This is a genomic window from Campylobacter sp. CFSAN093229, from assembly GCF_011068225.1.
Taxonomy (GTDB): domain Bacteria; phylum Campylobacterota; class Campylobacteria; order Campylobacterales; family Campylobacteraceae; genus Campylobacter_D; species Campylobacter_D jejuni.
Genome location: NZ_JAAMXB010000005.1, coordinates 230687 through 288357 on the forward strand (window position 1 = coordinate 230687; position 57671 = coordinate 288357).

The 57671-nt window shown below is 30.6% G+C and carries 60 protein-coding genes (2 of these 60 running past the window's edge); 40 read left to right on the top strand and 20 right to left on the bottom strand.

Annotation, left to right across the window (positions count from 1 at the left end; translation table 11 throughout):
• The 6 genes in view from FBE93_RS03195 to FBE93_RS03220 are tightly spaced (at most 1 nt apart) and all read left to right on the top strand, a layout consistent with a single transcriptional unit that may run on beyond the window.
• Positions 1-621: the final stretch of a DEAD/DEAH box helicase gene (locus FBE93_RS03195; protein WP_002932752.1), read on the top strand. Its footprint begins 2316 nt before the window's first position; the window shows 621 of its 2937 coding nt (coding positions 2317-2937); the start codon falls outside the window, past its left edge; it ends in the stop codon at positions 619-621.
• A 1-nt stretch (position 622) separates the two neighbouring features.
• On the top strand, positions 623-1384 hold the full coding sequence (locus FBE93_RS03200; protein WP_002856328.1) for an ATP-binding protein: 762 nt from the start codon (positions 623-625) through the stop codon (positions 1382-1384).
• Positions 1381-2067 (top strand): 3-methyladenine DNA glycosylase, encoded by a 687-nt coding sequence (locus tag FBE93_RS03205; RefSeq protein WP_002932755.1) that lies wholly within the window; start codon positions 1381-1383, stop codon positions 2065-2067. The genes FBE93_RS03200 and FBE93_RS03205 overlap by 4 nt, the downstream gene beginning before the upstream one ends.
• Positions 2064-2876, top strand: a complete 813-nt coding sequence (gene thiD / locus FBE93_RS03210) for a bifunctional hydroxymethylpyrimidine kinase/phosphomethylpyrimidine kinase (protein ID WP_002869047.1) — start codon at positions 2064-2066, stop codon at positions 2874-2876. Before FBE93_RS03205 ends, thiD begins: the two co-directional genes overlap by 4 nt.
• A complete protein-coding gene (thiE, locus tag FBE93_RS03215; protein ID WP_002932757.1) occupies positions 2866-3498 on the top strand; it encodes a thiamine phosphate synthase in 633 nt (210 codons plus the stop codon). Before thiD ends, thiE begins: the two co-directional genes overlap by 11 nt.
• On the top strand, positions 3476-4105 hold the full coding sequence (locus FBE93_RS03220) for a uroporphyrinogen-III synthase (protein ID WP_165434171.1): 630 nt from the start codon (positions 3476-3478) through the stop codon (positions 4103-4105). The genes thiE and FBE93_RS03220 overlap by 23 nt, the downstream gene beginning before the upstream one ends.
• On the opposite strand, the gene FBE93_RS03225 is transcribed toward FBE93_RS03220, so the two are convergent.
• From FBE93_RS03225 to fliW, 5 genes are read right to left on the bottom strand one after another with little or no spacing between them, the layout of a single operon-like run.
• Positions 4102-4554 carry a hypothetical protein gene (locus FBE93_RS03225; RefSeq protein WP_165434172.1) on the bottom strand — a complete coding sequence of 151 codons (453 nt, stop codon included), beginning with the start codon at positions 4552-4554 and terminating at the stop codon, positions 4102-4104. The genes FBE93_RS03220 and FBE93_RS03225 overlap by 4 nt on opposite strands.
• Positions 4551-5213, bottom strand: coding sequence for a hypothetical protein (locus FBE93_RS03230; protein ID WP_002866103.1), 663 nt, complete (start codon positions 5211-5213; stop codon positions 4551-4553). Before FBE93_RS03230 ends, FBE93_RS03225 begins: the two co-directional genes overlap by 4 nt.
• The gene (locus FBE93_RS03235; RefSeq protein WP_002932767.1) at positions 5210-5512 is read right to left on the bottom strand and encodes a transformation system protein; all 303 of its coding nucleotides are present in this window, start codon (positions 5510-5512) and stop codon (positions 5210-5212) included. Before FBE93_RS03235 ends, FBE93_RS03230 begins: the two co-directional genes overlap by 4 nt.
• On the bottom strand, positions 5509-6240 hold the full coding sequence (locus tag FBE93_RS03240; RefSeq protein WP_002932769.1) for a pyrroline-5-carboxylate reductase: 732 nt from the start codon (positions 6238-6240) through the stop codon (positions 5509-5511). Before FBE93_RS03240 ends, FBE93_RS03235 begins: the two co-directional genes overlap by 4 nt.
• The gene (gene fliW / locus FBE93_RS03245; RefSeq protein WP_002852982.1) at positions 6240-6629 is read right to left on the bottom strand and encodes a flagellar assembly protein FliW; all 390 of its coding nucleotides are present in this window, start codon (positions 6627-6629) and stop codon (positions 6240-6242) included. The genes FBE93_RS03240 and fliW overlap by 1 nt, the downstream gene beginning before the upstream one ends.
• 160 nt (positions 6630-6789) lie before the next feature.
• On the opposite strand from fliW, the gene FBE93_RS03250 reads away from it, so the two are divergent.
• Positions 6790-7437, top strand: coding sequence for an outer membrane protein assembly factor BamD (locus FBE93_RS03250; RefSeq protein WP_002877748.1), 648 nt, complete (start codon positions 6790-6792; stop codon positions 7435-7437).
• 16 nt (positions 7438-7453) lie between these two features.
• Complete coding sequence (gene lon / locus FBE93_RS03255) at positions 7454-9829, top strand: endopeptidase La (RefSeq protein ID WP_002866098.1); 2376 nt, start codon at positions 7454-7456, stop codon at positions 9827-9829.
• Between the two features lie 60 nt (positions 9830-9889).
• Here the strand turns inward: lon and rpsR are convergent, their stop codons facing one another.
• The 10 genes from rpsR to FBE93_RS03305 form a co-directional block, all read right to left on the bottom strand.
• Complete coding sequence (gene rpsR, locus FBE93_RS03260; RefSeq protein WP_002853032.1) at positions 9890-10150, bottom strand: 30S ribosomal protein S18; 261 nt, start codon at positions 10148-10150, stop codon at positions 9890-9892.
• A 10-nt stretch (positions 10151-10160) separates the two neighbouring features.
• Positions 10161-10712: a single-stranded DNA-binding protein gene (locus FBE93_RS03265; protein ID WP_002932771.1), complete on the bottom strand. Its 552-nt coding sequence runs from the start codon at positions 10710-10712 to the stop codon at positions 10161-10163.
• Between the two features lie 8 nt (positions 10713-10720).
• The gene (rpsF, locus tag FBE93_RS03270; RefSeq protein WP_002812868.1) at positions 10721-11098 is read right to left on the bottom strand and encodes a 30S ribosomal protein S6; all 378 of its coding nucleotides are present in this window, start codon (positions 11096-11098) and stop codon (positions 10721-10723) included.
• 86 nt (positions 11099-11184) lie between these two features.
• Positions 11185-12051, bottom strand: a complete 867-nt coding sequence (locus FBE93_RS03275) for a VirK family antimicrobial peptide resistance protein (RefSeq protein WP_002932773.1) — start codon at positions 12049-12051, stop codon at positions 11185-11187.
• Positions 12044-13150: an RIP metalloprotease RseP gene (rseP, locus tag FBE93_RS03280; protein ID WP_002932775.1), complete on the bottom strand. Its 1107-nt coding sequence runs from the start codon at positions 13148-13150 to the stop codon at positions 12044-12046. The genes FBE93_RS03275 and rseP overlap by 8 nt, the downstream gene beginning before the upstream one ends.
• Entirely contained in the window at positions 13147-13683 is a 537-nt protein-coding gene (pgsA, locus tag FBE93_RS03285) for a CDP-diacylglycerol--glycerol-3-phosphate 3-phosphatidyltransferase (protein WP_002870552.1), read from the bottom strand. Before pgsA ends, rseP begins: the two co-directional genes overlap by 4 nt.
• A gap of 124 nt (positions 13684-13807) precedes the next feature.
• A complete protein-coding gene (locus FBE93_RS03290; protein WP_002871788.1) occupies positions 13808-14413 on the bottom strand; it encodes an NAD(P)H-dependent oxidoreductase in 606 nt (201 codons plus the stop codon).
• Positions 14413-15033, bottom strand: a complete 621-nt coding sequence (locus FBE93_RS03295) for an NAD(P)H-dependent oxidoreductase (RefSeq protein ID WP_002869051.1) — start codon at positions 15031-15033, stop codon at positions 14413-14415. Before FBE93_RS03295 ends, FBE93_RS03290 begins: the two co-directional genes overlap by 1 nt.
• A gap of 64 nt (positions 15034-15097) precedes the next feature.
• Complete coding sequence (locus tag FBE93_RS03300; RefSeq protein WP_002921415.1) at positions 15098-15523, bottom strand: GNAT family N-acetyltransferase; 426 nt, start codon at positions 15521-15523, stop codon at positions 15098-15100.
• A gap of 11 nt (positions 15524-15534) precedes the next feature.
• Positions 15535-16623 (bottom strand): CinA family protein, encoded by a 1089-nt coding sequence (locus FBE93_RS03305; protein WP_002932783.1) that lies wholly within the window; start codon positions 16621-16623, stop codon positions 15535-15537.
• A gap of 98 nt (positions 16624-16721) precedes the next feature.
• Here FBE93_RS03305 and ileS point away from each other — a divergent pair, with 98 nt between their 5' ends.
• From ileS to FBE93_RS03410, 21 genes are all read left to right on the top strand, one after another.
• Positions 16722-19469: an isoleucine--tRNA ligase gene (ileS, locus tag FBE93_RS03310; protein ID WP_002932784.1), complete on the top strand. Its 2748-nt coding sequence runs from the start codon at positions 16722-16724 to the stop codon at positions 19467-19469.
• Positions 19469-19579 (top strand): hypothetical protein, encoded by a 111-nt coding sequence (locus FBE93_RS03315; protein ID WP_002880777.1) that lies wholly within the window; start codon positions 19469-19471, stop codon positions 19577-19579. Before ileS ends, FBE93_RS03315 begins: the two co-directional genes overlap by 1 nt.
• Positions 19576-20937, top strand: a complete 1362-nt coding sequence (gene gatA, locus FBE93_RS03320; RefSeq protein WP_002932787.1) for an Asp-tRNA(Asn)/Glu-tRNA(Gln) amidotransferase subunit GatA — start codon at positions 19576-19578, stop codon at positions 20935-20937. The genes FBE93_RS03315 and gatA overlap by 4 nt, the downstream gene beginning before the upstream one ends.
• 9 nt (positions 20938-20946) lie before the next feature.
• Complete coding sequence (gene guaB, locus FBE93_RS03325) at positions 20947-22404, top strand: IMP dehydrogenase (protein ID WP_002861785.1); 1458 nt, start codon at positions 20947-20949, stop codon at positions 22402-22404.
• Positions 22401-22574 carry an exodeoxyribonuclease VII small subunit gene (gene xseB, locus FBE93_RS03330; protein ID WP_002853034.1) on the top strand — a complete coding sequence of 58 codons (174 nt, stop codon included), beginning with the start codon at positions 22401-22403 and terminating at the stop codon, positions 22572-22574. Before guaB ends, xseB begins: the two co-directional genes overlap by 4 nt.
• Positions 22567-23349 carry a carbon-nitrogen hydrolase family protein gene (locus FBE93_RS03335; protein ID WP_002932793.1) on the top strand — a complete coding sequence of 261 codons (783 nt, stop codon included), beginning with the start codon at positions 22567-22569 and terminating at the stop codon, positions 23347-23349. Before xseB ends, FBE93_RS03335 begins: the two co-directional genes overlap by 8 nt.
• Before the next feature lie 120 nt (positions 23350-23469).
• Positions 23470-24768: a UDP-N-acetylmuramate--L-alanine ligase gene (gene murC, locus FBE93_RS03340; protein ID WP_079756555.1), complete on the top strand. Its 1299-nt coding sequence runs from the start codon at positions 23470-23472 to the stop codon at positions 24766-24768.
• Positions 24761-25111: a membrane protein gene (locus FBE93_RS03345; protein ID WP_002869116.1), complete on the top strand. Its 351-nt coding sequence runs from the start codon at positions 24761-24763 to the stop codon at positions 25109-25111. The genes murC and FBE93_RS03345 overlap by 8 nt, the downstream gene beginning before the upstream one ends.
• Positions 25101-27311 carry an endonuclease MutS2 gene (locus tag FBE93_RS03350; protein ID WP_165434173.1) on the top strand — a complete coding sequence of 737 codons (2211 nt, stop codon included), beginning with the start codon at positions 25101-25103 and terminating at the stop codon, positions 27309-27311. The genes FBE93_RS03345 and FBE93_RS03350 overlap by 11 nt, the downstream gene beginning before the upstream one ends.
• Positions 27308-28009, top strand: a complete 702-nt coding sequence (locus FBE93_RS03355) for an NAD-dependent deacetylase (protein WP_165434174.1) — start codon at positions 27308-27310, stop codon at positions 28007-28009. Before FBE93_RS03350 ends, FBE93_RS03355 begins: the two co-directional genes overlap by 4 nt.
• A complete protein-coding gene (locus FBE93_RS03360) occupies positions 28002-28601 on the top strand; it encodes a LysE family translocator (RefSeq protein WP_002932799.1) in 600 nt (199 codons plus the stop codon). Before FBE93_RS03355 ends, FBE93_RS03360 begins: the two co-directional genes overlap by 8 nt.
• Before the next feature lie 3 nt (positions 28602-28604).
• A complete protein-coding gene (gene dapE, locus FBE93_RS03365; protein WP_002932802.1) occupies positions 28605-29705 on the top strand; it encodes a succinyl-diaminopimelate desuccinylase in 1101 nt (366 codons plus the stop codon).
• A gap of 8 nt (positions 29706-29713) precedes the next feature.
• The gene (locus FBE93_RS03370) at positions 29714-32824 is read left to right on the top strand and encodes a type ISP restriction/modification enzyme (protein ID WP_165434175.1); all 3111 of its coding nucleotides are present in this window, start codon (positions 29714-29716) and stop codon (positions 32822-32824) included.
• Complete coding sequence (gene thiS / locus FBE93_RS03375; RefSeq protein ID WP_002932807.1) at positions 32814-33005, top strand: sulfur carrier protein ThiS; 192 nt, start codon at positions 32814-32816, stop codon at positions 33003-33005. The genes FBE93_RS03370 and thiS overlap by 11 nt, the downstream gene beginning before the upstream one ends.
• Positions 33002-33805 (top strand): thiamine biosynthesis protein ThiF, encoded by an 804-nt coding sequence (gene thiF, locus FBE93_RS03380; protein WP_072225871.1) that lies wholly within the window; start codon positions 33002-33004, stop codon positions 33803-33805. The genes thiS and thiF overlap by 4 nt, the downstream gene beginning before the upstream one ends.
• Positions 33806-33807: 2 nt before the next feature.
• On the top strand, positions 33808-34584 hold the full coding sequence (locus FBE93_RS03385; protein ID WP_002932816.1) for a thiazole synthase: 777 nt from the start codon (positions 33808-33810) through the stop codon (positions 34582-34584).
• Positions 34585-34586: 2 nt separating this feature from the next.
• Positions 34587-35732, top strand: coding sequence for a 2-iminoacetate synthase ThiH (thiH, locus tag FBE93_RS03390; protein ID WP_002852974.1), 1146 nt, complete (start codon positions 34587-34589; stop codon positions 35730-35732).
• Positions 35722-36327: a thiamine phosphate synthase gene (locus FBE93_RS03395; RefSeq protein ID WP_002852949.1), complete on the top strand. Its 606-nt coding sequence runs from the start codon at positions 35722-35724 to the stop codon at positions 36325-36327. Before thiH ends, FBE93_RS03395 begins: the two co-directional genes overlap by 11 nt.
• The gene (locus FBE93_RS03400) at positions 36324-37214 is read left to right on the top strand and encodes an AraC family transcriptional regulator (RefSeq protein WP_002852985.1); all 891 of its coding nucleotides are present in this window, start codon (positions 36324-36326) and stop codon (positions 37212-37214) included. The genes FBE93_RS03395 and FBE93_RS03400 overlap by 4 nt, the downstream gene beginning before the upstream one ends.
• Before the next feature lie 63 nt (positions 37215-37277).
• Entirely contained in the window at positions 37278-38129 is an 852-nt protein-coding gene (locus FBE93_RS03405) for an ATP-binding protein (protein WP_002852987.1), read from the top strand.
• 7 nt (positions 38130-38136) lie between these two features.
• Positions 38137-39300 (top strand): CynX/NimT family MFS transporter, encoded by a 1164-nt coding sequence (locus tag FBE93_RS03410; protein WP_020247016.1) that lies wholly within the window; start codon positions 38137-38139, stop codon positions 39298-39300.
• Here FBE93_RS03410 and murG read toward each other — a convergent pair.
• Entirely contained in the window at positions 39271-40299 is a 1029-nt protein-coding gene (gene murG / locus FBE93_RS03415) for an undecaprenyldiphospho-muramoylpentapeptide beta-N-acetylglucosaminyltransferase (RefSeq protein ID WP_165434176.1), read from the bottom strand. The genes FBE93_RS03410 and murG overlap by 30 nt on opposite strands.
• Positions 40296-41459: a putative lipid II flippase FtsW gene (gene ftsW / locus FBE93_RS03420; protein WP_002853553.1), complete on the bottom strand. Its 1164-nt coding sequence runs from the start codon at positions 41457-41459 to the stop codon at positions 40296-40298. The genes murG and ftsW overlap by 4 nt, the downstream gene beginning before the upstream one ends.
• A 139-nt stretch (positions 41460-41598) precedes the next feature.
• Here ftsW and FBE93_RS03425 point away from each other — a divergent pair, with 139 nt between their 5' ends.
• The 4 genes from FBE93_RS03425 to FBE93_RS03440 are packed head-to-tail and all read left to right on the top strand — an operon-like array spanning position 41599 to position 44825.
• A complete protein-coding gene (locus tag FBE93_RS03425; RefSeq protein WP_165434177.1) occupies positions 41599-43044 on the top strand; it encodes an acetyl-CoA carboxylase subunit A in 1446 nt (481 codons plus the stop codon).
• A gap of 3 nt (positions 43045-43047) precedes the next feature.
• Positions 43048-43299: a hypothetical protein gene (locus tag FBE93_RS03430; RefSeq protein WP_002853000.1), complete on the top strand. Its 252-nt coding sequence runs from the start codon at positions 43048-43050 to the stop codon at positions 43297-43299.
• Positions 43299-44018, top strand: coding sequence for an arginyltransferase (locus FBE93_RS03435; RefSeq protein ID WP_002853863.1), 720 nt, complete (start codon positions 43299-43301; stop codon positions 44016-44018). The genes FBE93_RS03430 and FBE93_RS03435 overlap by 1 nt, the downstream gene beginning before the upstream one ends.
• On the top strand, positions 44019-44825 hold the full coding sequence (locus FBE93_RS03440) for an adenylosuccinate lyase (RefSeq protein WP_165434178.1): 807 nt from the start codon (positions 44019-44021) through the stop codon (positions 44823-44825).
• 23 nt (positions 44826-44848) lie between these two features.
• Here the strand turns inward: FBE93_RS03440 and cmeF are convergent, their stop codons facing one another.
• Genes cmeF through cmeD form a run of 3 tightly spaced genes read right to left on the bottom strand, consistent with a single transcriptional unit; the run spans position 44849 to position 49880 of the window.
• The gene (gene cmeF, locus FBE93_RS03445) at positions 44849-47866 is read right to left on the bottom strand and encodes a multidrug efflux RND transporter permease subunit CmeF (RefSeq protein WP_165434179.1); all 3018 of its coding nucleotides are present in this window, start codon (positions 47864-47866) and stop codon (positions 44849-44851) included.
• Between the two features lie 2 nt (positions 47867-47868).
• Positions 47869-48609, bottom strand: a complete 741-nt coding sequence (cmeE, locus tag FBE93_RS03450) for a multidrug efflux RND transporter periplasmic adaptor subunit CmeE (RefSeq protein ID WP_002861762.1) — start codon at positions 48607-48609, stop codon at positions 47869-47871.
• Entirely contained in the window at positions 48606-49880 is a 1275-nt protein-coding gene (cmeD, locus tag FBE93_RS03455; RefSeq protein ID WP_002932832.1) for a multidrug efflux RND transporter outer membrane subunit CmeD, read from the bottom strand. Before cmeD ends, cmeE begins: the two co-directional genes overlap by 4 nt.
• A gap of 126 nt (positions 49881-50006) precedes the next feature.
• On the opposite strand from cmeD, the gene lepA reads away from it, so the two are divergent.
• From lepA to flgR, 7 genes are all read left to right on the top strand, one after another.
• Positions 50007-51803 carry a translation elongation factor 4 gene (gene lepA, locus FBE93_RS03460; protein ID WP_002932848.1) on the top strand — a complete coding sequence of 599 codons (1797 nt, stop codon included), beginning with the start codon at positions 50007-50009 and terminating at the stop codon, positions 51801-51803.
• A 76-nt stretch (positions 51804-51879) separates the two neighbouring features.
• Complete coding sequence (gene mapA, locus FBE93_RS03465) at positions 51880-52524, top strand: outer membrane lipoprotein MapA (protein WP_048818623.1); 645 nt, start codon at positions 51880-51882, stop codon at positions 52522-52524.
• Entirely contained in the window at positions 52521-53096 is a 576-nt protein-coding gene (locus tag FBE93_RS03470; RefSeq protein ID WP_002870583.1) for a ComF family protein, read from the top strand. The genes mapA and FBE93_RS03470 overlap by 4 nt, the downstream gene beginning before the upstream one ends.
• A 40-nt stretch (positions 53097-53136) precedes the next feature.
• Positions 53137-55728: a DNA topoisomerase (ATP-hydrolyzing) subunit A gene (gene gyrA, locus FBE93_RS03475; RefSeq protein WP_165434180.1), complete on the top strand. Its 2592-nt coding sequence runs from the start codon at positions 53137-53139 to the stop codon at positions 55726-55728.
• 63 nt (positions 55729-55791) lie between these two features.
• Positions 55792-56307 (top strand): flagellar assembly lipoprotein FlgP, encoded by a 516-nt coding sequence (gene flgP, locus FBE93_RS03480; protein ID WP_002852972.1) that lies wholly within the window; start codon positions 55792-55794, stop codon positions 56305-56307.
• Positions 56283-56732 carry a flagellar assembly protein FlgQ gene (gene flgQ, locus FBE93_RS03485; protein WP_002867163.1) on the top strand — a complete coding sequence of 150 codons (450 nt, stop codon included), beginning with the start codon at positions 56283-56285 and terminating at the stop codon, positions 56730-56732. The genes flgP and flgQ overlap by 25 nt, the downstream gene beginning before the upstream one ends.
• A gap of 56 nt (positions 56733-56788) precedes the next feature.
• Positions 56789-57671, top strand: the 5' portion of a protein-coding gene (gene flgR / locus FBE93_RS03490; protein WP_002932854.1) for a fla regulon two-component system response regulator. 419 nt of this gene lie beyond the right edge of the window; the window shows 883 of its 1302 coding nt (coding positions 1-883); the start codon lies at positions 56789-56791; the stop codon falls past the right edge of the window.

Here is a 57671-nt window from a genome sequence, read left to right on the forward strand (position 1 = left end):
AAGCAAGGTTATTGTTATTTTTTAATCGAAGATAAAAATGCTATCACAAAAGATGCTTTAAAGCGTCTAGTTTCTTTAGAAAGCAATTCTTTTTTAGGCGCAGGTTCTGTTTTGGCTTATCATGATCTTGAAATTCGTGGCGGTGGAAATTTATTAGGCGTAGATCAAAGTGGACATATCGAGCAAATTGGATATAGTTTATATCTTAAAATGTTAGAAGATGAACTTAATGCTTTAAGTAAAAATGAAGTGGATCAAAAAGAAAATAAACTTGATTTAAAACTCAATGTTAATGCCTTTTTAAATAGTGAGCTTATCAGCGAAGATCGCTTAAGATTAGAACTTTATAGAAGACTTAGCAAGTGTGAGCAGGTTCATGAGGTTTATGAGATCGAAGGTGAAATTGAAGATCGCTTTGGAAAACTTGATGTTTATACTAAGCAATTTTTATCTTTGATTATCATTAAAATTTTAGCTTTAAATAAATTTAAAAGTATTAGCAATTATGAGCAAAATATTCAATTTACTGCTTTAAATGATGAAAAAGAACTCATCAAGGCAAAAAGCAAAGACGATGATGATATTTTAGAGGCAATTTTGACGCATTTAAGAAAGGCTTAAAATGGATTGGAATAAAACTTATGCAGCAATTTATAGAGCAAGAAAAGACTATTTAAAGCCTATTTTTGAAATCGATCCTATCACTTTAAAAGATTTAGTAGGTATGGAAAGTCAAAAAAAAGCACTTTATGAAAATACTTTAAATTTCATTCAAGATAAGGGAGCAAATCACGCACTTTTATGGGGATCTAAGGGCACTGGAAAATCAAGTTTAATTAAAGCTATATTTAACGAATTTAAAGATCAGGGCTTAAGACTTGTCGAATTAAATAAAGAAGATTTATTTGCCTTAGTAGATATCATCGATGAAATCAGATTAGAAAATTTTAAATTTATACTTTTTTGTGATGATTTTTCTTTTGAGAAAGGAGATGATAGTTATAAATTTTTAAAACCTTTACTTGAGGGAAGTATAGAAAAAGCCCCAAATAATGTAATTATTTATGCGAGTTCAAATCGTAGGCATTTATTAAGTGAAAGTATTGCTGATAATCTTGATACGCAAATTGCACATACAGAACTTCATTTAAGCGATGCTGCCGAAGAAAGATTAAGCTTGAGTGATAGATTTGGTTTGTGGTTAAGTTTTTATCAGGGAAATTTAGAAGAGTATTTAAAGATGATAGATTTTTATTTTAAAGATTATTCTTGTGATAAAGAGCTTTTACACGCTAAAGCTAAAGAATTCGCTACTCTAAGAGCAAGTAGAAGTGGTCGTACTGCAAAGCAATTTTATTTGGCTTTTAAGGAGAATTTTAAATGACTGGAGCACGAATTTTTACCAAGCTTTTAAATTTGGATTTAAATTATCATGATTTTGATTGGCTTGAAAATCAAGGATTGAGTGAATTTGAGCTTTTAATTTCTGTGATTTTAACTCAAAATACAAATTGGAAAAATGTCTTAAAAGCTTTAGAAAATTTAAAAAAAGAAAATATTGTAAGCTTAGAACAAATCAATACTTTATCCAATTTAGAACTTGCAACTTTAATCAAGCCTAGCGGATTTTATAATACTAAAGCCAAGCGTTTAAAAGGCTTAGTAGAAAGTATCATAAACACTTATGAAAATTTAGAAAATTTTAAAACAAATGTAAGCAGAGAATGGCTTTTAAATATCAAAGGTTTGGGTTTTGAAAGTGTTGATAGTATTTTAAATTATCTTTGCAAAAGAGAGATTTTGGTTGTAGATAATTATAGTTTGCGTTTGGCTTTTTGCTTGGGCTATGAGTTTGAAAATTATGAAGAATTAAGAGAATTTTTTCAAAGTGGTATAGAGAGTGAGCAAGAAAATTTGTGTAAAATTTTAGGGAGAAAATGCGAACTTTACGAACTTTATCAAATTTTTCATGCTTTGATTGTAGCTTTTGCAAAACAGAGTTTTAAAGGACAAAAATTAAGCTCTAAGGGTGAAGAATGGATCAAAATTTTAAAGGAAGATTTATGAAAGCAAAAGGAAGCGAACTTATACCTGTTTTAACTATAGCAGGGAGTGATTGTAGTGGTGGAGCAGGGATACAAGCCGATCTTAAAACCTTTAGTGCGCACAATCTTTTTGGTATGAGTGTGGTTTTAAGTGTGGTAGCTGAAAATACCGCAAGGGTGATTTCTGTGCACGATATACCTACTCAAAGCGTAGATGAACAAATGCTTGCCGTGTTTGAAGATATAGTGCCAAAGGCAACTAAAATCGGAATGATAGGTTCTTGTGAATTAATGAGCTGTGTAGCTAAAAATTTAAGCGAGTTTAAACCTCAAAATGTAGTGATCGATCCTGTAATGTTTGCTAAAAATGGCTATGCTTTAATGCCGCAAGAAAATTGTGATTTTTTCAAACAAACCATAGTAAAATTTGCAGACATTCTTACGCCTAATATTCCTGAAGCAGAGTTTTTATGCGGTTTTAAGATCGCTAATGAAGAGCAGATGATAAAAGCAGCTAAGCATTTATGCAGCTTGGGGGCTAAGGCAGTTTTACTTAAAGGCGGACATAGTGAAGAAAATGCCAATGATGTGCTTTATGATGGAAAAGAAATTTATATTTTAAAAGGCGAACGCATAGAAACTAAAAATACTCACGGTACAGGTTGTACGCTTTCTTCGGCTATTGCTAGTAATTTAGCTAAAGGCAAGGATTTATTTTATGCTGTTAGTGAGGCTAAAGAATATGTAAGAAATGCGATTTATTATTCACTCAATCTTGGAAAAGGTTGTGGTCCTACAAATCATTTTTTCAAGTTTTTAGATGAAAAATAAATTAGATCTTAGCCTTTATTTAGTTGCTTCTCAGGGAAATAAAAGCGAGGAGTGTTTTTTAAATACTTTAGAAAATGCTATAAAAGGTGGAGTAAGTATCATACAACTTCGTGAAAAAGAGCTTAATGCAAGAGAATTTTATAAACTAGGTTTAAAGATACAAAAACTTTGCAAGGCCTATAAAATACCTTTTTTGATTAACGATAGAGTGGACATAGCTTTAGCCTTAGATGCTGATGGGGTGCATTTAGGGCAGGAAGATTTAGAAGTAAAACTAGCTAGAAAGCTTTTAGGAGATGAAAAAATCATAGGCTTAAGCCTTAAAAAACTAGAACAACTTGAGTTCATACAAGGAGCAAATTATCTAGGTTGTGGAGCCATTAAGACAACGCCTACTAAAGAAAGTTCGCTTTTAAGCCTTGAGTTTTTAAGCCAAATTTGTGATAAAAGCCCTATAGGGGTTGTAGCCATAGGAGGGATTGATAAAGAAGTGCTTGATGAGTTAAAGGGTATAAATTTAAGCGGTGTGGCTGTGGTTAGGGCGATCATGGATGCTAAAGATGCTTTTTTGGCAGCTAAAGAGCTAAAGCGTAAAATCTATGAAAATTTACCTCTTAAATGAAACTCCTTTTGAAGGGGTGGAAAATCTTATTTTAAATGAGATTATTTTTTACGATTTTAGTGTGGATTTAAATTTATATGATGCTTTAATCTGCACCTCAAAAAATGCTTTAAAAGCTTTACAACATGCAAAAATCACTTTAAATTTTAAACTCAATTTATACGCTGTAGGACAAAGTACAGCTCAATACGCTAAAAATTTAGGTTTTAAAAAGATTAAAATTCCATCAAAGGCTTATGGAAAAGATCTTTTTCTTGAATTTAAAGAGGAATTAAAAACGCAAAAATGTTTATATTTAAGGGCTAAAAATGTTGTTTCAACTTTAAATTTGGATCTTAAAAATGCAGGTGTGGATTTAGATGAAGTGATTGTTTATGAAAATGTTTTTAAAAAAGGTGACAAAAAACTTACTCATCCTGCTATTTTTATATTTACCTCTCCTTTAAGTGTAGAAAATTTTTTAAAATTTTATAGCTTAAAAGAAGAAGATAAGGTTGTAGTTATAGGACAAAGCACAGCAAAGAAGCTTTTAAATTTTAAAAATCTTTATATATGCGAAAATCAAAGTCTTTTAGAGTGTGTTAAGCTTGCTAAGACTTTGGTTTAATTTTTTAAATTCCAAAAATTTTCTTTGGGATAAATGATAATGCTTTTTGTGAGTAAAATTTCATCATTGACATTTTTATCACGATTTAAAGCAATGCTAATGTGGGCTATAATAACACCATCTTTGTTTAAATTTGCATCGGGATTGAAGTTGGAAAATTTAAAATTAACACATTGTGCAATAGGATAAAAATATTTTATTTTAATCAAAGCTTTTGCGTAATTAAAATATATATTATCTAAACATTCTTTATTTTCTTGCTTTGCTTGATATAAAAAATATTTAGAAAATTGTGTTGCATTGTGACTTAAAATTTGAGCTCGAAGGTAGTAATAACTATCTTGGATTATTTTTGGAGTGTAGCTAGATATGTTTAAGGTCAAGCTCATCCATAGACTTATTAGTAGTATTAAAAAAATTGTCCAAATTAAAACATAAGCTTTTTTCATAGTAAAATTCTTTTTTCAAGGCAATATTTTGTTTGTCTTTTTAGGCAAATTTTTAATTTATTGTTTTGCAGGTTAAATGAGCTTATGTTTTTAGAAATTAATCCTTGTTGGTTTAATTGTTCATTAAATTTTGGCTTTATTTCATATATAAGTTCTTCATTTTGCAATTTGATAACTAATTGAGCTTGCAAAGGAATAAAACTACCTGTAAAATTTGTAGATATACCATTTTCTAAGATGGATATTTTTTCAATCTTATTAATTTTATAAGCATAGCTAATATGCTCATTGTCATTATATAAATCTTTTCTATTTTGGAGTTGTGTTTTAAAATCAGAATGAGGTGAATAAAGTGTATGATTATTTTCTAAAATAAGAGCAGAATTAATAAGATAAAGTTTATTATCTTTTAGGCTAATTAACTCATCTTTTAAAAGACATTTTAATGTATTTTGTGAAAATGTAATATTAATACAATTTTGTATTAATTTTTCTATTTTAAGCAAGTTTAAATGTGCTTGAGTGATAAGATTGTTTGTATGTAAAGCAGTGAAATTTAAATGATAAAAATCCATTAAAGGTTTTGAAAGTAAGCTAGTTATAAAAGTAAAAAGTATTAGTGATATTATAAGTTCAAAAAGTGTAAAAGCTTTGCTCATTCTTTAAAATAAACGCTATAATTTTGATCTTGAAAGTATAATTTTTGAAATTGAAATATACCATCATTAACAAACTGTTCTTGTAAAACTATAGGTTTTAAGGCTGAAGTTTGAAGTATGATGGTTTTAAAAATGGGCTTTTCATATAATTCTTCTTGAAGTTTATAGAGTCTTTCAAAAATATTTAAATTTTCATAGTTTTTGTAAAGTTGAGCATAGTAATAAAAAATGCCAATGAAAATTAAAGATATGATCGTTATAGCACTAATACTTTCTATAAGTATGAAAGCCTTTTTCATTTAGCGCTGCTAGCATTTATGGCTTCAAAAAAACTTCCGCGAATTCCTTTTTGTTCGAGTATTTTTATGCCTTTTATTGTAACTCCGCCAGGGGAGCAAATATTTTCTTTGATAATAGCTGGATGTTCATGTTCTAGTAAAGCACTAGAGCTTTTAAATAAAGAGCGCGTAAGATTGAGACTAAGTTCTTTTGACAAACCTTCATAAACTCCAGCATTAGCAATACTTTCTGCTATAAGTGCTAAAAAAGCAGGAGCGCAGCCGCTAATCGCCATAGCTGCATTCATTTGTATTTCATTATCTAATTTATAAGCTGAACCAAAAGTTTTTAAAATGTCTAAAATTTCATTTTCAAAATGAGAGTTTTTAAGTATATATGGTGTAGTTGAAGCCTTATATTTAGCTGCTGTATTAGGCATTATTCTAACATAATTTTGAGCTTTGATGGTTTGTAGTTTTTCAAAATCAACATTGGCTAAAACAGAGATTAAGATGCGTGCTCGTCCTTTTAGTATTTGGGCAATATTTTCTAAAGCATAAGGTTTGAAAGCCAAAATAACATCTTTACCTTCTATGTTAAAATCTTTGTAAAGTAAGGTTTTAAAGCCTTCTTTGGTGAGGGCTTGAAGTTTTTCTATACTTCTTCCTACTATACAAATTTCATAATCATCTTTTAATCCATAGGCTAAGGCTGTTGCCATAGCTCCATTTGCAAGTATATAGAGCATTATTTTTTAATATAATTAGCAATTTGATCAGCTTGAAAAAAGTCCGGATAATTAACTGTATCTAGTATCACTTGTACCATAGTATTATTATCAAGATTAATGACTACTGGAGCTAGAAAATTCACTGTCGATTCTTCAATGCTTTTTGCTATGGCTACTATATTAAAAATTTTCATATTAGATTCAGGTGTTAAAGAAAGAAGCTCTTGATAATAAGTTGGTATATCAAATTCATAATCAGGTCTAATCAAATAAGGATTAATTAAAACAAAAGAAAAGTCTTTACCATCAAGACTTTTAAGTCTTACAAATACTTCATCGATAGTTGAAAATTCCATATTTTTGGTTTCTTCAAAACCTAAGATAGGGCATTTAACAGCTAGGGTCATGTTTTCTCCTCAAGTTATAATGTTTAATATTTTAACATAAAATAAGCAATAATCATTCCAAAATTTTAAATTATTTAATTAATTTTATTATAATTTTAGAAGAACATAATTATAAAATCGTTAAAATATAGATTTTTGAGAATATAAATCAAGGTGAAGTATGAAAAAAGGTATTTTTTTATTGGTTTTTTTAAGTGTTTTTTTTAATGCGTGTAGTACGAAAAATGATGAAGGTTTATACAATCTTAGTGCTAGTGAGTGGTATAAGCAAATTATTAAAGATTTACAGGACAAGGATTTGGAAAAAGCCGATGATCATTATAATGGTATGGCAAGTGAGCACGTTGCCGATCCTTTATTGGAAACTACTTTAATTATTTTAGCACAAGCTCATATGGATGAAGAGGAATATAAGTTAGCTGAATTTTATTTAGATGAATATAATAAAAAATTTGGAAATTCACGCAATGCTGATTATATTCGTTATCTTAAAATTAAAGCAAAATTTGATGCATTTGCAGTGCCAAATCGTAATCAGGCTTTAATGCTTGAAAGCCAAAAAGAAATAGATACTTTTTTGAAAGATTATCCTTATACAGAATATGAACCTTTGGTTCAAACAATGCTTACAAAATTTAATTTAGCGGTTTTTTATCTTAATAGTACTATAGAAAATCTATACCAGCGCATAGGGCATGATGAAAGTGCGCAAATTTATAAACAAAGACTTCAAGAAAGTGAATTTTATCAGCAAAGTATTATCAAACCTGAGCTTCCTTGGTATAGAAGTATATTTGAAAGATTTTAATAAACAAGGAAAATAAATGCAGATTGAAGAGATACAAAATTATCCAGCAAATTTACCAGTATTGGTTGAAGATGAATTATTTTTATATCCTTTTATGATAACTCCTATTTTTATTAACGATTCATCCAATATGAAAGCTTTAGATCTTGCGATTAAAAATGATAGTATGCTTTTTGTTGCGCCTTCAAGGTTGGAAAATGGAAGAAATTTTGATGAAATTTATAATTGTGGAGTGATTGGGACTATCATGCGAAAAGTTCCTTTACCTGATGGAAGGGTGAAAATACTTTTTCAAGGATATGCTAAGGGTAAAATTATAGAGCAAATTTCTAATAAACCTTTAGAAGCCAAGATAGAACTTATAAAAGAAGACTTTTTAGAAGGAACTAAAAAAGAAGCGCTTCTTGAAGTTTTAAAAGAGAAGGTAAAAAATTTGGCAAATATTAGTCATTATTTTTCTCCGGATCTTTTAAGAACAATTGAAGAAGGTTTTGATGCGTCTAGGATTTGTGATTTGATTTTAAATACTGTGCGTATTAAAAAACAAGTTGCTTATGAGTTTTTTGTTTTAACAGATCTTGAGCAAAAATTAGTAAAATTAATAGATTTAATTGCCCAAGAAATAGAAGCCAATAAAATTCAAAAAGAAATTAAAAATAAAGTACATTCTCGTATTGATAAGGTAAATAAAGAATATTTTTTAAAAGAACAATTAAGACAAATTCAAAAAGAGCTTGGTTCTGACACACAAAAAGAAGATGAGGTTAGAGAGTATCAAAAGCGTCTGGAGTTAAAGAAGAAATTTATGCACGAAGACGCTTATAAAGAAATCAAAAAACAAATTGAAAAATTCGAACGCATTCATCAAGATAATTCTGAAGCATCGATGATTCAAACTTACATAGAAACAGCATTAGATATTCCTTTTGAAAAAATTTCTAAGAAAAAACTTGATATTAAAGAAGTTTCAAAACAGCTCAACCATGATCATTATGCATTAAATAAACCAAAAGAACGCATAGAAGAATATTTTGCAGTTAGGGAACTTTTAGAAAAAAGAAAAATAGCAGAAAAAGATGGTGCTAAAGTTATACTTTGTCTTTATGGACCTCCTGGCGTGGGTAAAACTTCACTGGCAAATTCTGTTTCAAAAGCTTTAAAAAGAGAGCTTATTCGCATAGCCTTAGGCGGACTTGAAGATGTTAATGAGCTACGTGGTCATCGTAGAACTTATATAGGCGCTATGCCTGGACGTATTACCCAAGGACTCATAGAGGCAAAACAAATTAATCCTGTAATTGTATTGGATGAAATTGATAAATTAAATCGCAGTTTTAGAGGCGATCCAAGTGCGGTGCTTTTAGAAATTTTAGATCCAGAGCAAAATTCTAAATTTAGGGATTATTATTTAAATTTTAATATTGATTTAAGTAAAGTCATTTTTATAGCAACGGCAAATGATATTAGCAATATTCCTGCACCTTTAAGAGATAGAATGGAATTTATAGAACTTAGCTCTTATACTCCAAGTGAAAAATTTCATATAATGAAAAAATATTTAATTCCAGATGAGCTTAAAAAACATGGCTTAAAATCCAATGAATTATCTATTGATGATGAAACTATAGAGTTAATCATTAGTGATTATACTCGTGAATCAGGAGTTAGAAATTTGCGTCGCAAAGTGGCAGAGTTGTGTCGTAAGAGTGCTAAAAAACTACTTTTAGAAAATATTAAAAAAGTCATTATTAATACAAAAAATTTGAATGAATTTTTAGATAAAAAAGTTTTTGAAATAGAAAAAAATAATGGAGAAAATCAAGTAGGTCAGGTTAATGGTTTGGCTTGGACAAGTGTAGGTGGAGATGTTTTAAAAGTAGAGGCTGTAAAAATTAAAGGTAAAGGAGAATTAACACTCACGGGAAGTTTGGGTGATGTAATGAAAGAATCAGCTAGAATTGCTTTTAGCATGATAAAAGTTTTAATCGATGAAGGAAAAATAAAAATACCTAAAAAAATAATTATCGATCCTAAAGTTAATGTTTATGATAGTTATAATATTCATATCCATGTGCCAGATGGAGCTACTCCAAAAGATGGCCCAAGTGCAGGCATTACGATAAGCACAGCTATTGCTTCTATTTTTAGTGATAAAAAGGTTAAAGCAGATGTTGCAATGACAGGTGAAATAGATTTAAAAGGAAAAGTTTTACCAATAGGTGGATTAAAAGAAAAATTAATTGCAGCTTATAAAGCAGATATAAAAACAGCTTTAATCCCAAGAAAAAATTACGAAAGGGATTTAAAAGATATTCCTAGTGAGGTTAGAGACAATATGGAAATCATTGCTGTTGATACTTTTAGTGATGTCTTAGAATATACTTTGGTTTAATTTTATTTTGAGAATAAATGTATAAGAAAGCAAACTTTTTACAAGTTTGCTTTTAAAAGATTATAGTCCTTCAAAAGGATTGTTGATTACTTCTTTTCTATCCACTATATAAGGGATAAGAGCTACATGTCTTGCACGTTTGATTGCAACTTCTACCATTTCTTGGTATTTTTTGCTTGTACCTGTTAAACGGCGTGGCATGATTTTAAATCTTTCAGATAAAGCATGTTTTAACATTGCTGTATCTTTATAATCAATAAATTCAACTTTTGCTTCAGTGTATTTGCAATATTTGCGAGAGTATTTTCTTTTTTCTGCCATAGTTTATCCTTTAAAATGGTAAATTAGTATCATCGCTATCATAAACATCGATATCAATTTCTTTTAATTTTTCTTCGTGTTGTGGGTTTTGGTTTCTTTGTGGAGCAGGGTTTGCTTTTGCTTTATTAAAATTTTGATTTTCACTCATATAAGGATCATAGCTTTGATTTTCATAGTTTCCGCTATAATTGTTGTTTGAAAAGCTATTATTGCCAAAATTTCCACCTTGTTGTGGAGTGCTGGAATTTCCAAGCATTTCCATATTTTCAACTTGTATGCTATGTTTAGAGCGATTTTGTCCATTTTGATCACTCCATTGTTCAAATCTCAAACGTCCTTCTATAAGCACTTTTGAACCTTTTGCAAGGTATTGGTTTGCAACTTCTGCAGTACGACCATAAAAACTTATATCAATAAAGCAAGTTTCCTCTCTTTTTTCTCCATTTGTGGTAAATCTTCTTGTTACTGCGATAGCAGAAGCTCCAATAGCACTACCGCTTTGTGCATAACGCATTTCTATATCACGTGTAAGATTTCCAACCAAAACAACTTTGTTAAACATCTTTTTCCTTATTGAATTTCAGGAGCATCTAAAGGTTTGATTTCTTTTTTAGATTGCTTAATCCCGTGGCTTAGTTTTTCCCAAGCTGCAATTTCTTTTTTATTTTCATATTTTACGATTAAAAATCTTATTACTTCTTCAGTGATTCTTAACACCCTTTCAAGCTCTGCAATTAAGTTTGTAGGAGCTTTGAAGTAAATCACAAAATAAGTTCCTCTTTCGTATTTTTTGATTTTATACGCTAATTTTCTAGTGCCCATTGGAACAACAGTTTCAATTTCTGCACCATTTTTGGTTAGGACTTCTTTAACGAATTCCAACTTCGCATTCACTTCCTCTTCGGTAAGTGTTGGTTTTAAGATAAATAAAACCTCATAATGTTTCATCTTTTCTCCTTATGGATATTAAAGCCCATTTTCATGAGCAAGGATTTTGCATAAAGCAAGACTAGATTATATCAAAATATACTTAATTAGTCTTGAATATCCAATGTCTTATCTAAATTTACTTTGATTTCTTCAAGCATGGCAAAACGTTTTTTATACATGGAGCGTTTTTGTGAAGGGATTTCTTCTAGGTTTTTTTGCGAGTGGTGGAGTTTATAGTATTTGTGTTTATCGATTTTTATTAATTCTCCACCATTTTCTAGCCAAATTTTTTGATAATCTACAAAATATCCTTTTTCTTTTCCTTTTTGAGAACGGATTTGATTTTTTTCATGTATACCTAAAGTAGCTTGAAGTTTTAAAATTTCACAAAGCATCTTAGAGCATTCTATAAGTAAAGCAACAGGGCGCAAACCATGACATTTTTTAGTTAAAATTTTATTAATTTCTAAAAGATTAAAATCTTTGTATTTATATCCTTGTATGCAAGAAAGTAGAAGATTATTTTCTAAAGTAAAGCAAAAATTACATTGTGAAATAGTGTATTTTTTAAATTTTAAAGAAAAAGCCCAAAAACCTTCTTCGTAAACATTATGGTTATATCCTAAAAAAAGCTCAAAATCTTCATCAAAAGAAAAAATCATTTGTTCTTCGGGAAGAAATTTAAAACAAGTAAGTCCCTTATCAACATCATAAATAAGTGTTTTAACGCGTTCATTTGCTTTAAAACTTTTATCGCAAAATCTTCTTATAGCATTGTAGCAAGCATAGGGTCTTTGAGAGAAAAAGTCTTTTAAATGTTTATTTTTTTCTTCATTAAGCGTTTTTTCTAGAAGCCTTACTTGAGGAAAATATAGAATTTTTCTTGCTTGAAAACGTAAATAGCGCCAAAAGATGATACTTTTTCTTCTATCAGTAAAATTTGGAATAGGGTAGGAAAATTTTTTATTCACCTGCAATCCTTGATATATCGTTATAAGTTGCAAAGAGCATTAAGCTTAAAAGTATTGCCATGCCTGCGTAACTTAAGTATTCAAAAGCACGCTGTGGAACCTTGCGTCTAAAAATCATTTCATAAATATTAAAAAGTATATATCCTCCATCAAGCATAGGAATAGGTAAAAGATTTAAAATGCCTAAATTTATAGAAATTAAAGCAGTGATAAATAAAAGCAAAGTAAAGCTATTTTGTGCAGCCTTTGAGGTAATTTCAGTCATGGTGATAATACCGCCTAAATTTTTTGCTTCAACTTCACCACTTATGAGTTTTACTATACCCTTGATGATGAGTGTAGAAGCTTGAAAACTTTCTTGTGCGGCATATTTAAAACTTTCTAAACCTTGATGTTTTGCAAGAGTGCTTGTCCCATTTGGACTGATTCCAAGTTGAGGTTTTTCAATAATTTGCCCAAAGTCATTATATCCTTGTCCTATTTTTGGAGTTAAAATAAATTCTAAATTTTTTCCTTCTCTATTGATTAATATTTTCAAAGGCTCTAAACTTAAATGTTTTGAAATTTCATCAAAGCTTTGAATTTTTACACCGTTGATTTCTAAGATAGTATCATTTTTTTGAAGTCCTATGTCTTGTGCAGCAGAGTTTGGCGCTATGTTTCCTATTTGTGGAGCAAGTTTTTCTAAGCCTAAATTTCCTATGATAATATAAAGAAAAAAAGCTAAAATCAGGTTGAAAAATGGTCCAGCGAAAAGAATATAAATCTTTTTTAAGGGGCTTAAAATGCTATAGCTATCTTTGTCTAGATTTTCAAAACCAGGACGCATATCATCTTGTCCTTTAAGTTTAACATATCCTCCAAGTGGCAAAGCACTTAAGCGATAGTTTGTGCCTTTAAATTCACGTTCTATAAGACTTTTTCCAAATCCTATGCTAAAGACTTCAACTTTTACACCCAAAGATCTTGCAGCTAAAAAATGTCCTAATTCGTGAAAGAAAATTAAAAATGAGATGACTAAAACAGTTGCTAAAAATTCAATAGAATAAAATTTAATTCCTAAAATCAAAATAATAATTAAAAACAATAAAGATCTCATTTTTCTCCTTTTTTTTGAGCTTTTGTATAAGTATAGATGTATTCGAATCCAGAATAAAGAGTTAAAATCAAAGCTATGTAAAGTAGAATTTCTCCGCCTATCCACTCCATGATTAAAAATCCTATCGCAGTCATTTGAAAAGCGGTTTTAAGTTTGCCTGCAAAAGAAGCATTGACATTTAAATTTTCACTGATCATCACAACTCTAAAACCTGTGATAAAAAATTCCCTTACTAATATAATATAAATTACCCATTCATTAGCTTTTCCTGTGAGTAAAAGCCCTAAAAAAGCTGCTAAAACAAGCATTTTATCGGCTAATGGATCTAAGATTCCGCCCAGTTTTGTAGTTTGTTTCCAAGTTCTTGCAATGTATCCATCAAAAAAATCACTTAAAGCTGCTAATGAAAAAGTTAAAGCAGCAAAATAGTTAATCCAACTTTGATGAATATTTTCAAAATGATGAATTAATAAAAAAAATAGCAAAGGCGCTAAAACCATTCTAAAAATCGCCAAGATATTAGGTAAATTCATAACAAGCCTTGTGAAATTAAATGTAAAATTATAATCAAAATTGTATAAAATTTAAGCAAAGACTTAGTAAAAATACAAAAAAGAATCAGTTTATTTTTATTTAAATTTTGCTTAAAAGCAAAATTTAAATAAATTTTACAACTTCATCAAAACTAAAACGATTTTTTTGAGGATTTTTTTCATCGTTGCAATATCCTAAAGCCACCACCAAACTTGATCTTTCTTTTTGAATATCAAGTGATAAATAAGAATCAAGCTTTTCTTTATCAAAACCACCTATAGTGCAGCTTGCTATATTTAAAGCATTAGCACTGTAAAGTATGCTAGCTAGAGCTATATGAGCTTGTTCTCTTGCATAAGATATTTTTTGTTCTTGATTTAGAGATTTTAAAAAAGGCATATAAGTATCTAAGCGTTTTTGAATTTCTGTTTCACTCATATCTCTTTTTCTAAGTTTTTCTTCAAAATAATCCAAAAAATCAAGTCTTGAAATGATGATAATTAATGCAGCACAATCTTTTACATGTTTTTGTTGATTGCAAATTTTAGAAAGTTCTTCTTTTCTTTTCTCATCTTGTGCTACTATAAATTTCCAAGGTTCCAGTCCTAAGGAGCTGGGGCTTAATCTTGCTATTTCTAAAATAGAATTTAAATCCTCTTTTTTGAGTTTTTCATTTTTAAAATTTCTACAAGAATATCTTGTGCTAAAAATTTCAAGTTCTTTTTTCATTATTTTTCCTTGTAAAATTCGACGACTTCATTAAAATTTAAGCGTTGAGTAGAATATTTTGGTTCATGGGCTTTATATCCTAAGGATAAAATTACAGCAGTTTCAAAAGGATAAGTTAAATTAAGAAAATTATCAACCCTAGCTTTTTCAAAGCCACCTATCATACAAGAATCAATACCTAAGCTCATTGCAGCTAACGACATTTGCATCATAGCAAGATAGCATTGAAGTTGTGCGTAATGATAGAGTTCATTATCATTCATTGCATTGGTTTTATGGGTGTAAATTTCTAAAATTTTTTGAAAATTTTCTTCGCTAGAACCTGAGAAACGACGCACTTGTTTTTGTGCAAATTCATCTTTGCTTTGGAGATCTTTTCTTGCTAGAAAAATGATATTATGACTCGCACTTGCTACATTTTGTTGATTGTAACATAGAGTTGAGAGTTTAAGATTGTGTTCTTTTTGTTCCAATACTACAAATTTCCAAGGCTCAAATCCATGTGAGCTTGGGGCTAAGACTCCACTTTCTAAGATAAAATGCAAATCCTTTTCATTGATTTTTTTATCATTAAAAAGTTTACAAGCTCTGCGTTTTGAAATTAGTTCTTTAAAATTCATTTTATTCCTTAAAATCAAAAAATAATAATATTAATTATAAAATGCAAAGCTTAATCAAAAAATATTATAGTTTGATATTTTTCTTAAAAACAAAACCGGATTTTTCAAAACCCATTTTTTGGATATAAAATTCATGAGCTTGTGTTCTAAAAAAACTTGAACTTAGTTCTAATTCTTCATATCCTTGATCTTTTGCCCAAATTTGGATTTTTTTCAAAAAAGCTTGACCTATACCTTTTCCTCTTAAAGCTTCATCTACGACAAAATCACAAATATAAAGACAATGGTTATGATAAAGTACATTAAAAGGCATGACTCCACAAGCTGCTTTGTAGCTTCCCTCATTTTCATAGGCAAAAAGTTTATAATGTTGAGTTTGTGTAGCAAGTTGGAATTTGTCTAAAAAATCTTTCAAAGATAGGTTATTTCTTAATTGTTTTATCAAGGGATAAATTTTTTCCAAGTCTTCTTTTAGCTTAATTTCTTTCATTTTTAAATCCTTTAAATTTCAAAAATTTCAGGTTTTAATTTTAAAAGTAAGCAAAAAGATGCCAAAACAGCTTGTTCTTGCATAAATTCACGATCTCCATCTAAATAAAGCGTTTCTTGGATAAAAGTTCCATCTCTAAACATTGCACCTATATAAATAGTGCCTGATTTTATTTTTCCCTCATCTTTTTCGCCAGCTACTCCGCTAATAGCTAACGCAAAATCAGGATTAGCTGTTTTAAAAATACCTTTTAGCATAAAATAAACACAACGTTCACTGTATTCGCCATTATTTTCTAAGACGCTTTCGCTAATTCCAAGCCATTCGTGTTTGATGCGGTTGGAATAACTTACAATAGATCCTTCAAAAATTTCACTTACACCTGAAATTTTGGTTAAGGTGCTTGCACAAAGTCCACCTGTGCAACTTTCAGCAAAAGAAATTTTTAATTTTTTTTCTAAAAGTTTAGAGCTTATAAAATGTATGGGATCTTTACCTAAAAATACCTTTTGTCCAAAAAGATTTTTTACGCTATTTAAAAAACCATCAAGTTTTCCAAAATTAGCGCAAGTGGCCTTAATAAGCACAAGATTATCTAAAAGCTTGGTTGATTTTATACTTATCTCATAAGATTTTGTTAGGGTTTGCAGTAGCAATATAGCGCTTTCATCATCCATGCCAAAAATGCAAAAATATGCAAAATTTAATTTTATATGCCCAAGAAGATTGGGTAATTTTTCGCTTGGATTTATTTTAACGACATTGATTTTTGAATTTGAAAAATTACACACAAAGCTATTTTTACTAAATTCTGCTTTATCTGGAACCAAGGTATCATCTTTTAAGATAAGATTATCATCATTTAAAGTTGCTAAAATTTTAGCAACAGTCGCATAATGCAAAGGGCTTGTAAATAAAGTGATAAAATCATACTGATTTAAGAGGTTTTCAAGCAAAAAGGGTAAATCTTTATCGGTTTTATTTTGTATGCGAATTTCGTTGATTTCTTTAAATTTTTCTTCATAAGTTCTATAAATATAATTTTTGAATTTTTCGTTTATAGTAAGCTCATCTCCTATAAGATAAAGCAAATGTTTCATAAATTTTCCTTTTTTTCTTATAATTATAGCCAAAAACAAAGTAGAAATTAAAGCTAATTTGAGTAGAATTTAAGATTATTAAAAATTAGGTGGAAAAAATGGACTACAAAGAAACTCTACTTTTGCCCAGCACTACTTTTGCTATGCGGGCGAATTTAGCGGAACTTGAACCGCAAAGATTTAAAAAATGGTTTGAGCAAAATTATGCTTATGAAAAAATGAAAGAAAATCGCAAAAATGCGAAAAAAAGTTTTACCTTACACGATGGCCCCCCTTATGCTAACGGATATATCCATATAGGACATGCTTTAAATAAAATTTTAAAAGAAACTATTATCAAAACGCATTATTTTAAAGGTGAGAGTGTGCGTTTTACTCCAGGGTGGGATTGTCATGGTTTACCTATAGAACAACAAGTAGAAGTAAAGCTTGGAGAAAAGAAAAAAAGCTTAAGCAAGAAAGAAATTCGTGAGTTTTGCAGACAACATGCGAGTGAATTTGTAGATATCCAAAGAGAAGAATTTAAAAATTTAGGCATTATTGCGGATTGGGATAAGCCTTATTTGACTATGAAATTTGAGTTTGAAGCAGCGATTTATAGAACTTTATGCGAGATTGCTAAAAAAGGCTTACTTTGTGAGCGTTCTAAACCTGTTTTTTGGAGTTGGGCGGCAAAGTCAGCTTTAGCAGAAGCTGAAGTAGAATATCAAGATAAAGAGGATTATTCTATTTTTGTGGCTTTTGATTTGGATATAAAAGCTTGTGAAAAATTAGGCGTTTCAAAAGCAAGTGCAGTGATATGGACAACTACGCCTTGGACTTTGGTGGCTAATCAAGCTATAGCCTTAAATCCTAACGAAAATTATATGATCACTAAAGAAGGTTTGATTTTTGCAAGTGCTTTACTTAAAAGTATGGTAGAAAAAGGACTTACAAGTGGAGAAATTCAAAAAGAATTAAACGCAAAAGAATTTGAAAAACTTGAAGCTATCAATCCTTTAAATGGAAGAAAATCTGTTTTAATTATGGGCGAGCATGTATTGATGGATGGTGGAAGTGGACTTGTACATACTGCACCAGGACATGGCGAAGATGATTACTATGCTTGTTTGAAATATGACATTGAGGTTTTAATGCCTGTTGATGATAGTGGATGTTATGATGAAACTTTAAGAGCTAAAGGGCTTTTGCCTTCTCATTTGCTTGAAGAGTTTATAGGTCTTCATATTTTTAAGGCCAATGAAAAAATTTTAGAACTTTTAGGCGAAAAACTTTTACATTCTTCTAAATTTATACACTCTTATCCATTTTGTTGGAGAACGCATAAGCCTGTGATTTATAGAGCTACTAAACAATGGTTTATTTTAATGGATGAACCAAAACTTCAAGGAAAAACTTTAAGAGAGTGTGCAAAAGAACAACTTTTAAAAACAACCTTTTATCCGCAAAGTGGGGTAAAAAGAATAGGTTCTATGGTGGAAAATCGCCCAGATTGGTGTATTTCAAGACAAAGGGACTGGGGAACGCCTATAGCCTTTTTTAGAGATAAAAACACTAAAGAAGTGATTTTTGATGATGAACTTTTTGACTTTGTAGCAGCTATTTTTGAAAAACACGGTGCTGATGCGTGGTGGGAGTTTGAAATCAAAGATTTAATTCCTACAAATTCAAAATATAAAGCTGAAAATTTAGAAAAAGTATATGATATTTTAGATGTTTGGTTTGATAGCGGAAGTACTTTTAATGCAGTTTTAAATAGCGGACTTTATGATGCAGGAGAAAAAAGAGCAAGTATGTATTTAGAAGGAAGTGATCAGCATCGGGGTTGGTTTCAAAGCTCTTTGCTTGTAGGTACAGCGATCAATGAAAGCGCACCTTATGAAAGCATTTTAACTCATGGTTTTACCACCGATGAAAAAGGGCAAAAAATGTCTAAATCTAAAGGCAATGTGATCGCTCCTGAATATGTAGCAAAAACCTATGGAGTTGAAATTTTAAGACTTTGGATACTTTTAAGTGATTATTCAAGTGATTTAAAAATTTCAGACAATATCTTAAAACAAGTGGGCGAACAATACCGCAAAATAAGAAATACTATAAGATTTTTACTTGCCAATACAAATGACTTAAAAGATTTAGAAGTTAAAGAATTTAGTTTTATTGATAAATGGATATTAAGTCGTGCAACCAAAGTTTTTAAAGCAAGTAAAGAAGCATTTTTTGCTTATGAATTTGCTAAAGGTTTTAGTTTGCTTTTAAATTTCTTAAGTGTGGATTTAAGTGGGATTTATCTTGATATCAGTAAAGATAGACTTTATTGTGATAGTGAAAATGCTCAAAGAAGAAAATCTGCTCAAGTGGCTATGGCTTTGATAGCAAAAGAACTTTTAAATTTACTTGCTCCAAATTTAAGCTATAGTGTAGATGAGGCTTTAGAACATGCTAATGTTTTAATCAAAGGCGATGCAAAAGATGTATTTGATTTGAGTTTAACTCAGGATTTTGATTATGATTTTGGTATAGATGATACATTTTTAATGAGTGCTAGAGAGAAATTTTTTGAACAAATTGATATGCTTAAAAAAGATAAAATCATTAAATCCACCTTGGAATTAAATTTAAACATTAGTTTTAATAAATTCCCAAATGAGGAATTAGCCGATTGGTTTATGGTGAGTCAAATCAGCAATGAAAATGAAGAAATTTTAGCTGAATTTGAAGTAGAGAATGAGAAATTTAAAATCACCAAATCTTCGCTTTGTAAATGTCCAAGATGTTGGAAACTTCAAAGTAAAAATGAAGAAACACCTTGTTTAAGATGTGAAGAAGTTTTAAAAGGGGTTTAATGTTAGAAAATCCGATTCCAAATAGTATTATCATTGCAACTATAGCGGTGGTTTTGGCTTTTAGTGCTTTAGCAGTATTTTTGATCAAAAAAACAAAGGAAAATAAATGATAACTTTAAAAGAAGCTTTAAAATACTCCAAAGAAGAACTTGAAAATTTAAAAAAAGAACTCAATGAAAAAGCAAAAAAAGAAAAAAAAATAGGTGCTTATATCGAACAATTTTTAGATAAAGACTTAAGTGTTTCAGGTGAAGGTGTGCCTGTAGCTATAAAAGATAATATCAGTGTAAAGGGCTGGGAGCTTACTAGTGCGAGTAAGATTTTACAAGGTTATATCGCTCCTTATGATGCAAGTGCGATTGTTAATTTAAAGGCTAACGGTTTTTCTCCTTTTGGGCGTTGCAATATGGATGAATTTGCTATGGGAAGTTCAACAGCGAGTTCTTGTTATGGAAAAACTTTAAATCCTTTAAATTTTGAGCGTGTTCCAGGTGGGTCAAGTGGTGGAAGTGCTGCTGCGGTAGCGGGTGGCTTGGCTTTAGCAAGTTTAGGTTCTGATACAGGTGGATCTGTACGCCAACCTGCGGCTTTTTGTGGTTGTGTAGGATTTAAACCGAGTTATGGAAGAGTGAGTCGCTATGGTTTGGCTTCTTATTCTTCAAGTTTGGATCAAATCGGGGTTTTAACGCAAAATGTAGAAGATGCGGCAATTTTATATGATGCGATCGCAGGATATGATAAAATGGATAGCACGAGTGCAAATATCGAGTTTATCAAAACCGCTTCAAATTTAAATGCAAATAAAAAATTAAAAATCGCAGTGATTGAAAATTATGTCAATGATGCAAATAGCGAAGTAAAAAACGCACTTTTAAAAACCATAGATATGTTAAAAGCTAATGGACATGAGATTGTATATAAAAATTTGCTTGATTCTAAGTTTGATATCGCAGCGTATTATATCATCGCAACAGCTGAAGCAAGTGCAAATTTAAGTCGTTATGATGGGGTGCGTTATGGCAAGCGTTCTGAAAATATCCAAAATTTAAAAGAAATGTATATAAATACACGCAGCGAAGGTTTTGGCGAAGAAGTAAAAAGAAGAATTTTGTTAGGAACTTTTGTTTTAAGCAGTGGATATTATGATGCGTATTATATCAAAGCACAAAAAGCTCGAGCTTTTATCAAGGCAAAATATGAAGAAATTTTGCAAGATTGTGATCTTATTTTTATGCCTGTAACTCCTACAACGGCTTTTAAATTTGATACTCAAAAAAGCCCTATGCAAACTTATTTAGAAGATGTTTATACTATCTCTGTAAATTTAGCAGGACTTGGAGGCATTAGTGTGCCTGTTGCAAAAGATAAAGAAGGGCTTAATATATCAGCACAACTGATTTGCAAAGCTTATGATGAACAAACCTTGTTAGATGGGGCTTTAAGTTTAGAACAAATGATTAAAAATTAAGGATGAAAGATGAAAATTGTAAAAAGAGCTTTAACTTTTGAAGATGTATTACTGCGTCCTGGGTATTCTGAAGTTCTACCTAAGGAAGTAAAAATTCACACTAAACTAACAAAAAATATCACTTTAAATATGCCTTTAATCTCTGCGGCTATGGATACAGTTACTGAACACAGAGCTGCTATCATGATGGCAAGACTTGGAGGACTTGGAGTGATTCATAAAAATATGGATATAGCCTCGCAGGTTAGAGAAGTAAAAAGAGTGAAAAAAAGCGAAAGCGGAGTGATTATCGATCCTATTTTTGTAAGTCCTAAAGCAAGTGTTGCGGAAGCTTTAGAAATTATGGCAGAGTATAGAATTTCAGGTGTTCCTGTAGTAGATGAAGATAAGAAACTAATAGGCATACTTACCAATCGTGATTTAAGATTTGAGAGCGATTTTTCAAATTTGGTTGAAAATGTTATGACTAAAATGCCTTTAATCACTGCTCCAAAGGGTTGTACTTTAGATGATGCGGAAAAAATTTTCAGTACCAACAAAGTAGAAAAACTTCCTATAGTTGATGAACAAGGACGCTTGGAAGGACTTATCACTATAAAAGATCTTAAAAAACGCAAAGAATATCCTGATGCCAATAAAGATAATTTTGGAAGATTACGCGTGGGTGCGGCTATAGGAGTAGGGCAAATGGATCGTGTAGATGCTTTAGTTGAGGCAGGCGTTGATGTTGTTGTGCTTGATTCTGCGCATGGACATTCTAAGGGTATTATTGATACAGTAAAAGCGATTAAAACCAAATATCCAAATTTAGATCTTATCGCAGGAAATATCGCTACTGCAGCCGCAGCAAAAGCACTTTGTGAAGCAGGAGTAGATGCGGTTAAAGTAGGTATTGGGCCAGGAAGTATTTGTACTACGCGTATTGTTTCAGGTGTGGGTGTGCCTCAAATTTCAGCCATTGATGAGTGCGTGGAAGAAGCAAATAAATTTGGCGTTCCTGTGATAGCTGATGGCGGGATTAAATATTCAGGTGATATTGCAAAAGCTTTAGCCGTAGGTGCAAGTTCTGTTATGATAGGATCGCTTTTAGCTGGAACAGATGAGAGTCCAGGAGAGCTTTTTACTTATCAAGGAAGACAATATAAGTCTTATCGTGGTATGGGCTCACTTGGGGCTATGCAAAAGGGAAGTTCGGATAGATATTTTCAGCAAGGTACTGCTCAAGATAAACTCGTTCCTGAAGGTATAGAAGGGCGTGTTCCTTATGTGGGAAGTATAAGAAGCGTGGTGCATCAACTTTTAGGAGGTTTGCGTTCTTCTATGGGTTATGTTGGGGCTAAAGATATAGAAGATTTTCAAAAAAGAGCTGAATTTGTTGAAATTACCACTGCAGGGCTTAAAGAAAGTCACGTGCATGATGTTACTATCACTCATGAAGCACCAAACTACAAGGTTAATCATCAATGAGTTTTGAAGAAAATTTAAAACACGCTAATGAATCTTTGGAAAAATTAAATAATCAAGAGCTTGCCTTAGATGAAAGTGTAAAAATTTATAAAGAAGGTTTAGAGAGTATCAAAAAAGCAAGACTTGAGCTTGAAAAAGCAAAATTAGAAGTGGAGCAAATCGATGAGTAAAATAGCAGCTTTACAGTTTCCAACTTTAGCTTTAAGTGAGTCAAGGCTTGATTATTATCTTAAAGCTTCAAAAGACAATGGGGCAAATTTGGTAGTTTTGGGCGAATATGTGATCAATAGTTTTTTTACAGAACTTTTACACATGCCAAAAAATATGATAAAAGAACAAAGCGAGGCTAAAAAAGAAAGCTTGATTAAACTTGCTAAAAAATACGAATTAGAAATCATCGCTCCTTATGTTAGCGTTGAAGCTAAAAGTTATAAAAAACTTTGCTTAAAAGTTACTCCAAATGGTGTTAAAAGTTATGAACAGCAAATTTTAATGCCTTATGAACATTGGAATGAAGAAAAATTTTTCAGCAACAAAACTCCATCGGAATTAAAAATTTTTACTTTTAATTATGAAAAATTAAAATGTACTTTGCTTTTTGGTTTTGAGATACATTTTGATATTTTTTGGCAACAGATTATGGCGAAAAAAATTGATTTGGTTATCGTTCCTAGTGCTTGTACCTTTGAAAGCAAACAAAGATGGGAAGAACTTTTAAAAACAAGAGCTTTTTTAAATTCTACAAGCATTTTAAGAGTAAATCGCATAGGCAAAACAAAAGATGAGTGGAATTTTTACGGCGATACTCTGTTTATCAACGCTTTTGGTGAGATAGAAAGTAAATTGGGTTCTGAAGAAGAAATGCTTATTATAGAGCCTAAAAAAAGTGATGAAGCAAGAAAACTTTGGGGTTTTGATAAGATAATAAAAGAATTTAAAAATTAAATTTATACTTATAGATTTATAAGTTTATAAAAGTTATCTAGAGCTGATAGAAGCTAAGGTTTATATTTTCTTTTTAGTAAAAAAGTGCTAAAATTTAGCCTTTAAAGTATAAAGGTTTAAATGATGCAAAATATCCATTTTATCGGCATAGGCGGTATAGGAATTTCCGCTTTAGCAAGATTTTTAAAAGAAAAAGGTTTTAAGATTAGCGGAAGTGATCTTAAAGAGAGTAAAATCACTAAAGAACTAGAAAAAGAAGGGGTTAAGGTCAGTATCCCTCATCATAAAGATAATATTTTAAACAAAGATTTAGTTATTTATTCTGCTGCAATTAAAGAAGAAAATCCTGAATTTAAACACGCTAAAGAATTAGGCATTAAATGTCTTTCACGCAAGGAGGCCTTGCCTCTTATTTTAGAAGATAAGCGTGTTTTTGCAGTTGCAGGAGCACATGGAAAAAGCACAACTTCAAGTATTTTGGCTTCTTTGCTTGATGATGCTTCTGTGATCATCGGAGCGATTTTAAAAGAATTTGGTTCAAATATGATTTATAAAGAAAGCCAAAACCTTGTTTTTGAAGCTGATGAGAGCGATAGTTCTTTTTTAAATTCAAATCCTTATTTGGCTATAGTTACCAATGTAGAAGCAGAGCATTTAGATCATTATGGCAATGAAGTTTCAAAACTCCATCATGCTTATGTGGAGTTTTTAGACACGGCTAAAATTCGCGTGATTAATGCTGAAGATGAGTTTTTGAAAAATTATAAAAATGAGTCAATCAAGCTTTATCCAAGCAAAGATATCAAAAACTGCACCATGTGTATAGAAAATTTCAAACCTTTTACAAGTTTTGAGTTAAAAGATTTGGGTGAATTTAAGGTTTTTGGTATGGGATATCATTTAGCTCTTGATGCGTCTTTGACGATTTTGGCGGCTCTAAATTTTTTAGATATAGAAACGATAAGAACTAGGCTTAAAAATTATCAAGGTATTAAAAAGCGTTTTGATATTTTACATGCTGATGAAAATTTGGTTTTAATTGATGATTATGGTCATCATCCAACCGAAATAAAAGCGACTTTAAGTGCAGCACAAGAATACGCAAAATTAGGTAGATATAAAAAAATCACAGCTATCTTTGAACCCCACCGCTACACGCGTTTGGCTGCAAATTTAAAGGAATTTGCAAAGGCTTTTGAAGGTGTTGATGAGCTTGTAATTTTACCTGTTTATGCTGCAGGAGAAGAACCTATAGAACTTGATTTAAAGGTAGTTTTTCCTAAGGCTTTATTTGTAGAAGATATTAAAAGAGAGGGTAAATTTTTAGTGGCTTCTAAGGGGCAGGTTTTTGAAGAAGGGCTTATTATAGGTTTTGGCGCAGGAGATATCAGCAACAAATTAAGGCAAAAGAATGAGTAGGGTTTTTTTATATTTTTTAATTATTTTAATTTTAGCCTTAATCACTTTTGCTTTGCGTGAAAAATTAGGCAAAAAAACCAAACCTTTTTTTGGTATTTTACTTGTGATTTTTATTGTTTTAGCAGTATTTTTTGAATTTGAAAATACGCAAAAAAGTCATTTAAGAACAGATATTATCGTAGCTTTTAATCAAAATAAAAATATTTTATGTAAAGATATTAATGTTTCTAAGGCGTATTTTAATTATGAATTTGGAACAGGAAGTTTTATTTCAAAGGATAATAATCAAAGTTTTAATTCTTTAATCATAGATATTAAAGATTGTAGGTTAAATGATGAATGATACAAAAGAAGAATTAATCTCAAAGCTTGATTTAAACAGCTATTTAGAAGAGTTTAAAGCCCTTTTTGCAAGAGATAAGGAGATTTTTTTACAAGGAGATTCTAATCTTCATTTTAAACGCATACATGAGCTTTGCGAGGTGGAATTTCCTACTATGCCAGAGCTTAGCAATCTTGATAAAGCCTTAGTTCATTTAAGCAAGCAAGGAATTTTACATTTAGATGAAATTTTTGAATTTGTAAAAATTTTTCGTTATTTTGAAAAGTTAAAAAAAATAAAACTAGGAACAAATTTAGACTCTTGGCTACAAAAGATAGAATTTGTTAGCGGGGCTTTGGAGCTTTGTTTGAATTTCGATGAAAAAGGGGAGTTAAAAGAAAGTTTAGATGAAAGACTTGTAAATCTTAATGCCGCTTTAAGATTGAAAAATGAAAGCATAATAGCTGAGTTTAAGAAATTTTGCTATACAAAAGCTTTAATGCCTTATCTTATCGATACACAAATCCATCTTATAAACAATCTTGAAGCCTTGCTTGTAAGAGGCGGGTTTAATCACGCTATTAAAGCAAAAATCATAGGTAGAAGTAGTGGCGGTGGCTTTTATATCGTGCCTTTAAGTGTTGAAAATTTGCAAAATGATATAGAAAAAATCAAAAATCAAAAAGAAGAAATTTATTATGAATACGCTAAAAATTTCTCAGCTTTTTTAGCAAAAAACCTACCTTTTTTAAAATTTATCAATACAGCCTTTGATCTTTTTGATCATTATAGTGCTAGGGTTTTGCTTGCTAAAAAAAGGGATTTTGAATTTGTTTTGTGTGATCAAAGTACGGATTTAGTGCTTAAAAATTTCGCTCATCCTGCTTTAAAAAATCCAAAAAGCGTGAGTTTGGAATTTAAAAAACAAGTTTTAATCATCACAGGGGTAAATGCAGGCGGAAAATCCATGCTTTTAAAATCCATGCTAAGCGCAGCATTTTTAGCTAAACATCTTTTGCCTATGCATATAAAAGCAAGTGAAAGTAAAATCGGTACTTTTAAAGAATTTGATGCCATCATAGAAGATCCGCAAAATGTTAAAAACGACATTTCAACTTTTGCAGGAAGAATGTTGCATTTTTCTAGACTTTTTTCTAAGAAAAATTTGCTTTTAGGTATAGATGAAATAGAGCTTGGAACAGATTTTGAAGAAGCGGCTTGTTTGTATAGTGTGTTAATTTCAAAACTCATAACTAATAATCTTAAAATCATCATCACCACCCACCACAAACGCCTTGCCATGCTTTTAGCAAAAAATGAGCAAGTTGAACTCATTGCTGCTTTATATGATGAAGAGCTTTCACGTCCAAAATATGAGTTTTTAAAAGGTACTATAGGAAAATCTTATGCCTTTGAAACCGCTTTGCGTTATCAGATTCCGCCGAATTTAGTTAGCGAGGCTAAAAAGCTTTATGGCGAGGATAAAGAAAATTTAGAAGAGCTTGTGGGTAAAAATATCAATCTTGAATTAGAACTAAAAGCTAAGCTTGAAAATGTTGAGAAAAAAGAGCAAAAAGTCGATGAAATTTTACTTTCTTTAAAAGATCAAAAAGAAAAAAATGAACAAGAATTTCGCACGAGTTTGAGAAATTTAGAATTTAAATTTCACAAAGCCATAGAAGAAGCTAAAAAAACTATACAGCTTAAAGACACAAAAGATAAGCAAAGAAGTCTTAATAAAGCCAATGAGCTTAAAAAAGAAATCATTTTGCCAAGTATGGAGCAAAACGAAGAATTGCGTGTGGGGGATTTTGTAAAATATGAAAAAATTAAGGGTAAAATCATAAGCATTTCTAAAAACGATGCTATGGTTGAAAGCGATGGGATCAAACTTCGTGTGCCTTTAAAACTGCTTAAAAAAAGCACTCCTACACCTAAAATAAGTCCAAAAACAAGCATTAGTGTGGCAAAACCGACTAATCTTAGCGTTAGCTTGGATTTGCACGGGCTTAGGAGTGGTGAAGCTATTTCAAGGCTTGATAAATTTATTTCAGATGCTTTGCTTGCAGGCTTTGATGAAGTTTTAGTTTACCATGGTATAGGAACAGGAAAGCTTGCCTTTGCGGTAAGAGAGTTTTTAAAAACCCATAAAAGCGTTAAAGGCTTTAATGACGCACCGATCAATCAAGGTGGTTTTGGCGCTAAGGTGGTGAGATTATGAAAAACATTATGATATTAAGCGGAGCGGGTTTGTCTGCTCCAAGTGGGCTTAAAACTTTTAGAGATAATGATGGACTTTGGGAAGAATACGATGTGATAGAGGTTTGCTCCGCAACAGGTTTTAGAAAAAATCCTAAAAAAGTACTTGATTTTTACGATGCAAGAAGAGCGCAACTTCAAAATGTAAAGCCAAATCATGCTCATGAAAAAATCGCACAATTAAAAGAAAAATGGGGTAAAAATCTTTTTGTCATCACGCAAAATGTAGATGATTTGTTAGAGCGTGCAGGGTGTAAAGATGTAGTACATTTGCATGGCTTTTTGCCTGAACTTCGCTGCTTAAAATGTGAAGAAATTTTTAATATAGGCTATGAAAAAATCACAGATAAACAATGCCCAAAATGCAAAAGCAAGGATTTAAGACACAATATAGTCATGTTTGAAGAGCAAGCTCCTGCTTATGCTACGCTTTATTCTTTGTTAAATCAAACTTCGCTTTTTATCAGCATAGGCACAAGTGGGGCGGTTTTGCCTGTAGGGCGTTATGCTTCAATGTGCGAAAAAAGTATTTTAAATATCTACGAAAAAGATGCGAATTTAGAGCGGTATTTTGATAAAATCTATATAGAAGATATTATAAGCGCTATTGATAAAATCGCACTTGATATAGAAAATTTTATGAAAGATGGTAATGTTTGATTCTTTTTTAAGTGGAGTTTTTTTGGGCTTTGGAGTGAGTGTGCCTTTTGGACCTGTAAATATTTTGATTTTAACTTATGCGCTAAAAGCTTTTAAAAATTCCATAGCTGTAGGACTTGGAGCATTTAGTATAGATATGCTTTATCTTTTTTTGCTTCAATTTGGGCTTTTAAATTTCTTAGACAATGTTATTTTTATGCGTTCTTTGGCGATTTTTGGTTTTTGTTTTTTAACTTATATGGCGTATTTGATGCTAAGAAAAAAGAAAGAAAGCTTAAATTTAGAGCATAAAGAATTTAAAGAAAGTCTTTTGAAAAGTTATATTAAAGGAGCTTTTTTAAATGGTTCAAATCCTTTTGTGATAGGATTTTGGCTTAGTGCTGCAAGCGTGGTTTTAAGTAGTGATCATACTTATTTGATGACTTTAGGGCTTATTGTGGCTATACTTTTTTGGGTAAGTGCTTTAGCTTTTGTGGTGGCAAGATATAGTCATGTTTTTAGTGCAAAAGTTGTTTTTATAATCAATATAATTTCAGCTATAATTATAGAGTATTTTGCTCTTAATTTATTATATAAAACTTTCTTAGGATAAAAAATGAATGCAAAAGAATTTTTAATAGAACTTTTAAAATTTAAATCTGTTACGCCAAATGATGATGGAACTTTAAATTTCATCGCTATGGAACTGAGTGATTTTGAAGCTTTTTTTATAGAAAAAGAAGGCATTAAAAACCTTTTACTCACTAAAAAATTTAAAGATGAAGGTGAGCATTTAGCTTTTGGTGGGCATGTAGATGTGGTGCCTGCAGGCGAGGGATGGAGTAGCGATGCTTTCGTGCCTGTGGAAAAAGAAGGCTTTATCTATGCAAGGGGTGCTCAAGATATGAAAAGTGGAGTAGCGGCTTTTGTAGATGCGGCAAAGAATGCGGATTTTAAAGGAGCTAGACTTAGCCTTATTTTAACAAGTGATGAAGAAGGCGAAGCTATATATGGAACTAAGGCTGTTTTAGAATGGATGCAAGAAAGAGATATGCTACCTGATTATGCTGTGGTTGCAGAGCCAACCTGTGTTAAAAAAATCGGCGATAGTATCAAAATAGGGCGTCGTGGTTCTATCAATGGAAAGCTTTTAATCCGCGGAAAACAAGGGCATGTTGCTTATCCTGAAAAATGTATCAATCCTGTGCATGATTTTGCACCGGTTTTAAAGCTTTTAGCGGGTTTTGATCTTGATCCTGGAAGTGCTGAATTTAGTCCTTCAAAAATCGTTATAACTGATATTCGCGGAGGTATGGAGGTGTGTAATGTTACGCCAAATGATTTAAAACTTATGTTTAATGTACGCAATTCTCCTGATACAAGCTTAGAAGATGTAAAAAGCTATGTAGAAAAAATTTGTCATGGTTTAAACTATGAGTTAGAGCTAAAACAATCAAGCGAAGCTTTTTTGACAAATATCGACAATAAAATCGTTCAAAAAATGAATGAAAGCGTTCAAAAAATCACTCATGAAGTGCCAGAGCTTAATACCAAAGGCGGTACAAGTGATGCAAGGTATTTTGCAAAATACGGTGTAAAGGTGGTGGAATTTGGGGTTTGTAATGATAGAATTCACGCTATTGATGAAAGAGTAAGTATAGAAGAATTTGAAAAGCTTTGCCTTGTTTTTAGGGATTTGGTGGAAAATTTTAACTAGGAAAAATTATGGATATATTTAAAAAATATACAAGCGAAATTCAAGCAATTTTTGGAGCAAAAAATTATAATGAATATACTTTTAGAACTTGTTTTGAAAATTTGCTTAATGAGTTAAAACCTAAAGAAATTAAAATTATTCACGAGCCAAAAAGCGAAAAAGGACAAGGTTCTATAAGACCTGATTTTAAAACCTATAAGCTTATAGATAAAGAAAAAGAATTAAGCTATAATCATCTTGTAGGTTTCATAGAATGTAAAAATTTAAATGTGGATTTAAATTTACATTTAAAAGGCAAACAGCTTAGTAAATACTTACAAATCTCACCTAATATTATCTTTACAAACTATAAACGCTTTATACTTTTTTCTTTTGAAAAAGTAGTTTTTGATATTGATTTACTAGATGATAAGCTTGATTTAAAAGAAGGAAATATAAGTATATTTATAAATCTTCTTAAGGCTTATTTTGATGATAATAGCACCACTATAAAATCAAAACAAGAATTAGTAAAAGTTTTAAGTACGCAAAGTTTTTATTTAAGCAATGCTTTAAAAATTTCTTTTGATGAAAGCGATACAAATTCTTCTTTTAGAAGATTTTTTCAAAAAACAAAAGACACTTTTGAAAGTATAGAAAAGATAGATTTAAAAGATGAAGAATTTTGCGATATCTTAGCTCAAGCTATAGTATATGGGATTTTTGTTTCTTATGTAGAAAATGATGATTATGATTTAGAAAAAATTCCTATAGAAAATTTCATTTCATTTTTGCCAAGTACCTTTAGAACTTTAAGTGAATTTGTATATTTTGCTATCCCTTCTTTTTCTCTTCCGCAAGATATTAAATATACTTTAGAAAATATCAAAAAAACTCTATCATTGATAGATAAAATCGCACTTTGTAAAATTTTAAATCAAGACTTAGAAAGTGTAAGTATATATTTGTATGAAGATTTTTTAAAGGCTTATGATGATTTAAGGGCTACTCAAAAACGCAAAGAAGGCGGTGTTTTTTATACCCCAAAAAGCGTTGTAGATATGATAGTTTCATCATTAGATGAGCTTTTAAAAACGAAATTTGATAAAGACAAAGGCTTTAATGATCAAGGCGTAAAAGTGCTTGATTTTGCCACAGGAACAGGAAGCTTTTTGGCTAGTGTTTTTGAAAAGATTATTTCCAAAGAAAGTGAAGTTTTCAAAAATGAAGCCATAAAAAATAAATTTTTAAAAGATATTTATGGTTTTGAGCTTTCTTTTGTGCCTTATATAGTAGCTAGATTAAAATTAGGACAAATTTTAAGAAAAAATGGTTTTAAGGATTTTAGCGAAGCTGATTTTCAAATTTTTCTTAATAATACTTTGGACTTAGAAAAAATTGCAAATTTTGATATGTCTATGCCTTTGGAAAATTTAGATACAGAGTGGAAAAAAGCAAGAGATGTTAAGCACAGTCAAGACTTGCTTGTTATTTTAGGAAATCCTCCTTATAATGCAAAAAGCAAAAACAAAGGCGAGGATATACTAGATCTTTTAAAAACTTACAAACAAGGTCTAAATGAAACAAAGATAAATTTAGATGATGATTATATTAAATTTATACGTTTTGCACAGTGGAAATTGCTAGAGCAAAACAAAAAAGATTTATTTGAAGAAAAGAAAGGACTTTTAGGCTTTATCACAAATAATTCTTTTATAAGTGGCAAAACTCATAGAAAAATGAGAGAAAGTTTATATAAAAGTTTTGATGAAATTTATATACTAAATTTACATGGAAGCGACAAAGACTCTAAAAATGATGAAAATGTTTTTGATATCAAAATAGGTGTTTGTATAAGTTTTTTTGTAAAGTATAAAGATGAAGTAAATAATGGTGCTAAGGTATTTTACTACTCCACAAGTGATAATGATATTTTTTCAAGAAAAGAAAAATTTGCTCTTTTAGATGATATAAGGCAAAAGGGTTTAAATTCTATAAAATGGGAAGAGCTTGTTTTAAATGAGCCTTATTTTTTCTTTATTAAAAAAGAATTTGAAAATGAAGAATATGAAGATTTTTGGGCTTTAGCAAGCGATAAGGCTTTAGGGGATAAAAAGGCTATATTTTTAAATTATAATAGTGGTATAGAAACTCAAAAAGATAATGTAGCTATACAATTAATGAAAAATAAAATGGAAGAAATTTTAAAAGATTTTTCAAATTTAAATAGTTTAGATTTGGCGAAAAAATATGATTTAAAAGATTCAAGGGATTGGAAAATTTCTAATTCTATTAATGCTATAAAAAATAATCTTGGAAAAATAGAACGCATAGCTTATCGTCCATTTGATCTAAGATGGACTTTTTATACCGATAAGTCAAAAAGCTTTATAGCTTATCCTAGATATGAAATCATGCAATATTTTTTAAACAAAGAAAATTTAGGACTTTGTTTTTCTAAGGTATTAAATAGTGACTATTATGCACATGCTTTTATTCTAAACGATATAGCAGAAAGAGGTATTATAAGCTCTAAAACAAGCGAAAATGCTTATATAGCTCCACTCTATCTTTATGTTAATAATGAAAAAATTCCAAATTTTACAAGTGAATTTTTAACTTATAAAGAAAATCATAAGATTTTAAAAGACAAAAGCCCTGAGGAAATTTTGTATTTTATCTATGCGAATTTATACAATCCAAAATATAGAACAAAATACTTAGAGTATTTAAAAACAGGTTTTGCTAGGATTGATTTTGAAGTAGAGCAAAAGACTTTTGATCATTTTGTTACTTTAGGTAAAGAGCTTGTGAATTTACATTTGTTTAAAGAAAATTTAGATGATGATATAGATTTTATCTTTTTAAAAGAAGATAAAAGAGCAAATTTTAAGATAAAAAAATATCAAGAAAAAGATCGCTTCATAGAAAATAAAATCATCTTAAATGAAGATTTGGCTATAAGTCCTATAAGTGCTGAAATTTGGCAATTTACTATAGGAGGTTATCAAGTTATAAAACAATGGCTAAAATACCGCAATGACTATGAATGTTCTAAAGAAGAATTAGAGCATTTGCTTAAAATGTGTAAAGTTATAAAGCAAACTATAAATTTACAAAAGGAATTAAATGATCATTAACGGAGAAAAACTTGATTTTAAGGAATTGAAATTTACAGATTTTTTAAAACAGAAAGGTCTTAAAATAGAACTTATCGCCTTGGAATTAAATGGAGAGATTATACCTAAGAGTGAATTTGAAAATTTGATTTTAAAAGAAAACGATAAAGCTGAAATCGTAAGTTTTGTAGGAGGTGGATGATGAGAGTAAAATTCAATGGCAAAGAACTTGATACAGACTTTAAAACAAGTTTGGAATTTTTTGAAAATATCAGCAAAAATGAAAATGATGTTTGGATTATCAATGGTTTTGCAACTAAAGAGAATATCGCTTTAAATGAAGATGATGAGCTTTTTTGTATAGAAAGAAATACTTTACCTCCAAAAGATGCGCTAGATGCTATGATGAGAGCAAGACACACTCCAAAGCTTCACGATAAACTTAAAAATGGGCGCGTGGCGGTGTGTGGTTTAGGCGGACTTGGATCACATATAGCGATAAATTTGGCAAGAAGTGGAGTGGGGTATTTAAAGTTGATTGATTTTGATGTGATTGAGCCTAGTAATTTAAATCGTCAAGCTTACCGTGTAAGTGATTTGGGCAAGTTTAAAACCGAAGCTTTAAAAGAGCAAATTAGCGAAATTAATCCTTATATCAGCGTTGAAATTTGTACCTTAAAAATCGATGAGGATAATTTAAAATCTTTGTTTAAAGATATAGATATAGTTTGTGAAGCCTTTGATAGTGCTATCGCAAAAGCGATGATAGCGCAAAATTTTCATAGATTTTACAAAGATAGTGTTTTAATCTGTGCTTCAGGGCTTGCGGGCTATGGTGATAGCAACAGCATACAAACAAGAAAAATTGCTAAAAATTTCTATGTGTGCGGGGATTTGGTAAATGGTGCTAAGCTAGGAAATGGACTTATGGCGCCAAGGGTAAATATTTGCGCAGGACATCAAAGTAACCTTGTTTTAGAGCTTTTAGCAAATAAGGAGTAAAAATGCAAGAAAATTTAAAAAACGATAAATTAAAAATAGGCAAATACGAGTTTGATTCAAGATTTATTTTAGGTTCTGGAAAATATTCGCTAGAGCTTATAAAATCAGCTATAGAAGAAGCTAAAGCACAGATTATCACTCTAGCCTTACGCCGTGCAAATACAGGGGAAATTGCTAATATACTTGATTATATCCCTAAAAATATCACACTTTTACCCAACACTTCAGGCGCAAGAAACGCCGATGAAGCCTTACGCATTGCAAGGCTTTCAAAAGAGCTTGGTTGTGGAGAACTTATCAAGATAGAAGTGATAAGCGATAGTAGGTATTTGCTGCCTGATAATTATGAAACGATTAAAGCTTGCGAGCTTTTAGCTAAAGAGGGTTTTACACCTCTACCTTACATGCATGCTGATCTTTACGCAGCTAAAGCTATGCGTGATGCAGGAGCTGCGGCTATCATGCCTTTAGCAGCACCTATTGGGAGTAATAAAGGCTTATGTGCTAAGGAATTTATACAAATTTTGCTTAATGAAATTGATTTGCCTATCATTGTAGATGCGGGTATTGGAAGTCCTTCACAAGCTTGTGAAGCTATGCAAATGGGAGTAAGTGCGGTGATGGTAAATACAGCCATAGCTGAAGCTAAAGATATAGCCTTGATGGCTAAAGCTTTTTCTTTGGCAGTAAATGCGGGAAGAGCGGCTTTTTTAGCAGGTTTGGCAAGTGTGAGTAAAGCTAAAGCAAGTTCTCCATTAACAGGCTTTTTAAGGGATTGATTATGCAAGATTATATGCAGTATTTACCTCACATGCAGGAAATAAAAAGCGAAATTTTAAATAAGGTTTTAAGTCAAGTTCAAAGCTATGATGAGAGTCAATTTAGCGCTAAAGATGTTAAAAATGCTTTAAATCAAACACATTTAAGCATAGAGCATTTAAAAGCCTTGCTTTCAAGTGCAGCAGAAGATTTCATAGAAGAATTAGCCTTTAAATCCGCTAAAGTCAAGCAAAAATATTTTGGAAATTCTATCTCTCTTTTTACCCCACTTTATTTGTCAAATTATTGTAATTCTAAATGTGTTTATTGTGGTTTTCAAAAAGGTAATAAAATCGCAAGAGCTAAGCTAAATGAAGCTGAAATTCACGAAGAAATGCAAGCCATTGCTAAAAGTGGTTTAGAAGAAATTTTAATGCTAACAGGCGAGGGCAGGGAGTTTGCAAGTGTAGAATATATAGCAAATGCTTGTAAAATAGCTAGAGAGTATTTTAAGGTTGTGGGCGTTGAAATTTATCCTATGAATGAAGATGAATATAAAATTTTGCATGAAAAGGGTTGTGATTATGTGACTGTTTTTCAAGAAACTTATAATCCTCTAAAATATTCTAAAATTCATTTAGCTGGTGAAAAACGCATTTTTCCTTATCGCTTTAATGCTCAAGAAAGAGCTTTAAAAGCGGGTATGCGTGGAGTGGCTTTTGCGGCACTTTTGGGTATAGATGATTTTAGAAAAGACGCTCTTGCTACGGCGCTTCATGCACATTTTTTACAACAAGCTTATTCGCATGCTGAAATTTCTATTTCAGTGCCGCGTTTAAGACCTATTATCAATAATGCCAAAATCCATCCTAAAGATGTAAGTGAAAAACGCCTTTTGCAAGTACTTTGTGCTTATAGACTCTTTTTGCCTTTTGCGGGCATTACCATTTCAAGTCGTGAAAGAATAGGTTTTAGAGATGAGGTTATCAAGCTTGGTGCTACTAAAATGAGTGCAGGAGTGAGTGTGGGTATAGGTGAGCATAAGGGTGAGAAAAAGGGTGATGAGCAGTTTGAAATTTCAGATGATAGAAGCGTAGATGAAATTTTAGCTATGCTTAAAAGATCCAATTTACAAGCTGTGATGAGCGATAGTATCTATGTGGGATAAAAAAATCATCGCCATAAGCGATAGAAAATGTGTAGAAATAGACTTTTTAAAGCAGATTGAAAAACTTGCTAAGGCTAAGGTAGATGCTATAGTTTTAAGAGAAAAAGATTTAAGCGAATTTGAGTATTATGACTTAGCAAAAGAAGTTTTAAGCATTTGCGCAAAGCAAAAAGTGACTTGTTTTTTGCATTTTTTTGATAGGGAGTGTTTAAAATTGGGACATCGTTATTTTCACGCACCGCTTTCTTTGCTAAGAAAAGAACCTAAATTAACAAAATATTTTCATATACTTGGTACTTCAGTCCATAGCAAAGAAGAGCTTTTAGAGGCGATGAGCTATAAGGTAAATTATGCTTTTGTAGGGCATATTTTTGAAAGTTCTTGCAAGATGGGTTTAGAACCTAAAGGGATTGATTTTTTAAAATCCTTGCTTGAATTTAGTCAAATTCCACTTTATGCTATAGGCGGTATCAATGCTCAAAATATAGAAAATTTTAAAGATATAAATGTAGTAGGTGTTTGCATGCGTGAAATTTTAATGAAAGAAAAAGATCTTAAAAAGTATCTTTTAGAATGTAGGCAAAATTTACGATGAATAAAATTCTTTCTTTACCAGAAGATTTAAAGCAATTAAAAGGTGTCAATTATAAAAAAATTAAATCTTGCACTTTTGCTAAATATACACAAACGGATACTTCGCATTCTACTTTTGTTAATGTAGGAAGTCATCTTTTAACTTTTGTTCGCAAAGGATATAAAATTTTACACACTGCATCAAAAGATTATAAGATTAACTCTTATGAAACTTTGTTTTTAAAAGCTGGGAGCTATACTTTAAGCAATGTAGGACTTAGTAAAGGAGTTTATGAAGCTTATTTATTTTTTTTTGACAATGCATTTTTAATTGAGCTTATTTATAAGTATAAAGATTTTTTTAAACTAGATCAAAAGTTTCAAAACTATGAAATTTTTTGGGTAAAAAATGATAAGATTTTGCAAGGAATTTTGGAAAGTTTTTCACCGCATTTTGAAGAAAATACGCAAATTTTAGATCCTATAGTGAGTTTGAAATTTGAAGAGATTTTTTTACATTTGCTTTTAAATAAGAATATTTATTTTATTAGTTTTTTATCAGGAATTTTAAAAGAATTTCGCCTTGATCTTTCCCAACTTTTTGAGTATTGTGGTAGAGAATTTTTAAGCGTAAATGAAATGTCTAATTTTGCGAAATTAGATTTAGCAACTTTTTCTAAAGAATTTAAGAAATGTTTTGGACAAAGTCCTAAAAAATGGTTAGATGAAAAAAGGTTGCAAAAAGCAAAGATTTTACTTAAATTTTCTAAAAAAAATATCAATGAAATAGCTAATGAGTGCGCTTTTTCTTCGGTAGCTTGGTTTATTGAAAGATTTAAAGAGAAATATGAGCAAACTCCTAAGCAATATCAAAAAACAAAAAACTTGTATTTTTTATCAAAAAACTAGCACATTTTTTTTATCTAAATAAATATAATTCTAATGAAAATATTTTTAAATAAAGGAGAAAATATGAAAAAATATGTTTTAAGTTTAGCGCTTCTTGGAAGTTTGCTTGGTGCAAGTGAATTAAAATATCAAGAATTTGATGGTTTTAAAAGCCCTGAAAGTATTTTTGTAGATAAAAACTATGTTTATGTATCTAATGTAGGAGAAAAACTTGAACCTTTGGCGAAAGATAATGATGGATTTATTTCTAAGCTTGATAAAAATGGCAAAGTGCTAGAATATAAATTTTTAACCCATCTTAATGCACCAAAAGGCATGATGGAGATTGGAAAAACTCTTTATGTGGTAGATATCGATGTTTTACGCGGTTTTGATCTTAAAACTAAAAAAGAAATTTTTAATTTACCTATTAAAGGTGCAATCTTTTTAAATGACATAGAAAAATTAGACGACAATACGCTTTTGGTTAGCGATACTGGCACAGGGCTTATTTTAAAGGTTGATTTAAAAACTAAGCAATATGATGAATTATTAAAACTTGATTTAGCAAAATTTGGTGGTCCAAATGGGTTATATCTAGATAGAAAAAAACATAAGCTTTTTATAACTGGTTATCATCCTGATGGTGTAAGTGGCGGTGTTGTAATGGCTTATGATTTAAATACAAAAGAACTCAGTATAATTAAAAATGAAAAAGAATCTTATGATGGAATAGTTCCTTATAAAGATGGTTTATTGGTAAGTTCTTGGGGAAATAATCTAAATGGATATATTTATAATTTAGATAATGTTAAATCTGTAAAACTTGAACTTCCTTTGATGAAAGGTCCTGCAGATATATTTATTGAAGGTAATATTTTATGGATTCCTAAGATGGCAGAAGGTAAAATATTCAAAGTAGAACTTAACAAATAAGGCTTTTATGGCTTCTTTTAAAAAGATATTTTGGATTAATGTTATTATTGTTATTATTGTAGCTTTTAATCTTAGAGCCCCAATTACTGCAGTGGGGCCTATTATTGATATTATTAAAGATAAGTATTATTTAAACTCAACCGTAGCAGGCATACTTACAAGTCTTCCTTTGATAGCTTTTGGAAGTATTTCTTTTATTGTGGGGTATTTTTCTCCTATTCGTGCTATTGTTTTTGGAATTTTTTTAATTTTTTTAGGCGAAATTATTCGTTCTTATTTTGGTGTATATGGCTTATTTTTAGGAATGTTAGCAATGGGCTGTGGTATAGCAATTGCAAATGTTTTACTTCCTAGTTTTATTAAAGAAAAATTTCCAAAAAAAATGGCAAGTATAATGGGAATTTATAGTCTTGTTTTGAGTATTTCTTCGATTATGGGTATTGCTTTAGCTATACCTTTGCTTAGTGTATTTGATTTAGCTGGAGCTATGTTTTTCTGGGCTATTTTTTCTTTTGTAGCTTTAGTAGTTTACTATCCTCAAGCTAAAAATGGTAGATTTTTTCGTATTAAGAAAAAAGCTCATAAAAAAATCAATCTTTTTATAAATTTAACAACTTGGAAAATTACTCTTTTTATGGGATTTCAAAGTTTTTTAGCTTATTCTTTGTTTTTTTGGTATGTTCAAATTGTTGTAGAAAAAGGATTTGATAAAGAATTTTCTACAAGTATGGTTTTATTTGCTCAACTTGTTGCAGCTCCAGTGTCTCTTTTTGGCCCTTTACTTTTAGGAAAATTAAGACAAAATTTACATACTTTTTACATAGCAGGTTTGTGCAGTATGTATGTGATCGCTTTTGGTATGCTCTTTATTTTTGATAGTAAAATTTCTATTATTATCAGTGCTTTTATCATGGGTTTTCCATGGGGTGGAGTTTTTGGCATTGCGTTGCTTTTTATTGCACAAAAAAGCTCTAATGCTCAAATAGCAGCGAGACTTTCTGCTTTAGCTCAGGGTTTTGGATATTTAATTGCAGCACAAGGACAATGGATTATAGGTTTTTTGCATGACAAATTTGAAAATTTTTCATTTGCTATTTTGATGTTAGTTTTTGTTGGAATTTTAGTAAATATCTTTGGATATTTATCTTATAAAAGTCAAATTATCAAATAAAGCTTTTTGGATTAGCATATCTGCGCCATTTTTTTGGGTTATATTTTGCAATCTTGTAGAAATATTTTCTAGATTTAGTTTTAATATTGACTTAAAAAATTCATCAAGATTAATAGAGTTTTGCATAAAAATTTGACATAAAGCTTGATCTTGTAAAAATTTAGCATTAAAGTATTGATGATTTTTAGCTGCATAAGGATAAGGTATAAAAATAGTGGGCAAAGTATTAGCACAAAGTTCAAAAAGAGTACTTGCACCTGCTCTTGATATAGCTAGATCTGCATTTTTCATTTTTTCTTCCAAATTTAAACTAAAATCAAAAATATCAGCTTGGATATTTAAGCTTTGATAATGTTTTTTGCACTTTTCAAAATCATTTTTTCCACATTGATGGATGATTTTGATATTTTGTTCTTGAAGTTTTGGTGCTAGATTTAAAGCTAGTTTGTTGATAAATTGAGCTCCTTGTGATCCTCCTAAGAAAATAATATTTTTTAATTCTTTGCGAATCCTAGCATTATCAAAAAATTTATCTGCTACAGGATAAGGGCTAATTTCTTTTTCAAAGGCGCTAAAAAATTTTGTAGCGAAAGGTTTTAAAAGCATATTTAAAGAGCCGCTTTTTGAATTTTGTTCATGTATAAAAAGAGGCAAATGTGAGAATAAAGCCGCAAAAGATGCAGGAGCTGCACTGTATCCACCTACACTAAAAACGGCTTGGATGTGGTATTTTTTAAAAATTTCTCTACAATCTTTGGAGAGTTTTAAGGTGTGGAGTAAAGAACTGATTTTGTTAAATTTGCTTTGATTAACCACTCCTTTAGAGCTTAAAAAAAATTTTTCCTTAAAGCGTACTTCATTTTCAAACCAAGCTTTATCTTGACCATTTTGACTGCCTATGTATACACATTCTATATTTTTTTTAATCGCACTTTCTAATAAGCAACGCACTATGGCCAAATGTCCTCCAGTTCCACCACCTGTTAAAGCTATTGTCATAATTTAACCTTTTTTGAAATCATTAATACATATCCTATGCCTATGCAAATTGCCCACATTGAACTTCCTCCATAGCTTAAAAGTGGAACCGCTACACCTTTTAGTGGAGTAAGAGAAATAATACCAAAAGCATTCATAAAGAAAGAAAAAAGTAAAAGTAAGGCTATGCCTGAACAAAAAATAAAATCTTGTTTAGCTTCACATCTTCCTGCAATTCTAAAAATTCTTAAAATCATCCAAAGATAAATATAGCAAATAACCCCAAGACCTAAAAGTCCTATTTCTTCAGTAATTCCTGAAAGAACAAAGTCAGTATGCACTTCACTTAAAAAGCCTAATTTAAAAGTTCCAAGTCCTAGGCCTTCGCCAAACATTCCTCCATGGGCTATAGCATTTAAAGAGTGTGAAATTTGATAAGGCTCGCTGTTGCTACTTACTCTTAAAGCATTTGCCAGCCAATCAGGAAGCATAGGTAAAAAAGCATCTTGTATATTCCCCCACCAAGAAGCGATTCTTTGAATTCTTCTTTGGTTACTAAAAATTACCATTATACCTATCATCATAATGATTAAAGTTCCAAAAGCAAAAAGTCTTTTACTAGCTCCTGCAAAAAAAGCTAAAGCTAGAATCAAAAAGAAAGAAATTACACTTTGTCCTAAATCGTTTTGAGTGATATAAATATATCCTATAACTATAGAAGCTAAGATACAATAAGGCAGAAGAATTAAAGCCTCGTGTCTGATAGCTTTTTTACTATCATCAATACGCCTTGTATAGCTCCATGCTAAAAAATAAATCAATCCTATTTTAAAAAATTCCACAGGAGAGATAGAGAGTGGGCCTAAGCGTATCCAGCGTTTAGCTCCTCCGCTAGCTGTTGCTAATGCAGAAGGTAAAAATGGCAAAATGATGATAAAGATAAAAGAAATAATCAAAATAGCTAAAATAATTTTTTTAGAAAGTGCTTTATCAGGATCCAATCGAGAAATAAAAAACATTATAAGTATGCCACTAATTCCAAAAAAAAGCTGACGAATAAAAAAATGAAACTCGCTATAGTCAAGAAAAAGAACAGTAAAAGCTGTAAGAGAGTATGAAAATACTATTCCTATGGTGATTAAAATACAACTTAAATAAAATAATCTTTTATCAGCAACCATTATAATTATAACTTTTCTTTATTGGAATTAAAATTTTAAAAAGTTTTATTATAACTAAAATACATTAAATTTTTTGCTAAGTTTTTGTAAGGAAAATTTGCTAAAATTAACAATAAAAATATAACAAAAAAGGCAAATTATGAATCAAATCCATAAAATTCTCATAGCAAATAGAGCTGAAATAGCTGTTAGAGTAATCCGTGCTTGTAGAGATTTACATATTAAAAGTGTTGCAGTTTTTACAGAGCCTGATCGTGAATGTTTGCATGTAAAAATCGCAGATGAGGCTTATCGCATAGGAACGGATGCTATAAGAGGATATTTAGATGTTGCTCGTATTGTCGAGATTGCTAAGGCTTGTGGTGCTGATGCGATCCATCCTGGTTATGGATTTTTAAGTGAGAATTACGAATTTGCTAAGGCTTGTGAAGATGCTGGAATTATTTTTATAGGTCCAAAATCTGAAGTAATCCATAAGATGGGAAATAAAAATATCGCTCGTAAGTTAATGGCTAAAAATGGCATACCTATTGTTCCAGGGACTGAAAAATTAAATTCCTATAGCATGGAAGAAATTAAAATTTTTGCTGAGAAGATCGGTTATCCTGTTATTTTAAAAGCTTCAGGTGGTGGAGGTGGACGCGGAATTCGCGTTGTTCATAAAGAACAAGATCTTGAAAATGCCTTTGAATCTTGCAAAAGAGAAGCTTTAACATACTTTAATAATGATGAAGTATTTATGGAAAAATATGTAGTTAATCCCAGACATATAGAATTTCAAATTTTAGGAGATAACTACGGAAATATTATCCATCTTTGTGAAAGGGATTGTTCTATTCAAAGAAGACATCAAAAGGTAATTGAGATAGCACCTTGCCCTGGAATTTCAGATAATCTTAGAAAAACCATGGGTGTTACAGCTGTGGCAGCTGCTAAGGCTGTAGGTTATACAAATGCTGGAACTATAGAGTTTTTGCTTGATGATTATAATCGCTTTTATTTTATGGAAATGAATACAAGAATTCAAGTTGAGCATCCAATTACTGAAGAAATTACAGGTATTGATCTTATTGTAAGACAAATTCGTATTGCAGCAGGAGAAATTTTGGACTTAGAACAAAGCGATATTAAACCTAGGGGTTTTGCTATTGAAGCTAGAATTACTGCTGAAAATGTATGGAAAAATTTTATTCCAAGTCCTGGAAAAATAGGAGAATACTACCCAGCTCTTGGACCATCTGTTAGGGTTGATAGTCATATTTATAAAGACTATACTGTGCCGCCTTATTATGATTCCATGCTTGCAAAGCTTATTATTAAAGCAACAAGTTATGATTTAGCGGTTAATAAACTTGAGCGTGCTTTGAAGGAATTTGTGATTGATAATATTAGAACAACAATACCATTTTTAATTGCCATTACAAAAACAAGAGAATTTAGAAGGGGGTATTTAGACACCTCTTTCATAGAAACACATATGCAAGAATTATTAGAAAAAACAGAAGATCGTCATCAAGAAAATAAAGAAGAAGTTATAGCTGCAATAGCTGCTACGCTTAAAAAAATACGAGAAAGTAGGGAATAATAGATGGATTTTTTAGACAGTCTTAAAAGTATTAAAAAAGAAATGCAAGCTAACACCAATACTTCAAAATTAGCGAAGAAATCAAGCAAGAGTGGTGCAAGTGTAAAAAATTTAGAAAAACTAGCTAAAGATATTCGCGAAAAAAATCAAGAAACAAATATAGATAAGGAAATGCAAGAAATTTTCTTAAAGCAAGAAAAACTACAGGATGAATTTTCCGAATTTATCAAAAATACAGATATTAAGAAAATTTAATGCTTGAGATTGGTTTTTGTACTCTTGAAGATCAGTGTCCTTACTTAAAGGATAAACGTTCAAGAATAGAGTATAAATACATTGAAAATTGCCCTAAAGAAATCAATAATGAGCTAATAAAACGAGGTTGGCGTCGTTTTGGTAGGTATTTTTCACGCCCTATTTGTAAAGATTGTGATGAATGTTTAAGTCTTAGAATTTTAGTTAATGAATATAATTTTTCAAGAAGTGAAAGAAGGGTTGTAAATAAAAATATTAACACCAAAGTTATACTTAGAACACCCAATTTAAGCAATGAACATTTGTTTTTATATGATAAATACCATCGTTTTATGGAAGAAAAAAAGAACTGGAAGCGTTATGATTTAAGCTTTAAACAGTATTATAATCTTTATGTCGATGGTTTTATGAATTTTGGATATGAGCTTGCATTTTATATAGAAGATAAGCTCGTTTGTGTTGATTTGATTGATATTTTAGAGGATGGAATTTCAAGCATTTATTGTTTTTATGATCCTGATTTTTCGTATTTTTCTTTGGGTAAATTTTCTTTGCTCAATGAAATACAAATAGCTAAAAAAATGAACTTAGATTATATTTATCTTGGGTATTTTGTAAAAAAGTGTCAATCTTTATCTTATAAAGCCGATTATACACCCAATGAAATTTTAAAAGGCACTAAAGAGCTTTTTGAAAATGAGGTTTTATGGGAGAAATAGATGCAAATCGTGCAAACTTTAGAAACTATCAATGTTAATACAGATGATATTAGCGTATTTCAGTATTTTAAAGACTTGATTACCAAAAATTTCACAAAGGTCATAGGACGAAAAAATAAAATTTTTTCTTTTTTTGAAGAAAATGAAATTCCACAGCGCCGTTATTTCTTAAAAGTTTTAGATCAAAAATATCGTAAAAGCACAAATGAAGGTATAGAGAATTTACAAGATGCTCATTTTAAAACTTTTAGATTAATTTTTGAGCAAAATAATATGCTTAAGCCTATGTTGTTTATCAAGATTGATTTTGTTGCGGGTAGAATTTTGATGAAGTTAAGCTCTAATGAAAAATTATTTATTACTTATATAAGAAATTATTTTCAAGATCATAATATAGAATATAATGAAATGACAAATATTCTAATTTTAGAATATAAAAACGAGAATACCCTTGAACTTTTTGAAGCTTTTGCAGATGAGAGCGAGCATTTAAAATATTGCGTGAATTTTGAAGTTGACCGCGAAGAGTATAAAAAATTTCGCCAAAATATTCACAATAAAGAAAATATGAAATGGAAATTTAATGCTTTAGCTAAGCTTTTTAGTAATTATTTTAATACTTTAGAATGCACTCCGCAAAATGATCTTAGTGAAATCAGACAAAAATATTTGATTTTGGTAAAACTTTATCATCCTGATTTTCATCAAGGAAAAAGTGCAATAGAAAAAACTTACGCAAGAGAACAGTTTGAAAAAATACAAATCGCCTATGATAACTTAAAAGCACTTTATAAGAATAATACTTAAAAAAATTAAATTAATCATTTTGGTTAATTTAATTTTTCTCTCTCATAAATTTTTCTTAATTTGCTATCTAGTTTAAAACAAAATTTAAAAAGTGCAGGTACTACGAGTAAGGTAAGCAAAGTCGAACTTATAAGTCCAAAGATAATGGCTATTGCCATAGGAGAATTAGCTTCATAGCCTGCACCCCTTGAAAGAGCAAGTGGGAGCATAGCAAAAATCATAGCAAAAGTTGTCATCAATATAGCCCTTAAGCGCGATTTTCCAGCGATTAAAAGAGCTTTATCGGGATCTAAACCTTCATGGCATTTTTTATTAGCTACATCTACGAGTAAAATAGCATTTTTCCCCACCATACCAAAAAGTAAGATGATGGCAATAAGTACAAAAAGCGAAAAATTATGCCCTGTGATAAAAAGCCCTATAGAAGCTCCGCCAAAGGCTAAAGGCATGGTTATCATGATGATTAAAGGCAGAATAAAACTTTCATAAAGTGCGGCTAAAACAAGATAAATTAAAACAAAAGCAAGTGCTACTGCCATAGCAAAACCTTGCACGGTTTCACCTAAAAGATTGATAAAGCCTGAAAAAGCATAGCTAAGACTTGGATTGTTATTTAAAATTTTATCCATATTATCTAGTAAAAGTTTTTGCACCGCTCCTAAGGAAAGATCATTCACTCCAGCTGTGATTTTCACAGAGCGGTTTTTATTGTAACGATTGATAGTTTTTAAATCTTTACTGTATATAAAATCCACCACGCTTGAAAGTTCTAAATTTATACCTTGGTTGTTTTTAATGCTAATGCGCTTTAAAGCTTCTATGTCTTTTTTAAATTCTGGAGCAAAACTTAGGATAATATCATCTTTTGAATTGCCTCTATCCATGCTTCCTACGCTAAGTTGCGAGAAAGAATACCCTAAAACCCCAGCGATATATTGAGGATTGACATCTAAAAGTTTGGCTTTTTCTTTGTTGATGTGTAAGGCTACTTCATCTTTTATAGCATTAGCATTATCACTTATATCTACAATGCGTGCATTAGTGCCTAAAATTTCTTTTGCTTGAGAAGCAGCTTCTTTTAGAGTGTTTAAATCATCTCCTAAGATTAAAAATTGCACGGGATCATCAATGCCTGCACCCTCTATCTTTGGAAGTTCTAAAATTTTGATTTTTAAACTTTCATCTTGAAATTTTTGACGATATAAACTTACTATGGCACTTTGTCTTAAATTTCTTTCGTCTAAATTTTTAAGTTTAACATAAATTTTAGCCTTTGTAGCATCTTTGGCATTATCATAGCCTACAAGTAAAAAAGCGTATTTGACATTGTTATCATTTTTGATTTTTTCAAGCAAATTTAAACTTTTTTCTTTCATGGCTTCTAAACTTAAATCCTTTTTGCTTTCAAGCAAAACTTGAATTTCACTATCATCTTCCATAGGTAAAAAATCAAGCCCTATGCGAGTGGCTAAAGCAAAAGAAAGCCCTATAAAAATAAGAGTGGCTAGGATAAATTTTACTTTATTTTGTAAAATTTTATAGAGTAAATTTTCATACTTTTGCTCTATTTTTTCAAAAAAAGCTTCTGTTTTTTCATAAAACTTGTTTTCTTTTGGATTTAAAAATCTTGCCCCAATACTAGGTATTAAAAATACAGAAACCAAAAAGCTTATAACTATCCCACTTGCAACGCTTATGCCTAAGGCATTGAAAAAAAGCCCTGATATAGAGTTCATATAAGAAATAGGGATAAAAACACAAAGTAAAACTATACTTATGCTTAAAACGCTAAAACCTATTTCATTGATACCCAAAAAAGCAGCTTGTAAAGGCGGGTAAGTTTTTAGTTTTTTAGCAATATTTTCAATCACTACTATAGCATCATCGATAAAAATTCCTATGCTTAAGGTTAAAGCTATAAAAGTTAAGCGGTTTAAATCATAGCCTAAAAGATCGATAATAAAAAAAGTTGAAATGATAGAAGTAGGTATAGCTATGCAAGCAATGAGAGTTGCACTTAAATTTCTTAAAAATAAAAATACAATTACAAGGGTTAGAAAAATCCCCAAAACCATATCAAAAATCACTTGAGAAAGATGCTTGTGGATATTTAAGCTTTTATCGTAAAGCACATTAATGCTTATATCTTTTGGAATTTGTTTTTCTAAAATAGGCAAGGCATTTTTGACATTTTTAATCATTTCAAGGGTATTATAATTTGTGATTTTTCCGAGTTCTAAAAGCACCCCTTCTTTACCTTCGTATAAAGCACTTTGTTTTTCATCTTCATAAAGGCTTGAAATATTAGCAATATCGCTTAAAAATACCCCTGTTTTTATGCGAAGATTGCTAAGTTCTTCTAAATTTGTGGCTTCAAAATAGCCTTTGATGATATAGTTATCTTGATTGTTATTAAGTTCGCCAAGGGCTTGTTTAAAATTTTGACTTTTGATAATATTTGCTACATCAAGGGCGTTAAGATTGTATTTTCTAAGTTCATTTGGTTTTAATTCTATGCGAATTTGGGGTTCTAAAAACCCCTTAGCCTCGATTTTACCTACTCCTTCAACTCTTTGCAAAAAAGGCTTTATTTTATCATTGATTTCACGCATGAGTTGTAATTTATCTTTAGAATATAAAAAAAGCGAAATAGCAGAACCAGAATCTGAACTGATTTTTTCAATTTCAGGCTTAGAAGGTAGGCTTAAAGTTCCTATTTTATCACGCACATCATTAGCAGCTACTTCAAGATTTTTACCTAGTTTAAACTCGACTACACTCACACTAAAATTATCATACGCAGCTGAGGTTATGGTCTTTACTCCATCAATCTCACTTAGAGCATTTTCTATTTCTTTGGTGACTTTTGATTCTACGAAATTTAAATCCCCATTTACCTTGCTTGTGATTTTTATAAGAGGTATGGAAACATTAGGAAATAAATTTACACTCATGCTAAAAGCAGAGATTAGCCCAAAAATCATAAGAGCTAAGAAAAACATTAGCACAGTAATTGGTCGGTTTATAGCTAGTTTAAACATTTTTAATCTTTAGTGATGATTCTACCTTCGCCAAAAAGCCCTGGTGTTAAATTTGTAGTTTGCACTTCAGCATAAATTTTTCTTGTTTTTACTTCTATACTTGGATAGATAAGGCTGATTTTTCCTTTAAATTCTGTACCATTTTGATCGATTTTATAAAAGAAATCATCGCCTAATTTAACCTTATCTTTGTATTTTTCATCAAAACTTAAAATCAGTTTGCTTTGTGGATAGGAAAAAATTTCTATCAAAGGTTGAGCTACTCCTCCTACTCCTTCACCCACTTGTATAAATTTGTTTGCGATAATAGCATCATAAGGTGCACGCAATTCTTTTTTTGTCATGATATTTTTATAATAAGCTATATTGATTTTTGCTTTGTTTAAATTTAAATTAGCAGCATCAAACTTAGCTTTCATATCTTCATAGCTTTGTTTGTCTATAACATTTTCTACAGCTTTGATTTTCTGCATTTTGCTTTTGGTATTTTCGTATTCTACAAGGGCAAGTTGATAAGAATTTTGAGCATTTTGAAGAGCTATTTTTTCACTTTCTTGATCAAGAGCAAGTAAAAGTTCTCCTTTGCTGACTTTTTGTCCAATTTCTACAGGAATTTTTTGAACTAAACCTATGCTTTCAAGGGCAAGTTTGCTTTGTTTTGATGCTTCTACATTGAAACTTGCGTAAATTTCTTCGCCAAAGGCGCAATTAAAAGCAAGAAGTAAAAATAGAATTTTTTTCATTCTTTAACCTTTGAATTAAGATCTATACCCGCATTAAAATAATAATTTGCTTTAGTAATTTCAAATTCATTTTTAGCAAGCTCTAAATCGCTTTGTGCTTTAAATTTAGCCTCTAAAGCTTGAAGATATTCCACATAAGAAACAAGTCCTGCTTGGTATTTTTTATCTATACTTTCAAAAGCCAAATTTGCAGCATTTAAGCTAAGATTAAGAGCTAAAATTTGTTCTTGTAAAACTTTTAAACTTTTGTCTAAATAATTTAATTCTTCTTTATTTTTTCGCTCACTAAATCTTGCATTTGCATTGGCTATTTGAACATTTAAACGCTCTTTTTCAACTTCTTTAGCCCTTGCATTGAAATCAAAAATTTTCCATTCCATACCTAAAATAAACTGATTACCTTGAGAATATTTTTCTAAAAATTGATCTGCTAAGTTTACAAAAGGAGCTGGAACTTTTGGATTATAATTGTTTTTATAAAAGTTAAAATTATCTTGAATATAAAATTTTGGAAAATATTCAGCTTTTGCTAAATTTACACTTTCTTTAGCAAGATTGATTTGTTCTTTAGCTATCATTACTTCATAGTTTTGACTTTTTTCTTGTTGTGGATTTTCTAAAAAAGCATTCCCTTGCACTTTAAAATCTGTATCGCTTAAAATTTTAATCTCTTTTTGTACATTGGCAAGTTTTAATTCATTTTGACTGAGTTCTAATAAGCTTAAATGGTATTTAGCTTTAATGCTTTCAAGTTCATCTTTAGGGCTAAGTCCTGCGTCGTAAAATTTTTGCAATCTTTCAAAAGTTGATTTTAAAAAAGCTATTTTTTGTTGATTGGCTAGTAAAATTTTTTCAAGACTTAGGGTGTTAAAATAAAGTGTGATTGCATTTAGGGCAAGGTAATTTTTATTTTGTTCTTTGTCTAAAAAGCTTAATTTTTCTTTGCTTTCTAAAGCTCTTAAATTAGCCTCTCTAGCACCCCCATCAAAAAGTAAAAAATTAAGAGAAACTTTAGCAAATAAACTTTCTTGTGGATCGATAATGAAGCGATCTTTATTGTTGGCTACATAAGCTGAGTTTAGACTAAGAGAGGGTAGGTAATTTCTAAAAGCTTGTTCTTTGTCCAAATTTGCTTGTTTGCTTTGCATTTGTTTAATGAGATAGGATTCGTTATTTTGACTTAGTGCTATAAATTCGTGCAAATTAGAAGCTAACATTGCTAAGGGATAAAGAGCTAAAAACATAGCTGATTTTAAATATTTTTCAAACATTTTGATATTTTATTATGCTTTATATAAATTTCAATTGAAGTTTTTTATATAAAATAAAATTTATTTGTTTTAAACATAAATTTTGCTAAAATCTTAACTTTGAAATTTTATATTTAGGATGCAATTTTGTCGGTAAAAAATATTAGAAATTTTTCTATTATAGCTCATATAGATCATGGAAAATCTACTCTTGCAGATAGGATTATTAGCGAGTGTGGTGCTATTAGCGATAGGCAGATGAGTTCACAAGTTATGGATACTATGGATATAGAAAAAGAGCGTGGTATCACCATAAAAGCACAATCAGTGCGTTTAAATTATAAATTTAATAACGAAAATTTTGTTTTAAATCTTATTGATACTCCTGGTCATGTGGATTTTTCTTATGAAGTGAGTCGTTCTTTGGCAAGTTGTGAAGGGGCTTTACTTGTAGTAGATGCTTCTCAAGGTGTTGAAGCACAGACTATAGCTAATGTTTATATAGCGCTTGAAAATAATCTTGAAATCATTCCCGTGATTAATAAAATCGATTTACCTAATGCTGATGTTGAAAAAGTAAAGTATGAAATCGAGCATATTATAGGTATAGATTGCAAAGATGCAATTTGCGTGAGTGCAAAAACAGGAGTGGGTATAAAAGAGCTTATAGAAACAATTATTACTAAAATCCCTGCACCAAAAACAGATGATGAAGCTCCTGCTAAGGCTTTAATTTATGATTCTTGGTTTGATAATTATTTGGGTGCTTTGGCTTTGGTTAGGATTTATGAGGGAAGTATAGCTAAAAACGATGAAGTTTTAGTCATGAGTACGGATAAAAAACATATAGTTCAAGATCTTTTTTATCCCCACCCTTTAACCCTAATTAAAACTCAATCTTTACAATCAGGTGAAGTAGGTGTGGTGGTTTTAGGGCTTAAAACTGTAGGTGATGTACAAGTAGGCGATACCATCACTTTGGTAAAAAACAAAGCTAAAGAAGCCATAGGCGGTTTTGAAAAGGCTAAAGCTTTTGTGTTTGCAGGACTTTATCCTATAGAAACGGATAAATTTGAAGATTTAAGAGATGCTTTGGATAAGCTAAAGCTTAACGATAGTTCTATTACCTATGAGCCTGAAACTTCTTTGGCTTTAGGCTTTGGTTTTAGGGTAGGGTTTTTAGGACTTTTACACATGGAAGTGATCAAAGAAAGACTTGAAAGAGAATTTAATCTTGATTTGATTGCTACAGCTCCAACTGTGACTTATGAAATTTATCAAACCGATGGAGAACTTGTTAAAATTCAAAATCCTAGCGAGCTTCCTCCTGTCAATAAAATCGATCATATAAAAGAGCCTTATGTTAAAGCCACTATCATTACTCCAAGTGAATTTTTAGGGAATTTAATCACTCTTTTAAATCGCAAAAGAGGAGTACAGGTTAAAATGGACTATATCACACCTGAGCGTGTTTTGCTAGAATATGATATACCTTTAAATGAGATTGTGATGGATTTTTATGATAAATTAAAGTCCTTAACAAAAGGCTATGCGAGTTTTGATTATGAACCTATAGAATTTAGAGTAGGGGATTTGGTAAAACTTGATATTAAGGTAGCGGGTGAAAATGTTGATGCGTTAAGCATTATTGTGCCTAATGAAAAAGCACAAAGTAAAGGAAGAGAACTTGTTAGCGCTATGAAAGAAATAGTTCCTAGACAGCTTTTTGAAGTGGCCATTCAAGCAAGTATTGGAAATAAAATCATCGCAAGGGAAACTGTTAAATCTATGGGTAAAAATGTGACAGCAAAATGCTATGGTGGGGATATTACTAGAAAAAGAAAGCTTTTAGAAAAGCAAAAAGAAGGTAAAAAAAGAATGAAAGCTATAGGTAAGGTAAATTTACCCCAAGAGGCTTTTTTGAGTGTTTTAAAGATAGATTGATGATAAATTTAAAACTTAGCTTGAAATTTGCTTGTATTTTTAATACAATTTTAAAATAATTTTCTAAGGAGAAAAAATGTTTAAAAAATTTTTGATTTTTATAGTGCCTATTTTATTTTTGAGTGCTTGTGCAACTAAACAAGATACTTTTGCTCAAGTTAATCAAATTTCTAAAAATTCTCAATGCAGTTCTTGTGAAAGTCCTGATGGTTTTGAAGCAAAGATTAAAGGGCTTTTATACATTAGTGATGTTGGAATTCAATGTTGTGCCAATAAACGCACTTTAGACACTGGTATTGCTTTAAAAAAGGTTTATTTACATAGATTTTATGATTTAAAAGAAGGGCAAAAAGTTTTAAATGCTAAAGGGAAAAAGTTATTTGTTGATGTGAATTTTAATGCGGTATTTTATACTTATTTAAAACAAGAACTTGAAGCTAGAGGAATAGTTGTGCTTGATAATAACGATCAAAATTCACCTTATGTGAGTAAGATTGATTTAGAATTTATATCTTATGGAGCAACTCAAGATGCTACAGGATTACATTCAAAACTAGTAGGAGTTTTACAAGTTAGTGATATAAACAAAAATAAGAAATTTACAATCCGCACCAAGCAAGATGTACAAGGTTTTGATAATCTAAAAGAAACAACTTTTTATACTCATTTGTTAATAAAACAAATGGCAAATAAAGCAGCTAGTTTAATCTCTGAACTTTGAGGTGTATAAATTGCGGAGCTTTTGCTCTGCTCTGCTTTTGTGATTTATGTGAGCTAGAGCTTTCTGAATTTTCCTTAAATGTAAGAAAGCTTGATAATAATTTCAAAGTCTATTCTTTTTATAAATACCATGAAATACAACACTTGCTTCACTCTAAGCATTATTTTTATGGTTATTTCGTTTATAAAATGCTTGCTAAATTAAGTTTTGCAAAATTTAAAGATTTTTTTGATCCTAGAATGACAATTAATGTTATAGCTTTAGATGATAAGGTTGAAGATATGCTTTATTCACATTCTGCTATTTTAGCTAGATATCTTAAAACAAAATTTGTAAAACCTGTTTTTAATGTTTTAAAAGCACAAAACCATATTAAATATTCTGGAAAAAGTTTAGAATTTCGTCAAAAACATAAAAGAAATTACAAACTCTTAAAAACCATTCACGAACCTGTAATTTTAGTAGATGATATTGTAACGACTGGTTCTAGCCTTTTGGAAGCTAAAAAAGTTTTAGAAGAAAATAAAATTTCTGTACTTTTTGCTCTTGTTTTAGCTGATGCAAAAGTTTAATATGCTATAATCAAAACTTTGAACTAATAGAAGGATTTTTATGGAGAATATTTTTAGCAAAGATTCTGATATTGAACTTGTAGATATAGAAAATTCTATAAAAAGTAGTTACTTAGACTATTCCATGAGTGTTATTATAGGTCGTGCTTTGCCTGATGCAAGAGATGGTTTAAAGCCTGTTCATAGAAGAATTTTATATGCTATGCAAAATGATGAGGCAAAAAGTAGAACAGATTTTGTCAAATCAGCCCGTATAGTGGGTGCTGTTATAGGTCGTTATCACCCACATGGAGATACAGCAGTTTATGATGCTTTGGTTAGAATGGCTCAAGATTTTTCTATGAGATATCCAAGTATTACAGGACAAGGCAACTTTGGATCTATAGATGGCGACAGCGCTGCTGCGATGCGTTATACCGAAGCAAAAATGAGTAAACTTTCTCATGAGCTTTTAAAAGATATAGATAAAGATACGGTCGATTTTGTTCCAAATTATGATGGTTCAGAAAGTGAACCTGATGTTTTACCTTCTAGGGTTCCAAATTTATTATTAAATGGTTCAAGTGGTATAGCTGTAGGTATGGCGACAAACATCCCACCTCATAGTTTAAATGAGTTGATAGATGGACTTTTATATTTGCTTGATAATAAAGATGCAAGCTTAGAAGAGATTATGCAGTTTATCAAAGGTCCAGATTTTCCAACAGGTGGAATAATTTATGGTAAAAAAGGTATTATAGAAGCTTATCGCACAGGGCGTGGTCGCGTGAAAGTGCGAGCTAAAACTCATATTGAAAAAAAGACAAATAAAGATGTTATTGTTATAGATGAGCTTCCTTATCAAACCAATAAAGCCAGGCTTATAGAGCAGATTGCAGAGCTTGTTAAAGAAAAGCAAATTGAAGGAATATCTGAAGTAAGAGATGAGAGTAATAAAGAAGGAATCCGTGTTGTTATAGAGCTTAAACGTGAGGCTATGAGTGAAATTGTTTTAAATAATCTATTTAAATCTACCACTATGGAAAGTACTTTTGGTGTGATTATGTTGGCAATTCACAATAAAGAACCTAAAATTTTCTCTTTGTTAGAACTTTTAAATCTTTTCTTAACCCATAGAAAAACAGTTATTATTAGAAGAACGATTTTTGAACTTCAAAAGGCAAGAGCAAGAGCTCATATTTTAGAAGGTCTTAAAATTGCACTTGATAATATAGATGAAGTGATTGCTTTAATTAAAAATAGTTCTGATAATAATACCGCAAGAGATTCTTTGGTAGCTAAATTTGGTCTTAGTGAGCTTCAAGCCAATGCTATTTTAGATATGAAACTGGGTCGTTTAACAGGACTTGAAAGAGAAAAAATCGAAAATGAACTTGCAGAATTAATGAAAGAAATTGCAAGACTTGAAGAAATTTTAAAAAGTGAAACCTTGCTTGAAAATTTAATTCGCGATGAATTAAAAGAAATTAGAAGCAAATTTGATGTGCCACGTATTACTCAAATTGAAGATGATTATGATGATATTGATATTGAAGATTTGATTCCTAATGAAAATATGGTTGTAACTATTACCCATCGTGGTTATATTAAGCGTGTGCCTAGTAAACAATATGAAAAGCAAAAACGAGGCGGAAAAGGAAAATTAGCCGTTACGACTTATGATGATGATTTTATAGAAAGTTTCTTTACGGCAAATACACATGATACACTTATGTTTGTAACAGATCGTGGACAGCTTTATTGGCTTAAAGTTTATAAAATTCCTGAAGGCTCAAGAACGGCTAAAGGAAAAGCAGTGGTAAATCTTATTAATTTACAAGCTGAAGAAAAAATCATGGCTATTATTCCAACCACGGATTTTGATGAGAGTAAATCTTTATGTTTCTTTACTAAAAATGGTATTGTAAAGCGTACAAATTTGAGTGAATATCAAAATATCAGAAGTGTAGGAGTTAGAGCGATCAACTTGGATGAAAATGATGAGTTGGTAACTGCTATTATTGTTCAAAGAGATGAAGATGAAATTTTTGCCAGTGGTGGTGAAGAAAATTTAGAAAATCAAGAAATTGAAAATTTAGATGATGAAAATCTTGAAAATGAAGAAAGTGTAAGCACGCAAGGTAAAATGCTCTTTGCAATAACCAAAAAAGGTATGTGTATCAAATTCCCACTTGCTAAAGTGCGTGAAATCGGCCGTGTAAGTCGTGGGGTGACGGCTATTAAATTTAAAGAGAAAAATGACGAATTAGTAGGTGCAGTTGTTATAGAAAATGATGAGCAAGAAATTTTAAGCATAAGTGCAAAAGGTATAGGAAAACGCACAAATGCTGGAGAATATAGATTGCAAAGTAGAGGTGGTAAGGGTGTAATTTGTATGAAACTTACAGAAAAAACCAAAGATCTTATTAGCGTAGTTATAGTAGATGAAACTATGGATTTGATGGCTCTTACAAGTTCAGGCAAGATGATACGTGTTGATATGCAAAGCATTAGAAAAGCAGGGCGTAATACAAGTGGCGTCATCGTGGTTAATGTGGAAAATGACGAGGTGGTTAGCATCGCTAAGTGTCCTAAAGAGGAAAATGATGAGGATGAGTTAAGCGATGAAAACTTTGGTTTAGATTTGCAATAAGTTTAAAGTTGGAACGCTTATTGCTTTTTATTTTACTAATTACAATATTTTGAAGGTGTAAAAATGAAAAAAATTTATTTTATGCTAGCAATAGCAGGAATTTTCGCTGGTTGTGTACCAAGTGCCAACAGTGCAACTAAAAATTCAAGTGCAAATAGCACTGCTCCATCTCAAGATGTTATCGTGCAAAAAGTCGATAAAGATGATGTGCGTGATATTATCAGAGAAGAAAAAATGTTGGCTCCAGATGCTAGCGAAACGGAACTTAGTTTTACAGCAGTTGGTGAAGGGATTGCTCCGATGAATACAGTTTCTACTGCTCAAGCCCTAGCTTTAGCAAAAAGAGCAGCGATTACAGATGCTTACAGACAGCTTGCAAGTAAGCTTTATGGTGTGAAAGTGAATGGTAAAGACACTGTAAAAGATGCAATGCTTAGAAGTTCAACTATTACTGCGCAAGTAAATGGTTTGATAAAAAATGCAAGTATTATTGATGAGAATTTTAATCAAGGGCTTTATAGAGTAAACTTAGAACTTAAAATCGATGCAGACAAGTGGAAAGAATTGTTTGCTTATTAATTTTTCTTAGCTTTAAGCTTTTTGCCCAAGATGAATTTATTTTTTGGGCAGAGCTTTCTAGTAAAAATTTCATTCTCTTTCATCAAAATCAAAATTTATCCTTAGCAATGACGCAAAGCGAAAATGTTGAAGAACAATGGGTATGTGAAATTTCTTATAGTGATCAAGATTTAAAAGTTTTACCTCGAACTTCTTTAGGATTAATTGATGATAATATGCTAAAAACAATTAAATTTAATTTTTTAAATTCTCATAAAGATGAGTTAAGTGATTGCTTTATAGGAGCTAAAATCAGTGTTAAGGATATTGTTAATACCGACTTATTACGTGCTCAAAGTGAAACCTATGTTAAAATTTTACCCTTGCGTTTTACCGTGGAATTTGGCGAACAAAATGCGATAATTTATTATCTTAAAAAAAAGTAAATTCAAAATTAAGCGCAAATTGGATACTATAGCAGAAATTTTTTAAAAGGCTTAGGATGAATTTAGTCATAGTAGAAGATGATATTAATATGCGCAAATCCTTAGAAATTGCATTAGCAGAGTATGAAGAATTTAATATTAAATCTTATAAATCTGCTACTGAAGCTTTAAAAAAAATAGATGAGAATACAGATTTGATTATTACAGATATTAATATGCCAGGAATTGATGGCATAGAATTTGTTAAAGCCTGTGAAAATAAATATGATTTTATTATTATGACAGGAAATGCTACTTTAAGTCGTGCTATAGAAGCGGTTCGTTTGGGAGTAAAAGATTTTTTAACCAAGCCTTTTGATGTTGATACTTTAGTCGAGGCTATTAAGCGTGCTAAAATCATAAGAGAAAAAACAGCCGATAAAAAAAGCAAAAAAAATGAAAAAAAAGAAGAAAATAAAGATTTTTTTTCAACTTCTCCTAATTTAGAAAAAACATTAAATTTAAGTCAAAAAGCGGCTAAAACTGATGCCTCTGTAATGTTTTTTGGAGAGAGTGGAGTAGGAAAAGAGGTATTTTCTCGTTATATTCACACTCATTCTAAACGCTCTAATAAGCCTTTTGTTGCTATTAATATGGCAGCCATTCCTGCAAATTTGATTGAAAGTGAGCTTTTTGGTTTTGAAAAAGGTGCTTTTACTGATGCCAATGCAACTAAAATAGGGCTTTTTGAAATGGCTAATGAGGGTACTTTGTTTTTAGATGAAATTGGCGAAATGCCTTATGAAATTCAAGCCAAACTTTTAAGAGCTTTGCAAGAAAAAGAAATCACACGACTTGGAAGTACGAAAAACATCAAAATAGATGTAAGAATTATCAGTGCAACTAATGCAAATTTAGATGAAAAAATAAAAAATGGCGAATTTCGTTCAGATTTATATT

Coding starts and splice junctions, on each gene's coding strand:
- FBE93_RS03205 (WP_002932755.1), top strand. CDS start 1,381: ATGACTGGAGCACGAATTTTTACCAAGCTTTTAAATTTGGATTTAAAT.
- FBE93_RS03335 (WP_002932793.1), top strand. CDS start 22,567: ATGAGTAAAATAGCAGCTTTACAGTTTCCAACTTTAGCTTTAAGTGAG.
- cmeF (WP_165434179.1), bottom strand. CDS start 47,866: ATGTTTAAACTAGCTATAAACCGACCAATTACTGTGCTAATGTTTTTC.
- cmeD (WP_002932832.1), bottom strand. CDS start 49,880: ATGTTTGAAAAATATTTAAAATCAGCTATGTTTTTAGCTCTTTATCCC.
- FBE93_RS03410 (WP_020247016.1), top strand. CDS start 38,137: ATGGCTTCTTTTAAAAAGATATTTTGGATTAATGTTATTATTGTTATT.
- thiE (WP_002932757.1), top strand. CDS start 2,866: ATGAAAAATAAATTAGATCTTAGCCTTTATTTAGTTGCTTCTCAGGGA.
- FBE93_RS03235 (WP_002932767.1), bottom strand. CDS start 5,512: ATGAAAAAGGCTTTCATACTTATAGAAAGTATTAGTGCTATAACGATC.
- guaB (WP_002861785.1), top strand. CDS start 20,947: ATGAAAATTGTAAAAAGAGCTTTAACTTTTGAAGATGTATTACTGCGT.
- FBE93_RS03230 (WP_002866103.1), bottom strand. CDS start 5,213: ATGAGCAAAGCTTTTACACTTTTTGAACTTATAATATCACTAATACTT.
- mapA (WP_048818623.1), top strand. CDS start 51,880: ATGTTTAAAAAATTTTTGATTTTTATAGTGCCTATTTTATTTTTGAGT.
- gyrA (WP_165434180.1), top strand. CDS start 53,137: ATGGAGAATATTTTTAGCAAAGATTCTGATATTGAACTTGTAGATATA.
- FBE93_RS03425 (WP_165434177.1), top strand. CDS start 41,599: ATGAATCAAATCCATAAAATTCTCATAGCAAATAGAGCTGAAATAGCT.
- murG (WP_165434176.1), bottom strand. CDS start 40,299: ATGACAATAGCTTTAACAGGTGGTGGAACTGGAGGACATTTGGCCATA.
- FBE93_RS03220 (WP_165434171.1), top strand. CDS start 3,476: ATGAAAATTTACCTCTTAAATGAAACTCCTTTTGAAGGGGTGGAAAAT.
- thiS (WP_002932807.1), top strand. CDS start 32,814: ATGATCATTAACGGAGAAAAACTTGATTTTAAGGAATTGAAATTTACA.
- FBE93_RS03295 (WP_002869051.1), bottom strand. CDS start 15,033: ATGAATTTTAAAGAACTAATTTCAAAACGCAGAGCTTGTAAACTTTTT.
- ftsW (WP_002853553.1), bottom strand. CDS start 41,459: ATGGTTGCTGATAAAAGATTATTTTATTTAAGTTGTATTTTAATCACC.
- FBE93_RS03315 (WP_002880777.1), top strand. CDS start 19,469: ATGTTAGAAAATCCGATTCCAAATAGTATTATCATTGCAACTATAGCG.
- FBE93_RS03430 (WP_002853000.1), top strand. CDS start 43,048: ATGGATTTTTTAGACAGTCTTAAAAGTATTAAAAAAGAAATGCAAGCT.
- FBE93_RS03265 (WP_002932771.1), bottom strand. CDS start 10,712: ATGTTTAACAAAGTTGTTTTGGTTGGAAATCTTACACGTGATATAGAA.
- FBE93_RS03435 (WP_002853863.1), top strand. CDS start 43,299: ATGCTTGAGATTGGTTTTTGTACTCTTGAAGATCAGTGTCCTTACTTA.
- FBE93_RS03350 (WP_165434173.1), top strand. CDS start 25,101: ATGATGAATGATACAAAAGAAGAATTAATCTCAAAGCTTGATTTAAAC.
- ileS (WP_002932784.1), top strand. CDS start 16,722: ATGGACTACAAAGAAACTCTACTTTTGCCCAGCACTACTTTTGCTATG.
- dapE (WP_002932802.1), top strand. CDS start 28,605: ATGAATGCAAAAGAATTTTTAATAGAACTTTTAAAATTTAAATCTGTT.
- rseP (WP_002932775.1), bottom strand. CDS start 13,150: ATGAGATCTTTATTGTTTTTAATTATTATTTTGATTTTAGGAATTAAA.
- FBE93_RS03355 (WP_165434174.1), top strand. CDS start 27,308: ATGAAAAACATTATGATATTAAGCGGAGCGGGTTTGTCTGCTCCAAGT.
- FBE93_RS03305 (WP_002932783.1), bottom strand. CDS start 16,623: ATGAAACATTTGCTTTATCTTATAGGAGATGAGCTTACTATAAACGAA.
- murC (WP_079756555.1), top strand. CDS start 23,470: ATGATGCAAAATATCCATTTTATCGGCATAGGCGGTATAGGAATTTCC.
- FBE93_RS03290 (WP_002871788.1), bottom strand. CDS start 14,413: ATGAAAAAAGAACTTGAAATTTTTAGCACAAGATATTCTTGTAGAAAT.
- FBE93_RS03345 (WP_002869116.1), top strand. CDS start 24,761: ATGAGTAGGGTTTTTTTATATTTTTTAATTATTTTAATTTTAGCCTTA.
- fliW (WP_002852982.1), bottom strand. CDS start 6,629: ATGACCCTAGCTGTTAAATGCCCTATCTTAGGTTTTGAAGAAACCAAA.
- FBE93_RS03370 (WP_165434175.1), top strand. CDS start 29,714: ATGGATATATTTAAAAAATATACAAGCGAAATTCAAGCAATTTTTGGA.
- gatA (WP_002932787.1), top strand. CDS start 19,576: ATGATAACTTTAAAAGAAGCTTTAAAATACTCCAAAGAAGAACTTGAA.
- thiF (WP_072225871.1), top strand. CDS start 33,002: ATGATGAGAGTAAAATTCAATGGCAAAGAACTTGATACAGACTTTAAA.
- FBE93_RS03395 (WP_002852949.1), top strand. CDS start 35,722: ATGTGGGATAAAAAAATCATCGCCATAAGCGATAGAAAATGTGTAGAA.
- rpsF (WP_002812868.1), bottom strand. CDS start 11,098: ATGAAACATTATGAGGTTTTATTTATCTTAAAACCAACACTTACCGAA.
- thiD (WP_002869047.1), top strand. CDS start 2,064: ATGAAAGCAAAAGGAAGCGAACTTATACCTGTTTTAACTATAGCAGGG.
- pgsA (WP_002870552.1), bottom strand. CDS start 13,683: ATGAATTTACCTAATATCTTGGCGATTTTTAGAATGGTTTTAGCGCCT.
- FBE93_RS03200 (WP_002856328.1), top strand. CDS start 623: ATGGATTGGAATAAAACTTATGCAGCAATTTATAGAGCAAGAAAAGAC.
- flgP (WP_002852972.1), top strand. CDS start 55,792: ATGAAAAAAATTTATTTTATGCTAGCAATAGCAGGAATTTTCGCTGGT.
- thiH (WP_002852974.1), top strand. CDS start 34,587: ATGCAAGATTATATGCAGTATTTACCTCACATGCAGGAAATAAAAAGC.
- FBE93_RS03385 (WP_002932816.1), top strand. CDS start 33,808: ATGCAAGAAAATTTAAAAAACGATAAATTAAAAATAGGCAAATACGAG.
- cmeE (WP_002861762.1), bottom strand. CDS start 48,609: ATGAAAAAAATTCTATTTTTACTTCTTGCTTTTAATTGCGCCTTTGGC.
- lon (WP_002866098.1), top strand. CDS start 7,454: ATGCAGATTGAAGAGATACAAAATTATCCAGCAAATTTACCAGTATTG.
- FBE93_RS03250 (WP_002877748.1), top strand. CDS start 6,790: ATGAAAAAAGGTATTTTTTTATTGGTTTTTTTAAGTGTTTTTTTTAAT.
- FBE93_RS03240 (WP_002932769.1), bottom strand. CDS start 6,240: ATGCTCTATATACTTGCAAATGGAGCTATGGCAACAGCCTTAGCCTAT.
- FBE93_RS03225 (WP_165434172.1), bottom strand. CDS start 4,554: ATGAAAAAAGCTTATGTTTTAATTTGGACAATTTTTTTAATACTACTA.
- FBE93_RS03300 (WP_002921415.1), bottom strand. CDS start 15,523: ATGAAAGAAATTAAGCTAAAAGAAGACTTGGAAAAAATTTATCCCTTG.
- FBE93_RS03405 (WP_002852987.1), top strand. CDS start 37,278: ATGAAAAAATATGTTTTAAGTTTAGCGCTTCTTGGAAGTTTGCTTGGT.
- FBE93_RS03440 (WP_165434178.1), top strand. CDS start 44,019: ATGCAAATCGTGCAAACTTTAGAAACTATCAATGTTAATACAGATGAT.
- FBE93_RS03400 (WP_002852985.1), top strand. CDS start 36,324: ATGAATAAAATTCTTTCTTTACCAGAAGATTTAAAGCAATTAAAAGGT.
- FBE93_RS03360 (WP_002932799.1), top strand. CDS start 28,002: ATGTTTGATTCTTTTTTAAGTGGAGTTTTTTTGGGCTTTGGAGTGAGT.
- xseB (WP_002853034.1), top strand. CDS start 22,401: ATGAGTTTTGAAGAAAATTTAAAACACGCTAATGAATCTTTGGAAAAA.
- rpsR (WP_002853032.1), bottom strand. CDS start 10,150: ATGGCAGAAAAAAGAAAATACTCTCGCAAATATTGCAAATACACTGAA.